Genomic DNA, 56677 nt, shown 5'->3' on the forward strand with positions numbered 1-56677 from the left:
AGCCGGTGGGGGCGGCGACCAGGACGCCCTTGCCCTCCTCCAGGGCCCGGCACGCCTCGATCTGGAACGCGTCGAGCTCGAAGTCGTACAGCTCGCGGAACGGGGCGAGCGCCGTGGCCTGCTCGATGGCGCGCCTGCGCGAGGCGGCGTAGCGCTCTGCGGGGGACATGTCGTCGGTCATTGTGCAGACGAGCCTACCGGCCGCCTGTGACAGCGCGGTGATCTTCACGGGCCGGACGGCGGGGCCAGCAGGCGTACGGCGCCGGGCACGCAGGTGGCCGTCAGCGGCAGCGGTCCCAGGGGTTCCCCGTCCGCGTAGCCGGTGACGCCCGGCGCGTCCAGGGCGACGCGGGCCGCGCGGTGGACGGTGACGACCGGATGGGACAGATGGGTGCCCTTGAAGACGCGGGGGAAGACGCGGACCAGCGTCGCGCGGCTGCACGGTCCGACGACGGTCACGTCGAACCGTCCGTCGTCCAGCGCCGCGTCCGGGCAGATCCGCATGCCACCGCCGTAGCTCGGCCCGTTGCCGACCGCGATCAGCGTCGCGTCCAGCTCCTGCCACGGGCCGTCGTCCAGCCGCATGCGGTAGGGCAGGGGGCGGAACGCGGCCAGCTCGGCGACGAGGGCCAGGTCGTAGCGCAGCCTGCCGCGCGGGCGGCGCATCCGGTTGCCCCGGTCGTTGACGCGGGAGTCGAAGCCGGTGGCGAGGACGCCGCCGAACCACGTGTCCCCGATCCGGCCGAGGTCGATCCGCCGGTACGCGCCGGCCGCCAGCGCCGCCGCGAGCCCGCGGCCCGCCGCGGCCGGGTCGCCGAGCGGCAGGCCGCACGCGCGCGCCAGGTCGTTCCCCGTGCCCGCGGCGACGAGGCCGAGCGGGACGTCACTACCGGCGACGGCCTGGAGGGCGAGCGAGGCCATGCCGTCGCCGCCGACGGCTATGAGGGCCCCGGCGCCGTCCGCGACCGCGCGGCGGGCCTGGCGCAGCGCGTCGGCGGCGTCGGCGCCCACGAGGGTGCGGACGGGCATGCCGGTGGCGGCCAAGGCGTCGAGCGCGGGACGGGCGGCGCGTGCGGCGCGGCCTCGGCCCGCCACGGGGTTGACGAGGACCGTCAGCTCACCCGGCACGCGCGCCCCGCGCGGGACGGCCGTCCGTGTCAGGTGGCGTCATCGAAGCCGTTCAGCCGGGAGGGGCCCTCGTCCAGCCGGGAGGACGAGACGCGTTCGACGGGCTCGATGGTCTCGGGGGTCAGGTCGAGCGGCGAGGCCTCGTCGTCGTCCAGCTCCTGCTCGTCCTCGCGCTGCCGCTTGCGCCGGTCGTTGAAGAGGGCGATGCCGCAGGCGATGAAGTACAGGGCCGTGACGGGCACCTGGAGGGCGACCATCGACATCAGGTCGGTCGGGGTGATGGCGGCCGCGAAGACGGCGATGCCGACGACCATCCAGCGCCACCAGCTGAGCATCCGCTTGCCGGAGACGACCCCGCCGAGGTTCAGCAGGACGAGCAGCAGCGGCAGCTCGAAGGAGAGGCCGAACGCGAGGGCGAGCCGGACGGTCAGGTCGAGCGTCTCCTCGACGGACACGTAGTTCTGCGCGCCGGGGGCGCTGAAGCTCAGCAGGACGGGCACGGCGCGGCCGAGCAGCCAGTACGCGAAGACCGCGCCCGCCAGGAACAGCGGCACGCCCACGCCGACGACGGCGCGGGTGTACTTCTTCTCGTTCCTGTGCAGCCCCGGTGCGATGAACGCCCACACCTGGTAGAGCCAGACCGGCGACGCCGCGATGACGCCGACGAGCAGCGAGACGCGGAAGTAGGTGGCGAACGGGGAGGTCAGGCCGTTCTGCGACAGGACGGCGCAGCGGTGTTCGCGCGCGGCCGGGTCCTCGAAGGAGTCGCAGATCGGCACCGGCTCGGTGAGGAAGTCCATGATGTCCTTGGCGAAGAACATCGCGACGATGGTGACCACCAGGATGCCGGCGACCGAGATGCCGAGCCGGTTGCGCAGCTCGCGCAGGTGCTCGGTGAGGGACATGCGCCCCTCGGGGTCCTTCGGCTTCCGCGGTGCCTTGGCCTTGGGCACGCCAGGTCCTCATCTCCTACGGCGCCCGGTCTCCGCCGGGCGGCCACGCCTCACTCGCTCCGAACGCGTCCCGGCCGGCGGCCGGGTGTCAGCCCTGCTGCGGGGTGCTCCGGGGCTCCTCGACCGGGCGGGCGCTGGTGACGTCGCCGGGGGCGGCCTGGATGGTCCGGGCGGCGGTGGGCGGCTCGGCGGGCGAGGGAGCCACGTCCGACTCGGCCCGGCCGTCGTTCTTCATGGCCGCCGTCTCGCTCTTGAGGATGCGCAGGGACTTGCCCAGGGCGCGCGCGGTGTCCGGCAGGCGCTTGGAGCCGAAGACGACCACCACGACGAGGACGACGAGCAGGATGTGCCATGCGGAGAGCGAGCCCATGGTCTCGTCTTCTTTCTTCCGGGGAATTCGTCTGCCGTGCGGGATCTCGACATTCCCGACCGACCGCACGAGCTGCAATCTTAACGCGCGAGGGTGAACACAAATCAATGCCCGCGCGACGATCTATCCGTCCCCGGCTTCCCTCCCGTACGCCCGGTGGACGGCTCCGCCCCTGGCCACAAGGGGTGCGGCGGAACGTTCCAGGTCCTCGGCCGCGCCCCCGATCCGCTCCGCCGAGGCGGCCACGGCGCGGGCGAAACGGCGGGCTTCGAGGCCGACGCGGACGCCCAGGACCCCGAGCACCGCGACGCCGAGGAACGCCAGCGCGAGCTGGAACATCGGCCAGAACATGTCAGCCCGCCTCCCCCGCCGCGGCCTGCAGGACACCGGGCGACTCCCGGGCCGCCGCCGGCTCCTCCGCCGCCCCGTACAGGTCGAGCGCCGCGCGGGCCGCGTCCCTGGCGCTCTCGGCGAGCGCGGCCGGCGCGACGATGCGGCCGTCCCCGCCGAGCCGCAGCGCCAGCCGCCGCAGGGTGGCCGGGTCGGGCGTGCGCAGCGTGACGCGCAGCCCGCCGTCCGGCAGCTCCTCGGCGGAGTCGTGCGGGTAGTACTCGGCGACCCAGCGCCCGCCGGGACCGACCTCGACCACCACCTCGGGGTCGGTCGGCGCGGGCTGGACGAGCCCCTCGCTCAGGTCCCGCGGCTCGACCGGCGGCGGATCGGCGGGGGTGTCGAGCAGCTCGATTCTGGCGACCCGGTCGAGCCGGAACGTGCGCCGCGCCTCCGACCGGTGGCACCAGGCCTCGACGTACGTGTGGCCGACCGCGAACAGCCGGATCGGGTCGATCTCCCGGTCGGTCAGCTCGTCGCGGCCCGGCGAGTAGTAGCGGATGCGCAGCCGCCGCCGCTCGGTGATGGCGCGGTCGACGTCGGCGAAGACCCCGCCCTCGGACTCGAAGGTGACCGACAGGCGCGAGCTGGCCCCGGCCGCCTCGCCCGCCGCCGCCTCCAGCTTGGACGTGGCGCGCAGCAGGGCGTCGCGGTCGCCGTCGCGCAGTCCCGGCAGGGTGGCGACGGCGCGCGCGGCGACGAGCAGGGCGGTCGCCTCGTCGGCGGCGAGCCGCAGCGGCTGGCCGGTGCCCGAGCCGACGGCCTCGGCGTTGTGCCACCAGATGTGCTCGCCGTCGGTGTCGATGTCGAGCAGGTCGCCGCCGCGGAAGCTGGTGCCGCACATGGGCAGGACGTTGAGGTCGGAGATCAGCTCGTCCTCGGTGATCCCAAACGCGCGGGCGACCTCGTCGACACGGGCACCCGGGCGTTCCCTCAGATAGGTGACGAGGGACAGCATCCTGCGGGTGCGGTCGATGGCCGTGGTGGCCATGGGTGCTCCTTCTCTCTTCCCTGGCTTCCCGGGGGTCTAGGTCGTGTCGTTCGGATCTTGGCGGCGCGGGCCCGGCACGATCCGGACGACACGGCCTAGCCCTTGGCGACGGCGCGCAGCCGCTCGATGACGTCGGCCCGCAGCTCGGCGGGCTCCAGCACGACCACGTCGGGGCCGAACTCGGCGAGCCACGCGCCGAGCCCGTGCCCGTACGGGATCTCCAGTTCGTCCCAGCCGGCGCCCGCGGCGGACTCGGTGACGGCGGTGGCGCGGGCGCGCAGCGGGTATCCGGCACCGGTGCGCAGCCGGATGCGCGCCTGTCCCGTCGGGGTCTCGCCCGCCCAGCGGGCGACGGTCTCGCGCAGCGTGATGTGGTCGGGGACCTCGTGCGTGAAGGCGCCGGCGCGCGACTTGACGCGGCCCGCGATACGCGAGAGCCGGAAGACGCGCTCCGCCCCGCGGTCGCGGTCCCAGCCGGCCAGGTACCAGTGACCGCGCCAGCACTCCAGCGCCCAGGGCTCGACCTGGCGGCTCGCGGCGCGCGCCGCGTTCGACCTGCGGTAGTCGAACGTGACGGGGCGCCGATCGCGGCAGGCGATCATCAGCGGCTCGAAGGCCGCCTCACCGGCCGGGACGCGCGGTTCGATCGCGCTGTACGCGCCCTGCTCGTCCTGGGCGAGCGGCATCCCCGCGGCGCGGAGCTTCTGGAGGGCGCCGCTCGCCGCGCCCGCGAGACGCGCCTGCTGCCAGACGCGGGCGGCGAGCCCCAGCGCGGCGGCCTCCTCGGCCTCCAGGGTGATGGGCGGCAGCTGGTTGTGGTCGCGGCGGGCGTGGTAGCCGGTCTCGCCGTCGAGGCTCTCGACGGTCTCGATGACGAGGCCCAGTTCCCGCAGGTCGTCCTTGTCGCGCTCGAACATGCGGTTGAAGGCGTCCTCGGAGCCGACCTCCAGGTAGGCCTCGATGGACGCGCGCAGCTCGCGCTTGCTCAGCGGGCGGCCCGTGCCCAGCAGGCACAGCGCCAGGTTCATCAGCCGCTCCGCCTTGGCAATCGCCATCGCGCGCCGCCCCTCTCGTCCGCGGTCCCCGGCCGTCACGTACCCGCGCGGAAAAACGCCGTGGGCCCGTTCCCCGTGCGGGGAATGGGCCCACGGTACCGCTTGTGGAGATCAGACCGAGACCAGGTCGCAGACGAAGATCAGCGTCTCGCCCGGCTTGATCCGGCCGCCCGCCCCGGCGTCGCCGTACGCGAGGTGCGGCGGGATGGTCAGCTGGCGGCGCCCGCCGACGCGCATGCCCTGCACGCCGCGGTCCCAGCCGGGGATGACCTGGCCCGCGCCGAGCTGGAAGCGCAGCGGGGTGCCGCGGTTCCAGCTGGCGTCGAACTCCTCGCCGGTGCTGAAGGCGACGCCGACGTAGTGCACGGACACCTGCGCGCCCGCCTGGGCGACCTCGCCCTCGCCTTCCCAGATGTCCTTGATCTCCAGGTCGGCCGGGGGCTCGCCGCCGGGGAAGTCCACCTCGGGCTTGTCGATGTTCACGTGAAGATCACTCCTAGCGCGCTTGCTCGAACCCGCAGGATACGCGGGCGGTGGCGGTCGGCACGCGCACGCTCAGGCGGCGCCGACGATGTCCACGACGAAGACGAGGGTGGAGCCGCCGGGGATCGTCTGGTTGCCCTGGTCGCCGTAGCCGAGGTCCGGCGGGATCACCAGGAGGACGCGGTCGCCGACGTGCTTGCCGACGAGGCCCTCGTCCCAGCCCTGGACGACCTGGCCGGTGCCGATCTGGAAGGCGGAGGGCGCGTCGCGGTCCCAGGACGAGTCGAACTTCTCGCCGTCGGCCCAGGTCACGCCGGTGTACTGGACGACGAGCGCCTGTCCGGCCTCGACCTCGGGCCCGTCGCCCTCGATCAGGACCTGCTGCTGCAGCTCGGCCGGCGGGTCCTCGCCCTCGGGGACGGTGACGGCGGGCGCCCCGTCCTCACCGGCGGTGACCTCCGGCAGTCCGTCGGTCGCGGCGGCCTGCTCGCCCTCGGCGGCGGCCCCCGGGTCGACGGCGGAGGCGCCCACGATGTCGAAGACCCAGACGACGCCCTCGTCCCCGGACAGGCCGACGTTCTGGGCGCCCTGGCCGAGCAGGTCGGCGGCGGGGCCCTGGACCTGGACGCGGCTGCCGACCGTGGCGCCGACCATCGGGTCGGTCACGGCGGCGAGGAGGACGGAGTCCACCCCGGCCTGGGCGATCACCTGGCGGCGCAGGCCGTCGGGCAGCGCGGGGGCGGTGGAGCCCTGGGCTCCCTCGTTCGGGTCGGCCCAGGTGTTGACCAGCTCGCGGCCGTCGGAGACCGTCTTGGCCACGGCGTCGAGGCGCAGGTAGTCGCCCTCGCCGATCTCGGCGCCGTCGCCCTGGTCCAGGACCTCGCCGCTGATCTCGTCACCGACGCTCGCGTCCGTGTCGATCGTCAGCTCCGGCTCCTCACCGGGCTTGCCGGAGACCGTGGCCACGGGACCGGACGACGGGGTGTCCGAGGCGTCGTCTCCGCCGTCGTCCGAGCCGCACGCGGCCAGGGAGAACAGGAGGGAAGGGACGGCGAGCAGCGCGACGAGGCGGCTCGCTCGGGGGGTGGGGGTCATGAAGTCCAACCGGGGCGTCGGGGGCGATCGGGGCGGAACCCGCTGGTCCCGCCCCAGCCTACGGCTTCCCGGCAGACGCGACAGGAGGTGCGCGCCGCCGGGAACCGTCACATCCCGGCGATCAGCTTCTCCACGCGCTCGTCCACCGAGCGGAACGGGTCCTTGCACAGGACCGTCCGCTGTGCCTGGTCGTTGAGCTTGAGGTGGACCCAGTCCACGGTGAAGTCGCGGCGCTGTTCCTGCGCGCGGCGGATGAAGTCGCCGCGCAGCCGGGCCCGCGTGGTCTGCGGGGGGACCGACTTGCCCTGGAAGATCTTGAGGTCGTTGCACACGCGCTGGGCCTGGCCCTTGCGCTCCAGCAGGTAGTAGAGCCCGCGGCGGCGGTGGATGTCGTGGTAGGCGAGGTCTATCTGCGCCACCCTGGGGTGGGACATCGTGAGGTTGTGCTTGGCGCGGTACCGCTCGATGAGCTGGTACTTCATGACCCAGTCGATCTCGGTGTTGATCTTGTCGAGTTCCTGGGCGCGGATGGATTCGAGTGCCCGGCCCCACAGCTCCAGGACCTGCTCGGTGACGCCGGTGCGCATGCCGCGGCGTTCGCAGAAGTCGAGGGCCTTGTCGAAGTACTCCTGCTGGATCTCCAGGGCGGACGCCTCGCGGCCGGTCGCGAGGCGGACCTTGCGCTGGCCGGTGGTGTCGTGGCTGACCTCGCGGATGGCCCGGATGGGGTTCTCCAGCGTGAGGTCCCGCATGACGGTCCCCGCCTCGATCATGCGGAGCACCAGGTCGGTGGCGCCGACCTTGAGCAGCATCGTGGTCTCGGACATGTTGGAGTCGCCCACGATGACGTGGAGCCTGCGGTAGCGCTCGGCGTCGGCGTGCGGCTCGTCGCGGGTGTTGATGATGGGGCGGGAGCGCGTGGTCGCCGAGCTGACGCCCTCCCAGATGTGCTCGGCGCGCTGGCTGACGCAGAAGACGGCGCCGCGCGGCGTCTGGAGGACCTTGCCCGCGCCGCAGATCAGCTGGCGCGTGACGAGGAAGGGGATCAGGACGTCGGCGAGGCGGGAGAACTCGCCGTGCCGCGCCACGAGGTAGTTCTCGTGGCATCCGTAGGAGTTGCCCGCGGAGTCGGTGTTGTTCTTGAACAGGTAGACGTCACCGGCGATGCCCTCCTCGTGGAGCCGCCGTTCGGCGTCCACCAGGAGGCCCTCCAGGATGCGCTCACCCGCCTTGTCGTGGGTGATCAGCTCCGTGACGTTGTCGCACTCGGGCGTCGCGTACTCGGGGTGCGAGCCGACGTCCAGGTAGAGGCGGGCGCCGTTGCGGAGGAACACGTTGCTGCTGCGTCCCCATGACACGACTCGGCGGAAGAGATACCTCGCCACCTCGTCCGGGGACAGCCGGCGCTGACCGCGGAACGTACAGGTGACCCCGTACTCGTTCTCCAACCCGAAGATTCGGCGATCCATGACTGAACATTACGCCTGATGCCCACTTCTGAAACCGGGTTCGAGTGCGGCGTTTCGATCATTTTGCGTTTCCCCGCCGGGAGCGGTCCGGCCCCCGGGAACTGCGAGAACGCGTGCCGTGGCCAGCAGGACGAGCAGCGCGGCGCAGCCGGCGGCCGCGGGGACGGCGAAGCCGGAGGCGGCGTCGCCGCGTTCGATGACCGGTCCCGCGACGGCGGTGCCCGCGGCGGCGCCGACGCCGAAGGTGGTCACCAGCCAGGAGAACGCCTCGGTGACCGTGCCCACCGGCGCGTGCCGGTCTATCACGACGAAGGCGCAGGCCAGCATGGGTGCGAGGAACAGCCCGGACAGGACGCTGAGCCCGGTCATGAGGGCCACGCCGTCGGGCACCAGCACCAGCGGCGCGTACCCGGCGGCGAGGGCGACGGCCAGCAGCCTGAGGCGGGGTTCGGGCGGCCCGGCCCAGCGGACGGCGCCGTAGGCGAGGCCGCCGATCAGGGCGCCGACGCCCAGTCCCGAGGTGAGCCAGGTGGCGATCAGTTCGTCGCCGTGCTCGTCCGCGTAGGCCACGTTCGCCACGGCGATGGCGCCCAGGGCGGTGCCGACGAAGAAGAAGCAGGCGAGGAGCGCGAGCAGCCCGCGCGAGCGCAGCGCGCCCAGCCAGTGCGCCTCGCGCGGGGCGCCGCGCCACTGCCGGGAGGGGGCGGACACGACGACGGAGAGCGCCCCCAGGATGCCGACGACGTTGACGACCAGCAGGGCGGCCGACTCGGACCAGGCGGCGACGAGCAGCATCACGACGAGCGGTCCGCCCGCGAACATGACCTCCTGCGCGACGGCGTCCAGGGCGTAGGCCCTGTGCACGCCGTCGCCGTGCCGGATCACGCTGGGCCACAGGGCGCGCAGGCCGCCTTCGAGGGGCGGGGTGGCGAGCCCCGCGATCACGACGGCCGCCCAGGCCACGGGGGCGGGTTCTGTGCCGACGAGGGCGAACAGAATCATGCTCAGGCCGGAGACCACGGCGGCGGGGAGCATCACCCGGGGCTGCCCGTGGACGTCCACCAGGCGGCCGAGAAGCGGCTGCCCGACGGCGGTGGCCACCCCGTAGGCGGCGGCGAGGAGACCGGCCAGGGTGTAGCCGCCGCCCTCGGCGCGCACGAACAGGACGACGGCCAGCGCGGCCGTGCCGTTCGGCAGGCGGCCGACGAGCGTGCCCACGAGCAGGCGCGTCACGTGCTTCACGCGCAGCAGTTCCCCGTAGCCGGTGGCCATCGCCCGCACCCCTGTCTCCGGCACCGGGTCGGCCCCGGTGCGTGTTACGTATAACGCCGTCGATTGTACGTACGATGTGCGTTCTGGTGGGCGGTGGATTCAGGACACCCGCAGGGAGGCGCGGACACCGTGGACGAGAGCGGGAGCGGCAGGGGGCGGGAGGGCGTGGCCCGGCCCACGAGCCGGGACGTGGCGCGCCGCGCGGGGGTGTCCCAGGCGACCGTCTCGCTGGTGCTGCGCGACCGGTGGCGCGGCCGGGTCTCCCCCGCCCGCGCCGAGGCCGTACGGGCGGCCGCGCGGGAGCTGGGCCACCGGCCGAATCTCGCGGCCCGCAGCCTGCGGCTCGGCAGGACCCGGACGGTCCTCGTCGTCGTCCCGGCGCTGACCAACGACTTCTTCGGCCGGGTGCACGCCGGGGTGGCGCGGGTCGCGGCGGAGGCGGACGTGGGGGTGGTCCTGTACCCGTCGCCCGAGGGCGTCGGCAGCGCCCCCGACCCGTTCGCGTCGGCGAGCGCGACGCTGGACGGCGTGCTGGCGTCCTCGATGGCGGTGGAGGCGCTGGCGCAGCTGAGCGGGGACGGGCTGCCGCTCGTGATGCTGGACAGCGAGCCCGTCGAGGGCCCCGCCGCCGCGACCGTCAATCCGGACATCGCCGAGGGGATGCGGCTGGTGACGGCGCATCTGCTGGGCCTGGGGCACCGGCGGATCGCCCATGTGGCCGCCGACGTGGACTCGTGGACGTTCGCGGTGCGGCGTGACGTGCTGCGCGCGGGCCTGGCGGGGGCGCCGGGAGCGCGGCTGGTGGCGGAGGAGCACGGGCCGGTCAGTGTGGCGGGAGGGCTGCTCGCGGCGGAACGCGCGCTCGCCGCCTCCCCGCGGCCGACCGCGCTGGTCTGCGACGACGACACGATGGCCGCCGGTGCGTGCAAGGCCGTGCGGCGCGCGGGACTGCGGGTGCCCGAGGACGTGTCGGTGACGGGCTTCGACGACCTGGGGCTCGCGACGGCGGTGGAGCCGGAGCTGACGACGGTGCGGCTGCCCGCCGAGGAGCTGGGGGCCGCCGGTCTGCGGGCGCTGCTGGCCGTGCTGGGCGGCGAACGGCGGGGCGCCGAGGTGCTGCCGGTCTCGCTGGTCGCCCGGGGCTCGACCGCCCCGGCTCCCGCCTGACCTCCGCCGTCCACGCGCCGCGCCCCGGGGCGCGGCGCGTGGACGGCGGCCGAGGCCGTGTCAGTCGGTGCCGCTCCCGGCGCCCGCGTCCCCTTCGCCGTCCGCGTCGGCGGAACCGGCGGAATCGGTGGAGGAGGAACCGTTCTCCTCCAGCAGTGCGGCGAGCTGACGCACCGGCACGCGCTTGAACTTCCGTGTCTGCGGCCGGGTCCGGTCGAGGACGGCCACTTCGAGCTGATCGGCGGTCAGCGTGCGCTCGCCGCCGTTCGCCTCGCGGGTGAGCGAGTCCACCGCGAGGCGCAGCACCTCGCCGAGGCCCATGCCGTCGCGGTGCCGCTGGCCCAGGTAGCTGCTGATCTGGTCGGCGTTGCCGCCGACCGCCACCGAGCCGTGCTCGTCGATGATCGAGCCGTCGTGCGGCAGGCGGTAGATCTCGTCGTCCTCGGGGGACTCGCCGACCTCGGCCACGAGCAGTTCGACCTCGTAGGGCTTCTCCGCGGCGCTGGAGAAGATGCTGCCCAGCGTCTGCGCGTAGAGATTGGCGAGGCCGCGGGCGGTGACGTCCGTGCGGTCGAAGGTGTAGCCGCGCAGGTCGGCGTAGCGGGTGCCGCCGATGCGCAGGCTCTCGTACTCGTTGTACTTGCCGGTCGCCGCGAAGGCGATGCGGTCGTAGATCTCGCTCACCTTGTGCAGGGCGCGCGACGGGTTCTCGGCGACGAACACGATGCCGTCGGCGTACTGGAGCACCACCAGGCTGCGTCCGCGCGCGATGCCCTTGCGGGCGTACTCGGCGCGGTCCGCCATGGCCTGCTGGGGTGAGACATAGAACGGTGTGGACACCGGCTACTCGTCCCTTCGACGTCCGTGGGATTTCCGGGGTTCGGCGCTTCGCCCGGTGCCGGACGGGCCCGGCACCGCAATCTACAGAACGGGGGCCTGCGGCCCGTCGGGCCGCTGGAGCCGACCCTCGTGCACCGCGCGGACGATCTCGGCGACCCGCGTCTCGTCGAGGCGGCGGTAGCCGTCCTCGGTGATCACCGTGACGATCGGGTAGATGCGGCGCGCGAGGTCGGGTCCGCCGGTCGCCGAGTCGTCGTCGGCGGCGTCGTAGAGCGCCTGGACGACCGCGGTGGCCGTCTGCTCCTCGGACAGGTCGGGGCGGTACAGCTTCTTGAGGGAGCCGCGGGCGAAGACGGAGCCGGAGCCGACGGTGGCGAAGCCCACCTCGTCGGTCCTGCCGCCCGTGACGTCGTAGGAGAAGATCCGGCCCTTGCCGCGCTCCAGGTCGTAGCCGGCGAAGAGGGGGACGACGGCGAGGCCCTGCATGGCCATGCCGAGGTTGCCGCGGATCATGGTGGACAGCCGGTTGGCCTTGCCCTCCAGGGAGAGCGCGTGGCCCTCGACCTTCTCGAAGTGCTCCAGCTCCAGCTGGAACAGCTTCACCAGCTCGACCGCGAGTCCCGCGGTCCCCGCGATGCCGACGGCGGAGTACTCGTCGGCGGGGAAGACCTTCTCGATGTCGCGCTGGGCGATCATGTTGCCCATGGTCGCGCGGCGGTCACCGGCGAGGACGACGCCCCCGGGGAAGGTGGCGGAGACGATGGTCGTCCCGTGCACCGCCTCCACGGCTCCCTCGACGGGCGGGAGCGCGCGGTGCCCCGGCAGACGGTCCGGGGCGTGGTCGGTCAGGAAGTCGAAGAACGAGGACGAGCCCGGACGGAGGAAGGCCGCCGGGAGTCGCCCCTGCTCGTGGGAGTTGGCTGCCACAGGGTTCCTTCCAGGTGGAGGACGGTCGGCTGCCCCGGCCGGCGGTGCGGCCGGGGCAGCGGCAGGCTATGGCACGGACCCTACCCGTCCGGCGGTCGTGATCCACATCGGCCGCGGAAGCCCCGCGGCGCGGCGGGCGTGACTACTCGCCGCCCTTCTGGACGAAGCTGCGGACGAAGTCCTCCGCGTTGGACTCCAGCACCTCGTCGATCTCGTCGAGGACGGAGTCGACGTCGTCCGTGAGGGCCTCCTGGCGCTCCTTGAGCTCCTCGGAGACCTCCGCGTCCTGTGTCTGCTCCTCGACTTCCTCGCTGTTGCGCGACGCCTTCTGCTGGCCGCCGCCGGTGTCTTTGGTCGCCATCTCCCTCACCCCTGCTCAGCTTCGACGTGTCAAGATCAGACCCTACTAGGCGGGGCTGACATCGGCTCTTCGTTCTTTTCCCCGGTGCATTCCCGGGCGGATTCCCGGTGGACCGCCGCCGGTGGATTTCCCGGGGGACTCTCCCCCGCTCTCCTTCTCAACGTCCGCGGACCACCCGGATGATTCCCGTATCCGCGCGGAATCAGCCGCCGGAGAGCGCGCGGACGAGATCGTCCGCCGTCGCGCAGCGGTCGAGGAGGTCCTTCACGTGCTCGCGGGTGCCGCGCAGCGGGTCCATGGTGGGCACACGCTGGAGCGAGTCGCGGCCCGGCAGGTCGAAGATCACGGAGTCCCAGGAGGCCGCGGCGACGTCGTCGGCGTACTGCTCCAGGCAGCGGCCCCTGAAGTAGGCGCGGGTGTCGTCGGGCGGGCTGAGCTGCGCGCGGCTGACGTCCTCGTCGTCGAGGAGCCTGGTCATGCGCCCGCGGGCCGCCAGCCGGTTGTAGAGGCCCTTGTCGGGCCGCACGTCCGCGTACTGGAGATCCACGAGGTGCAGGCGCGCGGCGTCCCAGCCGAGGCCGTCGCGGCGCCGGTAGCCCTCCATCAGTTCGCGCTTGGCCACCCAGTCGAGCTGGCCGGCCAGGCTCATCGGGTCGTTCTCCAGGCGGTTGAGGACGTCCTCCCAGCGGGTCAGGACGTCGGCGGTCTGGGCGTCCGCGTCCGCACCCCACCGTTCGTCCACGTACTTGCGGGCCAGTTCGCAGTACTCCATCTGGAGTTGGACGGCGGTCAGCGTCCGGCCGCTGCGGAGGGTCACGAGCTGCCGCAGCCCGGGGTCGTGGCTGACCCGGTGGAGTGTGCGGACCGGCTGGTCCACGGCCAGGTCGACGGTGATGAAGCCGTCCTCGATCATGGACAGGACGAGCGCGGTGGTGCCGAGCTTGAGGTAGGTGGAGACCTCGGCGAGGTTGGCGTCGCCGATGATGACATGGAGCCTGCGGTAGCGCTCGGCGTCGGCGTGCGGCTCGTCCCGGGTGTTGATGATGGGCCGCTTGAGTGTCGTCTCCAGGCCGACCTCGACCTCGAAGTAGTCGGCGCGCTGGCTGAGCTGGAAGCCGTGCTCGCCGCCGTCCTGGCCGATGCCGACCCGGCCCGCGCCGCAGACGACCTGGCGGGAGACGAAGAAGGGCGTGAGGTGCCGGACGATCTCGGAGAACGGCGTCTCGCGCTTCATGAGGTAGTTCTCGTGGGTGCCGTAGGAGGCGCCCTTGTTGTCGGTGTTGTTCTTGTACAGGTGGATGGGCTGGGCGCCGGGGACCTCGGCGGCGCGGCGGGCGGCCTCGGCCATGATGCGTTCGCCCGCCTTGTCCCACAGGAGGGCGTCCAGGGGGCCGGTGGTCTCCGGGGAGCTGTACTCGGGGTGCGCGTGGTCCACGTAGAGCCGGGCGCCGTTGGTGAGGATGACGTTGGCCAGGCCGATGTCCTCGTCGGTGAGCTGGCTGGCGTCCGCGTTGTCCCTGGCCAGGTCGAAGCCCCTGGCGTCGCGCAGGGGGTTCTCCTCCTCGAAGTCCCAGCGGGCGCGCCGGGCCCGGTGCATGGCCGCCGCGTAGGCGTTCACCACCTGGGATGAGGTGAGCATGGCGTTGGCGTTCGGGTGGCCGGGCACGGAGACGCCGTACTCGGTCTCGATGCCCATCACTCGCCGTACTGTCATGCGGCCCTCCTTGCCCGGCGGCGCACCGGCACCGGCCCGGTGCCGTCCTTCGCTGACGAGCGTAGGCGACAGGGGGCGCGGCGCGGGGTCCGCCGCCGGTCTCCTTCTGGACTTGTCGCGGGATCGGTCCCGGATCACGACGGTCCGGGAATGCGGCGGCTGCGGGGCTCGCCTTCGCGTGCCCCGCAGCCGGACGGCGTGTGCGTGGATTCGTGCGCGGTAGGGCGTTTTCCGGTTACCGGTGGTGGCCGGTCACAGGTACTGGCCCGTGTTGGCGACGGTGTCGATGGAACGGCCGGTGTCGCCGCCCTGCTTTCCGGTGACGAGGGTGCGGATGAAGACGATCCGCTCGCCCTTCTTGCCGGAGATCCGGGCCCAGTCGTCGGGGTTGGTGGTGTTGGGAAGGTCCTCGTTCTCCTTGAATTCGTCCACGCAGGCGGACAGGAGATGGGAGACGCGCAGGCCCTTCTGGTGGTGGTCCAGAAAATCCTTGATGGCCATCTTCTTGGCGCGGTCGACGATGTTCTGGATCATCGCGCCGGAGTTGAAGTCCTTGAAGTAGAGGACTTCCTTGTCGCCGTTGGCATAGGTCACCTCGAGGAAGCGGTTCTCCTCGGTTTCGGCGTACATCTGCTCGACGACGGTCTGGATCATCCCCTGGACGGCCGCGGCGCCGTTCCCGTTGTGCTCGCCGAGGTCGTCGGCGTGCAGCGGGAGCCGGGGGGTCAGGTACTTGGAGAAGATGTCGCGGGCGGCCTCGGCGTCCGGACGCTCGATCTTGATCTTCACGTCGAGCCGGCCGGGGCGCAGGATCGCGGGGTCGATCATGTCCTCGCGGTTCGAGGCGCCGATGACGATGACGTTCTCCAGGCCCTCGACGCCGTCGATCTCCGAGAGCAGCTGGGGGACGATGGTGTTCTCCACGTCCGAGCTGACGCCGGAGCCGCGGGTGCGGAAGAGGGAGTCCATCTCGTCGAAGAACACGATGACGGGCGTGCCCTCGCTGGCCTTCTCCCTGGCCCGCTGGAACACCAGGCGGATGTGCCGCTCGGTCTCGCCGACGTACTTGTTCAGCAGTTCGGGGCCCTTGATGTTGAGGAAGAAGCTCTTCCCCGCGGGCTTGCCGGTGACCTCGGCGACCTTCTTGGCCAGGGAATTGGCGACGGCCTTGGCGATGAGCGTCTTGCCGCAGCCGGGCGGGCCGTAGAGCAGGACGCCCTTGGGCGGGCGCAGCTCGTGCTCGCGGAACAGGTCGGGGTGCAGGTAGGGCAGCTCGACGGCGTCGCGGATCAGCTCGATCTGGCCGCCGAGGCCGCCGATCTGCGTGTAGTCGATGTCGGGGACCTCTTCGAGGACCAGCTCCTCGACCTCGCTCTTGGGCACGACCTCGAAGACGTAGCCGGAGCGGGGTTCGAGCAGCAGGGCGTCGCCCGCGCGCAGGGTGCCGTCGAGCAGGGGCTGGGCGAGCTTGACGACGCGCTCCTCGTCGGTGTGGCCGACCACCAGGGCGCGCTCGCCGTCCTCCAGGATCTCCTTGAGGGTGACGATCTCGCCCGCGCGTTCGTACTCCATGGCGGCCACGACGTTGAGCGCCTCGTTGAGCATGACCTCCTGGCCACGCCGCAGGTCGCCGAGGTCGAGGCTGGGGCTGACGTTCACCCGGAGCTTGCGGCCCCCGGTGAAGATGTCGGCGGTGCCGTCCTCGTTGGCCTCCAGGAAGACACCGAAGCCGGAGGGCGGCTGGGCGAGCCGGTCGACTTCCTCCTTGAGGGCCACGATCTGGTCGCGTGCCTCGCGGAGCGTGGTCGCGAGCCGCTCGTTCTGCGCGGAGACGCCCGCGAGATTCGTCTGCAGCTCGACGACACGCTCCTCCAGCACGCGTGTGTGCCGCGGGGAGTCGGCCAGCTTTCGGCGCAGGACGGTGATCTCCTGCTCAAGATCGGCTACCTGCCGGGCCGGGTCGTCGGGACCCCTCCCGGGTCGGATGCCGCGGTTGCTGTCGTCGTTCTGGGATACCACGGTCCTCACCTCCTCCAAGGGGAGCTGGACGCTTCCAGACCCTACCTGGACCGGTGCAGTTCGAAACCCCTAGATCACAAAGACGGTCGGGGTGTGTCCGATCTTCACCCTTGCGCACTCCCTCACGCCAGGGAATACCCACCCTGCGCTGCGGGAAAGCAGGTCGCTGTATGGTCGTAAGCGGTCAACACCCGCAAGGGATGGCTCCCTTTGACGCACACCTATGAGGAACGGTAGGCCATATGACCGCGCGGAACGACACCGACGAGATCGAGGTCTGGATCGATCAGGATCTGTGCACCGGAGACGGAATCTGCGCGCAGTACGCGCCCGAGGTGTTCGAGCTGGACATCGACGGACTTGCCTATGTGAAGCCGCCCGTCCCGGCCGGTACGGAGGCCGAGCTGCTGACGGACCCCGGCGCGACGGCCAGGGTGCCCCTGCCGCTGCTGCGCGACGTCGCCGAGTCGGCCAAGGACTGCCCCGGGCAGTGCATCCACGTGCGCCGGGTGACCGACCGGGTCGAGGTCTACGGCCCGGACGCGGACTGAGGGGCGCCGGGCGGAGGGGCGCCGGTCAGACGCTGTTCGGCGCGCGGCGCGCGTGCAGGGCGAGCCGGCCGTCCTCCCAGCGCCAGTCCACGTCGCGCTGGAGGTCGGGGCAGCAGCGCGGGACCGCGTCCGACGAGTAGCCCAGCAGGCGTACGGAGACGGTGTCGTCCCGCGCCGCGAGCCGTTCCACGGTCATCCGCTCCGCCGGGTCCACCAGGGTGGCCGCGACCGTGGTCGTGCCGCCGTCCGTGGTGAGCAGGTACATGCCGCTGGGCGGGGTGCCCGAGCCGGCGTCGCAGCGGACGACCGCGACGGCCTCGCCCTGGCCGTCGCCGTCGAGGTCCGTGTCCACGCTGTCGGTGACCAGCACGTCGAGCGGCCCGCAGTCGATGGGGTAGTCGGCCTCTTCCGGGTCGGGTCCCGGCGCGGGTGCCTCCGGGGGCTCCTGGTCCGCGTGGCCGTCCGCAGGGGCCGCGGAGTCGGCGGCGCCGGGGCGGGCCGTCGCGCCCGACGGCTCGACGAGTGCGGCCGCGCCGGTGATCACCGCGAGCGCCAGGGCTGTCGTCACCCAGTGGAACGGGCGGGTGCGCGGGACGGTCGGGTCGGCCGGGCTTGCCGGGAGCTGCACGCGGGGGACTCCTGGACGTCGTGAGGGGGTGGCACCATGCCGGACCTGCGCGACGGCAGGTGACCGGCATGGTGTCATATCTCACGGCGCCGCGGAACGGCGGGGTCCGGAAGGGCCGTTGGAGTGGGGCGGCCGTCCGGCGGACCCGGCGTCAGGCCGCGTCGGAGCCGGGGCCCGTGTAGTCCGCGCCGTACGCCCCGGGCGCGGGACGGCGGCGGCGGCGCGGCGGCTCGACGCCGTCCGCGAGCCTGCGGGCGGTGACGAGGAAGCCGGTGTGCCCGATCATGCGGTGGTCGGGCCGCACGGCGAGCCCCTCGACGTGCCAGGTGCGGACCATGCTCTCCCAGGCGCTCGGCTCGTTGAACGAGCCGTGCTCCCGGATCGTCTCCACGGTGCGGGCCAGCTGGGTGGTGGTGGCGACGTACGCGCACAGGATGCCGCCGGGCACCAGGGCCTTCGTCACGGCGTCCAGGCACTCCCAGGGGGCGAGCATGTCGAGGATCACGCGGTCCACGTCGGTGTCGTCCAGGTGGTCCTGGAGGTCGCCGACGGTCACCGTCCACGCCGGGTGGGGGCCGCCGAAGTAGCGGGTCACGTTCTCCTGCGCGATGGCGGCGAAGTCGGCGCGGCGCTCGTACGAGTGGAGCATGCCCTGGTCGCCGATGGCGCGGAGCAGGAAGGTGCTCAGCGAGCCGGAGCCGACACCGGCCTCCACGACGCGCGCGCCGGGGAAGATGTCGGCCATGGCCAGGATCTGGCCCGCGTCCTTCGGGTAGACGACGGCGGCGCCGCGCGGCATGGACAGGACGTAGTCGGGGAGCAGGGGGCGCAGCGCGAGATAGTCGACTTTTCCCGTGGTGCGGACGACCGTGCCCTCCGGGGCGCCGATCAGCTCGTCGTGCGGGAAGGCGCCCTTGTGGGTGTGGAAGCTCTTCCCCGCTTCGAGCGTGAACGTGTAGTGGCGGCCCTTGGGGTCGGTGAGCTGTACCTGGTCCCCGACCTGGAAGGGCCCGCGACGGCGGGCGGCACCGGTCGGTTCGGACATGGCGTTCAGCCTAGTCCACGCGGGTGGCCGGTCAGTCCACGGGCCGGGACGCGGGGGCGGCGGCGGGGCGTGCCATCGCGTCGATGAAGGCGCGTTCGACGTCGCCGGTGGACAGGACGCCGTAGATCTCGCCGGTGCGCTCGACCACCAGGTACTCGCTGGCGGGGGTGGCGCGCAGGTGGTCGAGCAGCTCCTCGCCGTTCAGGTCCGCCGGGACGCGCAGGCCGTCGCTCAGGTCCTGCGCGAGGGTGCCGACCGCGACCCACGGCCGCCGGTGCTCCGGCACCCCGGCGATCCCGGCCTCGCGGACGAGGGAGAGGGGGTCGCCGTCCGGGTCCACGACGACGAGGGCGCGGGCCCCCGCCTCGTTGGCGCGGCGCAGGGCCTCGGAGAGGGAGGTGTCGGGGGCGACGGGGACGGCGCGGCGGGTGAGGGTGCGGGCGTTCAGGACGGGGAGGCGTTCGCGGAGGCGGGCCATGCGCAGGCTGTTGCCCGCGCCGGTCCAGATGATGGCGGCGAGGATCGCGGCGAGCAGCGCGTCGGTGAGCGACTCGACGCCGCTGAACGACTCGCGCTCCCCCGCCGTCCCGACGTAGGTGGCCAGCGGGAAGCCGACGAGGACGGCGATGGCGAGGGCCCTGCCCGTCCAGGCGGCGGCGACCGTGCCGGTCATGGGGCTGCCGGACAGCTTCCAGATGACGGCGCGCAGCATCCGGCCGCCGTCGAGCGGCAGTCCCGGCAGGAGGTTGAACGCGGCCACGATGAGGTTGGAGATCATCAGGCCCGCGAGCAGCACGCCGGGGATGGTGCCGGAGTCGGTGACGAGCATGCCCGCGTAGAAGACGCCGGACAGGACGAGCGACAGCAGCGGCCCGACACCGGCGAGGACGAACTCGCGGCCGGGGGTCTGGGACTCCTTCTCGATCTCCGAGACACCGCCGAAGAACTGGAGCTGGATGCGGCGCACCGGCAGGTCGAAGCGCACGGCGGCGACGGTGTGCGCCATCTCGTGGACGAGGACCGAGGCGTAGAACGCGACGGCGAAGAAGAGGGAGACGAGGTACCGCCCGCCGCCGAGATGGGGCAGGACGCGGTCGAGCTGGTTGCCGAAGAACCAGGTGATCAGCGCGGCGACCAGGAACCAGCTGGGCGCCACGTAGACCGGCACGCCGAAGACCCGGCCCATGAGGATGCCGCCGCCGGTGCCCCGGCCGCGCGGCGCGCGCTCCTCGCCCGCCCCTGGGGCCGCGCCCGCGGGGCCGGCGGGCTTCCGGCCGTCGCCGGGGTCCGTCGTCGGGTCGCTCTCGGAGTCTGCCACCAGTTCCCCTCGTCGCCGTGGGCCCGCCCGCGCGGCCGCTCGGACAAGCGATTTTGCCGTGTGCGCGGGCTCCCCGTCGATGGTAAGCGGCTACCTGTCAGTGACGCGCCGTAGGGTTCGCTCCATGACCGCTCCCATCGCCAGGCCGCCGGATTCTCTTTCCCCGTCCAGGGCCGCTGATTTCATGCAGTGTCCGCTGCTCTACCGGTTCCGCGTGATCGACCGCCTGCCGGAGGCGCCGAGCGCGGCGGCGACGCGGGGGACGGTCGTGCACGCGGTGCTTGAGCGGGTGTTCGACGCGCCGGCGGGCGAGCGGGTGATACCGCGGGCGCGGGCGCTGGTGGTGCGGGAGTGGGAGCGGCTGCTCGCGAGACGGCCCGAGCTGACGGCGCTGTTCGCCGAGGAGGGGGAACCGGGGGAAGGCGCGGCCGGTTCCGCCGGTGGAGTGGACGCCGGGCGGCTCGCGGAGTGGCTGACGAGCGCCGAGGAGCTGGTGGAGCGCTGGTTCGCGCTGGAGGACCCGACGCGTCTCGAACCGGCGGAGCGCGAGCTGTTCGTCGAGACCCGGCTGGAGTCGGGGCTGCGGCTGCGCGGTGTCATCGACCGCGTGGACGTGGCGCCCACGGGCGAGGTCAGGATCGTGGACTACAAGACGGGCAAGGCGCCGGGCCCGCAGTACGCGGGGGCGGCCCTGTTCCAGATGAAGTTCTACGCGCTGGTGCTGTGGCGGCTGCGCGGCGCGGTGCCGAGGCGCCTCCAGCTCGTCTACCTGGGCAGCGGCGACATCCTGACGTACGACCCGGAGGAGTCGGACCTGCTGGGCGTGGAGCGCAAGCTCGTCGCGCTGTGGCACGCGATCCGGCAGGCCACGGAGACCGGCGACTGGCGGCCGAGCCGCAGCAAGCTGTGCGGCTGGTGCGACCACCAGGCGCGCTGCCCGGAGTTCGGCGGCACTCCCCCGCCGTACCCCCTCTCGATCCAGACGGCGCTGCCGCTGCTGCCCGGGCAGGGCGCGCCGGTGGACGACGGGGCCGGGGGCGTGGGGGCGGACGCGGGCGAGCGGCCGGACACGGCGGGAGCGGGCGCGTGAGCGAGAATGGCCGGTGGCGCTCAGCGCCCACGGCGTCCCCGGAACGAAGGCTTGCCCATGCCCATTCGCGTGCTGCTCGTCGATGACCAGCCGCTGCTGCGCACCGGTTTCCGCATGATCCTGGAGGCCGAGCCCGACGTGGCGGTGGTGGGCGAGGCCGGGGACGGCCTGCAGGCGCTGGAGCAGGTGCGGGCGCTCCAGCCGGACGTGGTGCTGATGGACATCCGCATGCCGCGCATGGACGGCGTGGAGGCGACGCGGCAGATCACCGGGCCGGGGCACGACGGGCCCGCGAAGGTGCTGGTGCTGACGACCTTCGACCTGGACGAGTACGTGGTGGAGGCGCTGCGGGCGGGTGCGAGCGGTTTCCTGCTGAAGGACGCGCCGGCGGCGGAGCTGGTGCAGGCCATCCGGGTGGTGGCGGCGGGCGAGGCGATGCTCGCGCCGAGCGTGACGCGGCGCCTGCTCGACATGTACGCCGAGCGGCTGCCGTCGGGCGAGGAGCCGGTGCCCGACACGCTGCGGCGGCTGACCGAGCGCGAGGTCGAGGTGCTGAAGCTGGTGGCCCGTGGGCTGTCGAACGCGGAGATCGCGGCGGACCTGTTCGTCAGCGAGACGACCGTGAAGACGCATGTGGGGCATGTGCTGACGAAGCTGGAGCTGCGCGACCGGGTGCAGGCGGCGGTGTTCGCGTACGAGAGCGGCCTGGTGCGTCCGGGCAGCTAGGGTCCGTCCGGCGGCTGGGAGAGCGGGCGCCGGGGCGTGACGTGCCGCCCCGCCCGAGGCGTCTGGCGCGCACGCGCGCTGCTCAGCGGCCCGGGTCAGGCGGAGTCCTTGGCGATCTCCCAGAAGCGGAACGTGGTCGCGCTGTCGAGTGCCCAGCGCAGGCCGGTGACGCCAGGGGCGGCGACCGCCTGCTGCCGGTCCTGCCACAGCGGGATGAGGGGCAGGTCCTCCGCGACGGCCTCCTGGATCGCCGCGAGGTCGTCGGCGGCGCGTTCGCGGTCGGTCTCGCGCTCGGTGGCCGGGAGGAGGTCGCCGGTGACACGGTCGGAGTCGTAGGGGGCGGGGAGGACGCCGCCCGCGCCGAGGAGGGGCTGCAGGAAGCTGTCGGGGTCGGGGTAGTCCGGGGTCCAGCCGCGCAGGGTCAGCGGGCAGGCGCTGTTCCCGTCCCGCACCGCGTCGTCCAGGTCGGTGCCGGACAGCGTGCGGACCGTGACGCGGAACAGGCCGTCCGCCTCCAGTTGGGCGGCGATCCGTTCGGCGGCGGCCGTGGCGTCGGGTCCTGACCGCTCCGGTGAGGCGCACAGGGTGAGCGGGAGGGTGTCGGTGTGTCCGGCGTCGCGCAGTTCCTCGCGGGCGCGGTCCTGGCGGGGGCGGTCGCCGTAGAGGTCGGCGAAGGGCGTCGTGTGGCCCAGGACCCCGGCCGGGAGGAGGGAGTACAGCGGCTCGGCGGTCTCGGGGAGGAGTTCCCGCAGAAGCGCGTCCCGGTCGATCAGCTGTGCCAGGGCGCGGCGGACCGCGGGATCCCCCGCCACGGGGTCGGCGGGGTCGGGCACCAGGTACTGCGTCTCCAGGCCGCTGCCGCTGACGGTGGTGAACCGGTCGCCGTCGCGCAGTGCCGCGAGGTCACCGGCGGTGAGGCCGCGGTAGGCGAGGTCGACGGTGCCGTCGGTGAGCGCGTCGCGCAGGCCGCGTTCGTCGCCGGGGAGGAAGCGGACGGTCATGCCGGAGTTCCGGATGTCGGCGGGCCCCTGGTAGCGGGAGTTGACGGCGAGGACGGCGGTGTCCCCGTCCAGGCTCTCCAGCGTGTAGACGCCGGAGCCGTCCGTGCCGTCGTCGGTGCGCAGGGAGTCGTCCGGGTAGGAGCGGTGGTCCACGATCGCGCCCGCCGGGGTGGCGATCTTCTGGGCGAAGGTGACGTCGGGGCGGCTGAGGTGGAAGGTGACGGTCCGGTCGTCGGGCGTGTCGATGCGGTCGATGGCGGAGAGCAGGGCGGCGGGGCCCCGCGGCGCGTCGATCCGCAGGGTCCGCTCGAACGAGTACTTGACGTCGTGGCTGGTCAGACCAGCGCCGTCGGCGAACGTGAGGTCGCTGCGCAGGCGGCAGGTGAAGCGCCTGCTGACGCGGTCCGTGAAACCGCACTCGTCGGCGGCCTCGGGCTGCGGCGCGGTGCCGCCCGGCGGCAGGCTGAGCAGGGACTGGAAGACGTTGCCGGTGATGAGCCAGGACCCCGGGTCGTACGCGCCGGCCGGGTCGAGCGTGCGCACCGTGTCCGTCGTGCCCATGACGACGGGCTCGCCCTCGCCGTCCGTGCCGCCGCCCCACCAGCAGCCGGTGAGGAGGAGGGCGGCGGCGAGGGCGGCGGCCGGGAGGGCCGTACGCGGGCGGCGGGACGTCACGTTCCGTGACCCTAGTGGATCGGCGGAGGCGCGGCGGCACCGGGGAGCGTCACGGGACGGCCGGGGCGCCCGCCGGGCCGGTGACGCGGCGCGGTACGGGCGCCGTGGCGACCGTGCGCAGCAGCGCCATGTCGATCTCCTCGAGCGAGCCGACGACGGTCCGGCCGGGCGCGGGCCCGATGGGGGCCACGGACGGCACGGCGATCACGCGGCAGCCGGCGGCCTCCGCCGAGGCGACGCCGGTGGGGGTGTCCTCCACGGCGACGCAGCGGGCCGGGTCGGCGCCGAGCCGCGCGGCGGCGGCGAGGTACGGGTCGGGGTGCGGCTTGGTGCGCTCCAGCTCGTCGCCCGCGACGGTGGCGGCGAAGTGGTGGGCACCGAGGGAGCGGAGCATCCGGTCGATGACGGTGCGGTGGGACGCCGAGACGAGGGCGGCGGGGACGCTCCGCGCGGCGAGTTCGGTGAGCAGGTCGCGGGCGCCCGGCATGAGCGGCACGCCGCGTTCGAGGCGGCGGAGGAAGGCCGCGTTCAGCAGGTCGCGTACCGCGTCGAGGGTGATGTCGGCGCCGGTGACCTCGATGAGGTAGCCGGCGCTGCGGGTCATGGGGCCGCCCACGACGATGTCGCGGTGCTCTTCGCCGAGCACGTGGCCGAGGGCGCCGAAGACCTCCACCTCGGCGTCCCACCAGAACCCCTCGGTGTCGACCAGCGTGCCGTCCATGTCGAGCAGGACGGCCTGGGGGCCGGCTCCGTGCGGAGCCCTGATGTCGAGGGCGGGAAAGGAACTCGTCATCCGCGCGCACCTCCGTAAGGGGGCAGAAGGCCGGCCGTCCCCGCTGGGACGACCGGCCTGTACCGGATCGATCAGTCTACGTCGCCGCTGGTCGTGGCGTCCTGCCCCGCGTCACCCGTATGGAGGAGCGGCGCGCCCGGCTAGGCCCTGTCTCACAAATCCCGCCTGGGCGCCAACGCCTGGCACGGCACCTCGCTGCGTTGTCGGAACGCCCCCGCTTTCCCGGAAGGGGCCTCCAGTACGAGGGCATCCCTCCGCCTTGCGATGCACCGCACCAGCCGCCGTCGCCCCCGCCTGGCGGCGGACGGCGCTATTTGTGAGACAGGGCCTAGCGCGCGTTGAAATAGCTGGCTTCCGGGTGGTGGAGGACGATCGCGTCGGTGGACTGCTCGGGGTGCAGCTGGAACTCCTCGGAGAGGGTGACGCCGATGCGCTCGGGCTCCAGCAGCTCGGCGATCTTGGCGCGGTCCTCCAGGTCGGGGCAGGCCGGGTAGCCGAGGGAGTAGCGGCAGCCCTGGTACTCGGTGCGGAACATCCCGGCGAGCTGGGCGGGGTCGGCGTCGGCGATGCCCAGTTCGGCGCGTACGCGGGCGTGCCAGTACTCGGCGAGCGCCTCGGCGAGCTGGACGGACAGGCCGTGCAGCTCCAGGTAGTCGCGGTAGGCGTCGGCGGCGAACAGCTTGGCGGTCGCGCCGCTGACGCGGGGGCCGATGGTGACGGTCTGGAGCGCGACGACGTCCGTCTGCCCGCTCTCGGCGGGGCGGAAGAAGTCCGCCAGGCACAGGCGGCGGCCGCGGCGCTGGCGGGGGAACGTGAAGCGGGTGCGTTCCTTGCCGTCCTCGTCCAGGATGACCAGGTCGTTGCCCTCGGCGTGGCAGGGGAAGTAGCCGTAGACGACGGCTGCCTCCAGCAGGTTCTCGGTGTGGAGGCGGTCGAGGAGGGCGCGCAGCCGGGGGCGGCCCTCGCTCTCGACCAGTTCCTCGTAACCGGGCCCCTCGTCGGCGCGGGAGGCCTTGAGGCCCCACTGCCCCTTGAAGAGCGCGTCCTCGTCCAGCCACCCGGCGTACTCCTTGAGCGGGATGCCCCGGACGACGCGGGTGCCGAGGAACGGGGCCGCCGGGACCGGCACGTCGGTGGCCACGTCGGAACGGGCGGGCGCCGCCGTCTCGTCAGGCTCGGGCAGCGCGGCGGTCCTGCGGGCGACGCGGCGCTGCTTCAGCTCGGGCAGGCCGGCGCCGGGGATGCCGCGCTTGACCGCGACCAGGGCGTCCATCAGGCGCAGGCCCTCGAAGGCGTCGCGGGCGTAGCGGACCTCGCCCTCGTAGATCTCGTGCAGGTCCTGCTCGACGTAGGCGCGGGTGAGGGCGGCGCCGCCGAGGATGACCGGGTAGTCGGTGGCCATGCCGCGGCGGTTCAGCTCCTCCAGGTTCTCCTTCATGATGACGGTGGACTTCACGAGGAGCCCCGACATGCCGATGACGTCGGCGCGGTGCTCGGCGGCGGCGTCGAGGATGGCGGAGACGGGCTGCTTGATGCCGAGGTTGACGACGGTGTAGCCATTGTTGGTGAGGATGATGTCCACGAGGTTCTTGCCGATGTCGTGGACGTCGCCGCGCACGGTGGCCAGGACGATGGTGCCCTTGCCCGCGTCGTCGGTCTTCTCCATGTGCGGTTCGAGGTGGGCGACGGCCGTCTTCATGACCTCGGCGGACTGGAGGACGAACGGCAGCTGCATCTGGCCCGAGCCGAAGAGTTCGCCGACGACCTTCATGCCCGCGAGCAGCGTCTCGTTGACGATCTGCAGGGCGGGGCGTTCGGCCAGCGCCGCGTCGAGGTCGGCCTCCAGGCCGTTGCGCTCGCCGTCGACGATGCGCCGCTGGAGGCGCTCGTCCAGGGGGAGGGCGGCGAGTTCCTCGGCCTTGCCCGCCTTGAGCGACGCGGCGGTCGCGCCCTCGAAGAGTTCGAGGAAGCGCTGCAGCGGGTCGTACCCCTCGCGGCGGCGGTCGTGGATGAGGTCGAGGGCGACCTGCGCCTGCTCCGGCTCGATGCGGGCGATGGGCAGGATCTTGGCGGCGTGGACGATGGCCGAGTCGAGGCCCGCCTTCACGCACTCGTCGAGGAAGACGGAGTTGAGGACGAGGCGGGCGGCGGGGTTGAGGCCGAAGGAGATGTTGGACAGGCCCAGCGTGGTCTGGACGTCGGGGTGGCGGCGCTTCAGTTCGCGGATCGCCTCGATGGTGGCGACGCCGTCCTTGCGGGACTCCTCCTGGCCGGTGCAGATGGTGAAGGTGAGGCAGTCGATGAGGATGTCGCTCTCGGCGATGCCCCAGTTGCCGGTGAGGTCGGCGATCAGCCGCTCGGCGATGGCGACCTTGTGCTCGGCGGTGCGCGCCTGGCCCTGCTCGTCGATGGTGAGGGCCATCAGGGCGGCGCCGTGCTCCCTGGCGAGCGCGGTGACCTTGGCGAAGCGGGAGTCGGGCCCGTCGCCGTCCTCGTAGTTGACCGAGTTGATGACGGCCCGGCCGCCGAGCTTCTCCAGGCCCGCCTGGAGGACGGCGGGCTCGGTCGAGTCGAGCACGATGGGGAGCGTGGAGGAGGTGGCGAGGCGCCCGGCCAGTTCGCGCATGTCGGCGACGCCGTCGCGGCCGACGTAGTCCACGCACAGGTCGAGCAGGTGCGCGCCCTCGCGGATCTGGTCGCGGGCCATCTCGACGCAGTCGTCCCAGCGGCCGTCCAGCATGGCCTCGCGGAACTTCTTGGAGCCGTTGGCGTTGGTGCGCTCGCCGATGGCCAGGTAGGAGGTGTCCTGGCGGAAGGGGACGGTCTGGTAGAGGGAGGAGGCGCCGGGCTCGGGCCTGGGGTCGCGCGGGGTGGGGGTCAGGTCGCGTACGCGTTCGACGACCTGGCGCAGGTGCTCGGGGGTGGTGCCGCAGCAGCCGCCGACGAGGGACAGGCCGTACTCGCCGACGAACGTCTCGTGCGCGTCGGCGAGTTCCGCCGGGGTGAGCGGGTAGTGCGCGCCGTCCTTGCCGAGGATGGGCAGGCCCGCGTTCGGCATGCAGGACAGCGGAAGTCCGGCGTGGCGGGCGAGGTGGCGCAGGTGCTCCCGCATCTCGGCGGGGCCGGTGGCGCAGTTGAGGCCGATCATGTCGATGCCCAGGGGCGCGAGCGCGGTGAGCGCGGCGCCGATCTCGGAGCCGAGGAGCATCGTGCCGGTGGTCTCGACGGTGACGTGCACGATGACGGGCAGGTCGGTGCCGGTGGCGTCCAGGGCGCGGCGGGCGCCGAGGACGGCGGCCTTCGTCTGGAGGAGGTCCTGGCTGGTCTCGATCAGCAGGGCGTCCGCGCCGCCGGTGACGAGCCCTTCGGAGTTGCGCTGGTAGGCGTCGCGCAGCTCGGTGTAGCCGATGTGGCCGAGGGTGGGCAGCTTGGTGCCGGGGCCGATGGAGCCGAGGACCCAGCGCGTGCGGCCGTCGGCGGCGGTGAGGGCGTCGGCGGCGTCGCGGGCGATCCGGGCGCCGGCCTCGGACAGCTCGGTGATGCGGTCGGGGATGTCGTACTCGCCGAGGGCGGAGAGGTTGGCCCCGAAGGTGTTGGTCTCGACGCAGTCCACGCCAGCGGCGAAGTAGGCGTCGTGGACGGAGCGGACGATGTCGGGGCGCGTGACGTTCAGGACCTCGTTGCAGCCTTCGAGCTGCTGGAAGTCGTCGAGGGAGGGGTCCTGCGCCTGGAGCATGGTGCCCATGCCGCCGTCGGCGACGACGACGCGTGAGGCGAACGCCTCGCGGAGGGCTGCGGCCCGCTGGGCCTGGGGAACGACGGACGGGCTGGACGAGGCCATGGGGAAGCTCCCGGGAGTGCGACGGCTGTCGGCTATGCGCGGCGGTGTACGGCGCGCACGGGGTCAGCCTAACCGCATGGGCGAGCGGGCAGGGAGTGGCGCCGCAGCGGCGGGGCAGGCGGGCAGGGCGCCCGTAGACTCGTGCCCGGCCTCCTGGGTATCGACATACCCTACTGGTGTTCGACAATGTCGAACGGCAGGCTGAGGCGGACGAGGTGGATCGCACGGCAAGGAGGCGGCCTCCATGGCGCGGACCATTCAGTCGCTCGAACGCGCGGCGGCGGTGCTGCGCCTGCTGGCGGGCGGGGAGCGCGGCCTCGGCCTCTCCGACATCGCCTCGTCGATCGGGCTCGCGAAGGGCACGACGCACGGTCTGCTGCGGACGCTCCAGCAGGAGGGGTTCGTGGAGCAGGACCCCTCGTCGGGGAAGTACCGGCTGGGCGCCGAACTGCTGCGTCTCGGCAGCGGCTACCTGGACGGGCACGACCTGCGGGCGCGGGCCCTGGCGTGGACCGACGACCTGGCGCGGTCGAGCGGCGAGAGCGCGTACCTGGGCGTGCCGCACCGGCACGGGGTGCTGATCGTCCACCACGTCCTGCGCCCGGACGACAGGCGTCAGGTGCAGGAGGTGGGGACGATGCAGCCGCTGCACAGCACGGCGCTCGGGAAGGTGCTCGCCGCCTACGACCCGGCGGCGTACGACGCGGCCGTGGAGGCGGGTCTTGCCGCCGTCACCGGGCGGACCGTGACCGGCGCCGAGGCGTTCCGCCGGGGTCTGGAAGAGGTGCGCTCACGCGGATGGGCGAGCGAAGTCGGGGAAACCTGGGAGGGCGTGGCCTCGATCGCCGCGCCGGTCTTCGACAGGCGCGGGACACCCGTCGGAGCTGTGGGAATCACCGGCGCGGTGGAGCGTGTGCTGTCCGGTGGGGAGCCGCGGCCCGGGCTGGTGGCGGCGGTCCGGGACTGCGCGCGTGCCGTGTCGCGGGATCTCGGCTCCGGCCGTTTTTAGGACAATAGGTAAATCAGTCGAATATCTGCTGCGATCCCCTTGACGGCAGGTGTTCCGGAGAGAACACTCCCGTTCATTGGTCGGCATTGCCGAACACTGGACGGACAACGCCCGGGAGACCCCTGGGCGGAGGACAAAGGAGTCGCGGATGTCCAGCCTCCACATCTTCTTCGGTGAGGTCCTCGGGACCGCCGTACTGATCGTGCTAGGCACCGGCGTCGTCGCCGGTGTGATCCTGACCAAGTCAAAATCGTTCGACGCCGGATGGGTGGCCATCTCCTTCGGCTGGGGCATCGGCGTGCTCTCCGGTGTCTACGTCTCCACCCAGCTCTCCGGCGCGCACCTGAACCCGGCCGTCACCCTGGGGATCGCCATCGACAGCGGTCAGTGGAACGACGTGCCCACCTACATCGCGGGCCAGCTCGTGGGCGCGATCATCGGCGCCGTGCTGATGTGGCTCGCCTACTACGGCCACTTCCAGGCACACCTGCGCACCCTCAACGCCGAGAGCGGCTCCCGTACGCCGGGCCCCCGCGCGTTCGAGGAGGAGGACGCGGAGGTCGAGGAGCGCGAGCCCGCCGCGCAGGGCGAGCCGGGACCGGTCCTCGGCATCTTCGCCACCGCACCGGAGATCCGGAACACGGTGCAGAACCTCACCACCGAGATCGTCGCCACCACCGTGCTGGTCCTGCTGGTCCTCGGCATCGGTCTCAACGACGGGCTGACCCTCTCCGGCACCGGCGGCCTGATGGTCGCCCTGGTCGTTGTCGGCATCGGCCTGTCCCTCGGCGGCCCCACGGGGTACGCGATCAACCCGGCGCGTGACCTCGGCCCCCGCATCGTGCACGCCCTCCTCCCGCTGCCGAACAAGGGCAGCTCGGACTGGCGGTACGCCTGGATCCCGATCGTCGGCCCGCTGGCCGGCGCCGCGATCGCCGCGGGCATCCACACCGCGCTGTTCTGAGGGCCGCCGCGCGCCGCGGCCACTCCCCCACCCGACCACAGGAGCCGCCTCATGTCGGACACATCGACCACCGGCCAGCGCGAGTACATCGCGGCCATCGACCAGGGCACCACGTCAAGCCGCTGCATCGTCTTCGACCACGGCGGGAACATCGTGGCCATCGAGCAGAAGGAGCACGAGCAGTTCCTGCCGAAGCCAGGCTGGGTCGAGCACGACGCCGCCGAGATCTGGACCAACGTGCAGGAGGTGCTCGCCGGAGCGCTCACCAAGGCGAAGATCTCCAAGGAGAACGTCAAGGCGATCGGCATCACCAACCAGCGCGAGACCACCATGCTGTGGGACAAGGCGACCGGTGAGCCCGTGCACCACGCGATCGTCTGGCAGGACACCCGCACCGACGCGCTCTGCAAGGAACTGGGCCGCAACGTCGGCCAGGACCGCTTCCGCCGCCAGACCGGCCTGCCGCTGGCGTCGTACTTCGCCGGGCCCAAGATCCGCTGGCTGCTGGACAACGTCGAGGGCCTCCAGGAGCGCGCCGAGCGCGGCGAGCTGCTGTTCGGCACCATGGACTCCTGGGTGATCTGGAACCTCACGGGCGGTCCCGACGGCGGCGTGCACGTCACCGACGTCACCAACGCGTCCCGCACCCTGCTGATGGACCTGCGGACGCTCCAGTGGGACGAGAAGATCTGCAACTCGATCGGCGTCCCGATGTCCGTCCTGCCCGAGATCCGCTCCTCCTCCGAGGTGTACGGGACGGCCAAGGGCGGCGTACTGGACGGCGTGCCGGTGGCCTCGGCGCTCGGCGACCAGCAGGCCGCGCTGTTCGGCCAGACCTGCTTCTCGGTCGGCGAGGGCAAGTCCACCTACGGCACCGGAACGTTCCTGCTGATGAACACCGGCACCGACATCATCAACTCCTACGCCGGGCTGATCACGACCGTCGGCTACCGCATCGGCGACCAGCCCGCCGTCTTCGCGCTGGAGGGCTCGATCGCCGTCACCGGCTCGCTCGTCCAGTGGATGCGCGACCAGCTGGGCCTGATCAGCAGCGCGCCGGAGATCGAGGACCTGGCGCGGTCGGTCGACGACAACGGCGGCGCGTACGTCGTGCCCGCGTTCTCCGGCCTGTTCGCGCCGTACTGGCAGTCCGACGCGCGGGGCGTGATCGCCGGCCTCACGCGGTACGTGACGAAGGCCCACATCGCGCGCGCCGTGCTGGAGGCGACGGCCTGGCAGACCCGCGAGATCGTGGACGCGATGCGCAAGGACTCGGGCACCGAGCTGACCACCCTCAAGGTGGACGGCGGCATGACGGCGAACAACCTGCTCATGCAGAACATCTCCGACTTCCTCGACGTCCCCGTGGTCCGCCCCGTGGTCGCGGAGACGACCTGCCTGGGCGCCGCGTACGCCGCCGGGCTCGCCGTCGGCTTCTGGGAGAACATCGAGGACCTGCGGGACAACTGGAGCCAGGACGCCGAGTGGACCCCGCAGATGGACGCCGGGGAGCGCGACAAGGAGTACAAGTACTGGCTCAAGGCCGTGCAGCGCACCATGGGCTGGCTGGAAGGAGAGAGCTGATCGTATGAACAACCCGCACCCGACCGCAGAGTCGGCCACCGCCACCCTGACCGCCCCGGGCCCGTCCGACACGGCCGCCCGCGACCGGGCCGAACGCCGGGCCCGCACCCGTGACCGCCTCTCCTCGACGACCTGGGACCTGCTCGTCGTGGGAGGCGGCATCCTCGGCACCTCGGTGGCCTGGCACGCCGCGCAGTCGGGACTGCGGGTGGCGATGGTGGACGCCGGCGACTTCGCCGGCGCCACCTCGTCCGCCTCCTCCAAGCTCGTCCACGGCGGCCTGCGCTACCTCCAGACCGGCGCCGTCCGGCTGGTCGCCGAGAACCACCACGAGCGGCGCATCCTCTCCCGCGACGTCGCCCCCCACCTCGTCAACCCCCTCACCTTCCACCTCCCCGTCTACAAGGGCGGCCCCCACGGCGCGGCCAAGCTCGGCGCGGGCGTCTTCGCCTACTCCGCGCTGTCCGCGTTCGGCGACGGCGTCGGCCGGGTCATCTCCCCCGCCGCCGCCGCGGCGGCCAACCCGGCGCTGCGCACCGAGGGCCTGAAGGCCGTCGCCGTCTACGGCGACCACCAGATGAACGACTCCCGCGTCGCCATCATGACCGTCAGGGCCGCGGTCGGCGCGGGCGCCGAGGTGCTCAACCACGCGCAGGTCACCGGGCTGCGCTTCACCCGGGGCCGCGTCACGGGCGCCGAGCTGCGCGACGGGCTCGACGGCGCCGAGTTCGGCGTCGACGCGCGCCTCGTCCTCAACGCGACGGGCCCCTGGGTGGACCACCTGCGCGGCATGGAGGACCCGAACGCCGCGCCGAGCATCCGGCTGTCGAAGGGCGTCCACCTGGTGCTGCGCCGCACCGTCCCCTGGCGCGCCGCGCTGGCGACGCCCGTGGACAAGTACCGCGTCACGTTCGCCCTGCCCTGGGAGGACCAGCTGTTGCTCGGCACGACCGACGAGCAGTACGAGGGCGACCCGGCCGAGGTCGCGCCCGCCGAGGCCGACATCGCGCAGATCCTCGACGAGGCGGCGCTCTCGGTGCGGCCGGAGCACCTGGACCGCTCCCTCATCACCTACGCGTACGCCGGGCTGCGTGTCCTGCCCGGCGGCCCCGGCGGGGTGGAGTCGGCGCGGCGCGAGACGGTGGTCACCGAGGGGAGCGGCGGCATGCTGTCCGTCGCGGGCGGCAAGTGGACGACGTACCGGCACATCGGCAGGACCGTGCTGGAGAAGCTGGCCACCCTGCCCGGCAGCCCGGTCGCCGAGGACATGGCGCCCGTCTCCGACCTGGTGCGCCACACCCCGCTGCCCGGCGTCGCCAACCCGGACGCCGTCGCGCACCGGCTGCTGGCCGACCCGCCGCCGTCCGGCATCGACGGGCACACGGCGCGCCACCTCGCCACGCACTACGGGTCGCTGGCGTTCGACGTCGTGCAGCTCGTCCGCGAGGACCCGGTGCTCGGCGCGCGCGTGCACCCCGACGGGCCCGACATCTGGGCGCAGGTGGTCTACGCGCGTGACCGCGAGTGGGCGGACACGGTGGACGACGTGCTGCGCCGCCGCCTGACGCTGGTGGTGCGGGGTCTGGACACGGAGGAGGTGCGGGCGCGCGTCGCCGGGGTGCTCGGCGGCTGAGCGGCGGCGGCCACGGACGTCTCCCCTTGGGCCCCGGCCGGGACACCCCGGCCGGGGCCCAGGCGTACGAGGACTGCGGGCTGGGAACGGTCACGCCGTAGGCTGGGGCCGCACGAAGACATCGTCAGCCGGGGTGGGGCGCCCGTTCCGCACCGGCCGGGAGGAGGCGCTGGGTGATCGAGCTCGAAGGGGTTCCCGAGCTGGTTGACCCGGTCATGGTGGCCGCGTTCGAAGGATGGAACGACGCGGGTGACGCCGCGTCGGCCGCGGTCGCGCACCTGGAGCGCGAGTGGAAGGGCGAGGTGTTCGCGGCGCTTGACGCCGAGGACTACTACGACTTCCAGGTCAACCGGCCGCACATCTGGCTGGACGCCGGGGTCCGCCGCATCACCTGGCCGACGACCCGCCTGTCCGTGGTGCGGATCGGGTCGGAGAACGGGCCGGTCAAGCGCCGCGACCTGGTGCTGGTGCGCGGCATCGAGCCGAGCATGCGGTGGCGCTCGTTCTGCAACGAGATCCTCGGTTTCGCGCACGAACTCGGCGTCGAGATGGTCGTCGTCCTCGGCGCGCTGCTGGGCGACACCCCGCACACGCGTCCGGTTCCGGTGACGAGCGTGACGTCCGACGAGGACCTGGCGCGCACCCTCGACCTGGAGGAGTCGCGGTACGAGGGGCCGACCGGCATCGTCGGCATCCTGCAGGAGGCGTGCACCCACGCCGGGGTCCCGGCCGTCACGCTGTGGGCCGCCGTGCCGCACTACGTCGCCCAGCCGCCGAACCCCAAGGCCTCCCTCGCCCTGCTGCACGCGCTGGAGGACCTCCTCGGGCTCGGCATGCCCTTGGGCGACCTGCCCGAGGACGCCCGCGCCTGGCAGATCGGCGTGGACCAGCTGGCCGCCGAGGACAGCGAGGTCGCCGAGTACGTGAAGTCACTGGAGGAGGCTCGGGACACGGCGGAGCTGCCGGAGGCGAGCGGCGAGGCGATCGCCAAGGAGTTCGAACGCTACCTGCGCCGCCGCGACGGGCAGCCGCCCGGCGGCGAGTCCGGCACGTACCTGCGGGACCCGGGCAGCCGGGGCGGCAGGCGCGGCAGGCGCCCCGCCGAGGGCGGCGGCGAGCCGGAGCGGCAGGAGCCGGGCGAACCGGAGGAGTGAGACACACGGCGGAGGGCCGGTACCCGGGCGGGTACCGGCCCTCCGCCGTGCGGGGGTGCGCCGGTGTCAGACCGCGACGCCGAGCAGCGCGTCCACCGCCCTGCTCACGACGCCGGGGGCGCCGGTGTCCGTGCCGCCGTCCGCCTCCTGCGCCGCCGCCCAGCGGTCGACGGCGGCCAGCGCCGCCGGGGCGTCCAGGTCGTCGGCGAGCGCGGCCCGCACCTCCGCCACCAGCCCGTCGGCCGGGGGGCCGTCGGGCCGCGAGACGGCCGCGCGCCAGCGGGCGAGGCGGCGGACGGCCCCGTCCAGCACCTCGTCGGTCCACTCCCAGTCGGAGCGGTAGTGGTGCGCGAGCAGCGCGAGCCGGATGGCGGCCGGGTCCACGCCCGCGGCGCGCAGCTTCGAGACGAGGACGAGGTTGCCCTTCGACTTGGACATCTTCTCGCCCTCGTACGCCACCATCCCGGCGTGCACGTAGCTCGCCGCGAACGGCTGCTCGCCGGTGAGGACCTGCGCGTGCGAGGCGCCCATCTCGTGGTGCGGGAAGACGAGGTCGGAGCCGCCGCCCTGGACGTCGAAGCCCATGCCGAGGTGGTCGAGCGCGATGGAGACGCACTCGATGTGCCAGCCGGGGCGCCCGGGGCCGAGGCTCGCGCCGTCCCAGGAGGGCTCGCCGGGGCGTGCCGCGCGCCACAGCAGCGGGTCGAGCGCGTTCTTCTTGCCCGGCCGGTCGGGGTCGCCGCCGCGCTCGGCCGACAGGGCGCGCATCACGGAGGCGTCGTAGTGGGAGACGCCGCCGAAGTCCCGGTCGGCGTCCACGGAGAAGTACGTGTCGCCCTCCACGTCGTACGCCGCGCCGAGTGCGCGCAGCCGCTCGATCACGGGCACGATGCGCGGTATGGACTCGACGGCGCCCACGTACGCCTCGGGGGGCAGGATGCGCAGGGCGGTCATGTCCTCGCGGAAGAGCGCCGTCTCGCGCTCCGCGAGCGCCGTCCAGTCCTCGCCGGTGGCGGCGGCGCGCTCCAGCAGCGGGTCGTCGATGTCGGTGACGTTCTGGACGTACCTGACCTGGCGTTTCGTGTCCAGCCACAGCCGCTGGACGAGGTCGAACGCGGTGTAGGTGGCCGCGTGTCCCATGTGCGTCGCGTCGTACGGGGTGATGCCGCAGACGTAGATACGGGCGACCGGGCCGGGCGTCAGGGTCACCCGGCCGCCGGTCGCGGTGTCGTGGATCGACAGTTCAGGGCTCTGACCGGGCAGAACGGGGACTGTGGAGGGAGGCCAGGCATGCATGCGCCCGAGCCTAACCGGCGAGGCGGGCACCGCACGACACGGCGTGCCCGCCGGGCCGGGGGCGCGGGTCAGACCAGGGGCCAGGGGATGGCGGGCCACTCGCCGCTGGGCAGGGGGTGGCGGCCGTCCCGCAGGAGGGCGGCGGTCCTGGCGCGGAGGGCGTCGATCTCGTCGCCGGTGAGCAGTCCGCGCAGGCGCGCGGTGAGGGGGGCGTCGTCCGCGAGGGCGGCGGCGAGGCCGCGCAGGGCGGCCAGGACGGCGTCGGGCAGCGGTTCGCCGGCCCAGCCCCACAGGAGGGTGCGGAGCTTGTTGTCGGTGTGGAAGGCGACGCCGTGGTCGATGCCGTGCAGCGCGCCGTCGGCGGTGGGGAGGAGGTGGCCGCCCTTGCGGTCGCCGTTGTTGATGACGGCGTCGAGGGCGGCGACGCGGCGGAGGCGTTCGTCGTCGAGGTGGACGAGCAGGGCGGTGCTGTCGGGGCCGTCGTCGTCCAGCTGGACGAGACCGACCGCCCTCCAGCCGGGCGGCGGCTCCCCGGTGTCCACGAGGGCGAGCAGGTCGCCGGGCCCGGGGACGTCCTCCGCATCCTCGGAATCCTCGGTGTCATCAGGGGCCTCGGCGTCCGGCAGCGGGCCGATCCAGCGCTGGCACATCCCGACGCCGAACGGCCCGTCGCGCAGCACGGTGGTGGGCACGATGTCCCAGCCCAGCGCGCGGCAGACCTCGTACGCGGCGACCTCGCGCTGCGCCAGGTTCCCGTCCGGGAAGTCCCACAGGGGCCGCTCGCCCCGCACCGGCTTGTAGACGCACGGCACGAGGTGCCCGTCCAGCTCGGCGACGGCGTAGAGCACCGCGTTGGAGGCGTCGGTGATGCGCCCGCGCACGGTCAGCCCGCCGCGGGCGAGGACCGCCGCCGTGTCCGCGCCGGTCACGCCCGGCTGCGGCGGTATCCGTTCTGGCGCGGACATACGTGTCCCTCCGGGTCGAGCGGCAGGCTGCACAGGGGGCACGGCGGGCGGCCCGCGTTGACGACCTCCAGGGCCCGTTTGGCGAACGCGCGGGCCATGGTGCCGCTGAGGCGCACCCGCAGCATCGGCGGGCCGTTCTCGTCGTCGCGCAGCAGCCGCTCCTCGGCCTCGGCGAACTCCTCCTCGGTCTCCACCTCCAACTCGACGAGGGCCTGCGCCTCCACGATCATCCGCTCGTTGTCGCTGTCCCAGGCGAGAGCCATCGTGCCGACGCGGAACTCCTCCTCAACCGGGGTCTCCAGGGGGCCCGTGTCGGCGAGTTCGGAGGGGGCGACGGCGGGGACGGTGGTGTTGCCGCCGGATCTGCGGACGACCTCGTCCAGCAGTTCGTCGATGCGCTCGGCGAGCGCCTCCACCTGCGCCTTCTCCAGGGCGACGCTGGTGGTGCGCCCCGCCGCCGTGGCCTGCAGGAAGAAGGTACGGCGGCCAGGCAGCCCGACCGTCCCGGCGACAAAGCGGTCGGGCGGGTCGTAGAGGAACACCTGACGGGACACGCACTGCTCCTGGTGTCGGTTGCGTGGGGACAAGGGAACCCTACTGCGCTTCGCGATCACCGTGGTCAGGCGCCACCGCCCACCGGGGTCTCGGTGGCCTCGGCGTTGTCGCGTTCCGCCGCTTCCGTCCGGGGGACGAACTCGGCGAGGTCGCCCGTATCGCCGAAACGCAGGAGCAGCGGCGGATTTCCGTACCGGATCGCGGTGACGGACGCCGGGTGCGGCGCCAGCCGCTGGAAGAGGTCGAGGTGGAGTCCGAGCGCGTCCGCGGTGATCGCCTTGATGTTGTCGCCGTGGGTGCACATCAGCCAGACCGCGTCGGGGCCGTGCTCCGCCGCGACGCGGGCGTCCCAGTCGCGGGCGGCGTCGGAGACCCGCGCCTGCATGGCGCGCATCGACTCGCCGCCGGGGAACGTGACGGCGGACGGCTGGACGCGGACGGTGGCCATCAGCGGTTCGTCGGCGAGGTCCCTGAGCGCGCGGTTGGTCCACTCCCCGTAGTCGCACTCGGTGACCCGCTCCTCCACGTGGACGGGCAGGCCGGGGCGTTCCGCCAGGAGCGGCGCCAGGGTCTCGGCGCAGCGCTGGAGGGGGCTGTGGACGGCGGCGGCCAGGGGGATGCCGGACAGGCGCGCGGGCAGCGCGGCGGCCTGGGAGGTCCCGTACTCGTCGAGGCTGACGCCGGGCGCGCGGCCGGCGAGCAGGCCGGAGGAGTTGGCGGTGGTCCGGCCGTGGCGCAGGAGCAGCAGAGTGGGCATGGCGTCAGCCTAGGGCGCCGGGGCGGCGGGGGGTCAGGCGAGCCCCGCGCGTTCCAGTGCCTCGACGCCCGCGCGCAGCCCGGCGAGGCGTGCGTCGAGCGTGAGGCCCGCGGGGGCGAGGGAGAGGGTGGTGACGCCCGCGTCGGCGTAGGCGCGCATGCGGTCGGCGATGCGCTCGACGGGGCCGATGAGGGTGGTCGCGTCGATCAGGCTGCGGGGTACGGCCGCGGCGGCGCCGTCGCGGTCGCCGGCCAGGTAGCGGTCCTGGATCTCGACGGCCTCGCGCTCGTAGCCCATGCGGCGGGCGAGGCGGTTGTAGAAGTTCTGCTCCCGGCTGCCCATCCCGCCGACGTACAGGGCGGTGTAGGGGCGGAAGTGGTCGGCGAGGGTGTCGAGGTCGTCGCCGACGGCGAGGGGCACGGTCGGGACGACGTCGAAGCCGTCGAGCGTGCCGCCCGCCGCCGCGCGGCCCTCCCTGAGGTGGCGGAGCGTCGTCTCCTCGGCGTGCTCGGGGGCGAAGAAGATGAGGAGTGCGCCGTCGGCGATCTCGCCGGTCTGGGCGAGGTTCTTCGGGCCGATGGCGGCGATGTACACCGGGATGCGGGGGCGGACGGGGTGGACGGTCAGCTTGATGGGCTTGCCGGGGCCGTCCGGGAGGGGCAGCGTCCAGTGGTCGCCCCGGTGGGTCAGCCGTTCGCGGGACAGGGCGGTGCGGACGATCTCCACGTACTCGCGGGTGCGGGCGAGCGGGCGGTCGAACCGTACGCCGTACCAGCCCTCGGACACCTGCGGGCCCGAGACGCCGAGGCCGAGGCGGAAGCGGCCGCCGGAGAGGGCGTCGAGGGTCGCGGCGGTCATGGCCGTCATGGCGGGGGCGCGGGCCGGGATCTGGAGGATGCCGGCGCCGACGTCGATGCGGCGGGTCTGCGCGGCGACCCAGGCGAGGACGGTCGGGGCGTCCGAGCCGTACGCCTCGGCGGCCCAGCAGACCGCGTAGCCGAGCCTGTCCGCCTCGCGGGCGACCTCCAGGTTGTCCGCGTCGAGGCCCGCGCCCCAGTAGCCGAGATTCACGCCGAGCCGCATGTCCGCTCCTCCTGCCGCCGCTTACCGGCGGGTAACCCGCCGCTCCCGGCGACTGTAACGCCTGGCCGCAAGTACGCTCAACGCCCATGGAACTCAGGCACCTGGGCCGCACCGGCCTGCGCGTCTCCCGGCTCGGCCTCGGCACGCTCACCTGGGGCAGGGACGTCGGGGAGCAGGACGCGGCGGAGCTGCTGAAGGCGTTCTGGGAGGCGGGCGGCACGCTGGTGGACACCGCCGACGTGTACGGCGACGGGGGCGCCGAGGTGCTGCTGGGGCGGCTCGTCGGCTCGCTCGTGCCGCGCCGGGACGTGGTGCTCGCGACGAAGGCGGGCAGCGTGCCCGACCCGTACCGCAGGGTGGACGGCTCGCGCGGCCACCTGCTGGCGGCGCTGGACGCGTCGCTGGAGCGGCTGGGCACGGACCACGTGGACCTGTGGCAGGTGCACGCCTTCGATCCGGCGACGCCGCTGGAGGAGACGCTGCAGGCCGTGGACATCGCGGTGAGCAGCGGCCGGGCCCGTTACGCGGGGGTCGCCGACTTCAGCGGCTGGCAGCTGGCGAAGGCGGCGGCGTGGCAGCTGGCGGGGCAGGGCGCGCGGACCCGTCTCGCGAGCACGCAGATGGAGTACTCGCTGGTGCAGCGCGGCGTGGAGCGCGAGGTGCTGCCCGGCGCGCTCGACCTCGGCGTGGGGCTGCTGCCGTCGTCGCCGCTGGGCCGCGGCGTGCTGACGGGCAAGTACCGGAACGGGGCGCGCCCGGCGGGGTCGCGGGGCGCGTCGGAGCGGCTGGCCGGGTTCGTGGCGCCGTACCTGGACGACGCGGCGGCCAGGATCGTGGACGCGGTGACCATAGCGGCGGACGGGCTCGCGGTGACACCCGCGCAGGTGGCGCTCGTGTGGGTGCGGGACCGGCCGGGGGTGGCGGCGCCGCTGCTGGGGGCGCGGACGGCGCGGCAGCTCGACGAGGCGTTGTCAGTGGAGGACCTTACGCTTCCCGAGGAGATCAGCCGGGCCCTGGACGACGTCTCGGCCCCGGTGCACCACTATCCCGACCACGACTGGAGCACGCTGTGACCGCGGACAACGCATCGCCCCCGCCCCCGGAGGACGCCGCGGCCAGGCTGCGGGCCGCGGTGAAGGCCGTGGAGAGCGGGGAGCGGCCCGCCTCGTCGTTCTTCGCCGAACCGGCGCGCCCGGCGGCCCGTCCCGCGCGGCCCGCCCCGCCGGGTCCCCGCGCACGGCCCGCGCGTGCGGCGGTGCCGGTGCCCGTACCCGAGGGGCTGCCCGCGCTGCTCGCGGCCGGGGGCGCGCCCGAGGCGCTGGCCGGGGCGGTGGCCGCTGCGCTCGGGGAGGGCGCGGAGCGGGAGCTGCGGGACGATCCGTGGCGCCTGCTGGCCGTGCCCGGGGTGCGCCCCGAGGCGGCGGACGGCTTCGCGCGGGCGACGCTCGGCGCGGAGGCGGGTCCTGGCGACGAGCGGCGGACGCGGGCGCTGGCGGTGTGGCTGCTGGAGCGCGCCGCCCTCGCCGGGCATACCGCCGTGGCGGCTGACGACATCGCGAAGGGTCTCGCCGGGCAGGCGGTGCCGGAACCGGACGAGGCGGTGCGTGACGCGGTGGAGTCCGGCGCGGTCCTCGTCTTCCGGGACGCGGTGGAGGCGGCCCCGGCGGGCGGCGGCCGGGCGGCGGAGGACGACGAGGAGGCCGCGCCCGTACGGCTGTTGCTCGGCCTCGACCGGTACGCGCTGGCGGAGGAGAGCCTCGCGGACGGCCTGTCGCGGCTGCGCGGCACGTTCGAGCCGCTCACGGACGAGGCGGCGGCGGCCTGGGAGACGGCGGCGGGCGGCGCGCCCTCGCCGTCGGCCGCGGCGCTGCTGCGCGCGGCGGCCGGGCACGCCGTGGTCGTCCACACCGGCGGCGCGGCGGCGCGTGCGGAACCGGCCGCGCTGCTGGCGGCGGCGCGTTCGCTGGGCCTGCGGGCCTGCGCCGCGGCCCACAGCCGGGACGGGCGGCGCGCCCTCGCCGCGCTGCTGCCGGACGACGGGGCGGACGCCGCCGTGACCGTGGCCGGTCTGCTGGCGGGCGAGGAGGGTCCTGCGCGCGACGCCGAGGGCATGCTGCCGCTCGACCTGCTGGCCGTCCTGGACGCCGGGCAGTTGCCGGCCGAGGCGGCGGCCTCGCTGGTGGAGGCGCTGCCCGACGGCGCGCGGCTCGTCCTCAGCGGCGATCCGGCGCTGCTGGGCGCGGCCGGTCCTGGGCAGGTCCTCGCGGACGTGCTGGGCGCGGACTTCGGCCCGCACATCGCGTCGCGGACGCCGGACGAGGGGCCGGTCGGCGAATTGGTGTCCGGTGTGGGCGTGGGAGAGCTGCTCCAGCCCGAGGCGCCGGGGCGCGAGGTCGTCATCGTGCCGGTGCGCGACCCGGGCGAGGCCGTGCACCGCGCGGTGCAGCTCGTCGCCGACTCGATCCCCCGCGCGTTCGGGCGGTCGGGGGCGGAGATCCAGGTCGTCACGCCGGGGCACGCGGGCCCGGTGGGGACCCGGGCGCTCAACACGGCGCTGAAGGAACGGCTCAACCCCGGCCCTGGCAGGTTCGGCGGCTTCGACCCGGGCGACCGGGTGGCCCACTCCCCGGCGCCCGGCCGCGTCCGGCCCGCGACGGTCACCGGCGCGGACGCGCAGGGGCTGTGGCTTGAGGACGCGGACGGCCGGTTCGTGGTGCCGGTGGACGAGGTCGGCGAGACCGTCAGGCACGGCTGGGCGCTCACCGCGCACCAGGCGGCGGGCAGCAGGTGGCCCGCGGCCGTCGTGGTGCTGCCGGGGGAAGCGGACGGGATCGTGGACCGCTCCTGGGTGTACACCGCGTTCAGCCGCGCCGCGCAGCACCTCTCGGTCGTGCAGGGCAGCGGTCCTGGACTGGCGGCGGCCGTCGCGGGTCCGCCCGCGCCTCCCAGGGAGACGCGGCTGCGGACGCTGCTGCGCGAGCAGCTCGCCGCCTCGGCCCCCGCCGCCACCTGACGGGGAGGGAGCCGCCCGGTGCGGGGGCCCGGGGTCAGTCCTCGGAGTCCAGGTCGTCGTCCTCCTCGAACGCCTCGCTGATGTCGAAGCGGCAGACGACCCGCTCCGGGTCCACGGAGTCGAACGGCGCGGACAGCCACTCCCCCGGCTCGGCCGGCTCGTCGCCGACCGTCACCCAGAGCGTCGCGTCGCCCTCGTCCAGGCCGAACTCCTTGTAGCGCCCGGCGATCTCGTCCGGGTCGTACTCGCCGAACAGCACGCCGAGCGCCGTCTGCACGCTCCGGCCGCCCGGCTCGTCGGCGTCCGGGCCGCCCGCGAGGGCGCTGTCCGGGTCCAGCTCGGCGATCCGCTGCGCCTGGGCGAGCAGCCGCCGCGGCTCCACCAGGGTGTAGTCCCGGCGGATGAAGACGCTCAGGGCCTCCGGCTCGTCGGGCCCGTCGTACGCGGCGCCGCCGTCCGTCTCCGGGACCTCGAAGGGGGTGACCTCGTCGTAGACGTCGTACAGCAGCTCGTCGTACGCCTCGCCCGCGGCGGCCATCTCGTTGAACGCGGCGAACACGGCGGCGTCGGCCGTCTCCGTGTCCGCGTCGGGTCCGGCGGCCCGGCGTTCGACGGCGGCGAGGTGCCGGTCGATCGCTTCTTTGAGCGCGTCGGCGGCGGCACGGACTTCGGCAGCGGTCGGCTGCACAGCATCAGACATGGTGCAGACGGTATCGGCATCCAGGGCGTGCGCGCACAATGGTTGCGATGCCGGAATACGAGTTTCGCGATGTGTACGTCCCGCGGGGTGTCTCCCGTGCCGCCGCCACGCGCCTGCTGACCGACCACGCCGAATACGGTCACTGGGAGCTGGCCCGACTCCGCCTGTACCCCGACGGCAGCCGCCGCGTGCGGCTGCGCCGCAGGATCATCCGCCAGCTGCGCCCCACATGGTGACGAGTGGGCCCCATGACGGACGGGGCCCACTCGTGTGTACGCGCTGACCGGCCGGTGGACGGCGGTCACCGTGCGTGTGCGCCCGGAGGCGTCGGCACGGTGGCCCCGTCATCGCGGAACGGTCGCCGGCCGGTGACCGGCGCGCGGCTGCCGGTGCGTGGGGTTACCGGTTCAGCCGCGGTGCGCCGCGCGGGAGCGGCGGTAGAGCAGCGTGCCGCCGAGCAGCAGGCCCGCGCCCATCGACAGGGCGGCGCCCATCGGGACATCGCTGCCGGTCTCCGCCAGCTCGCCGCCGGCGGGCTCGGCACCGGCCTGCGGGCCGGTGGTGTCCGGGGTGGTGCCGCCCGGGGTCTCCGGGGTCTCGCTGCCGGGCTCCTCGGGGGTGCCGGGCTCGCCGGGCTCACCCGGTTCGCCGGGCTCTCCCGGCTCGTTCGGCTCCTCCGGCTCGCCGGGCTCGTTCGGCTCCTCGGGCTCTCCCGGTTCACCGGGCTCACCCGGTTCGCCGGGCTCCTCCGGCTCCCCCGGGCGCTCGATGTCGGCGTCGTTGGCGCAGCCGTTGCCGAAGGCGCCGTTGCCGATGCCGATGACCGAGACGCTGTTGCCGCAGGCGTTGACCGGTACGTCGACCGGGACCTGGACATCGTTGCCGGACGCGACACCGGGCGAGCCGACGGCCGCGCCGCTCGCCTGCGAGCCGCCGTCACCGCCGCCGCCCGGACCCTCGTTGCCGCCGTTGTTCACGCAGTTGTTGCCGAACGCGGGGTTGAGGATGCCGACGACGTTCACGGTGTTGCCGCAGATGTTCACCGGCACGTCGACCGGGACCTGGACGTTGTTGCCCGACGCGACGCCGGGCGACCCGGCCGCGAGACCGGCGGCATCGGAGTCCGCGAAGGCGGCTCCGCCCGAGAGCGCGAAGACGCCGCCGAAGGCGGCGGCGGAGAGCAGGCCCTTCTTCGTGACCTGACGCATGGTGGTGTTCCCCTGCCTTGATCTTCATGGGTCGCGGGGTGGGGGGCTGAGGGCTCCCGCGCCCGAGGTCAAGCCTGGCGGCCTCGGAACGCGCGGTGCGCGCTCCGAGGCCGCCGGCTCTACGCCCTCATGGGATGGGGCGCGGCAGTCAGCCGTTGACGCAGGTGTTGCCGAAAGCGGGGTTCAGGAGACCGATCACGGAAATGGTGTTGCCACACACGTTGACCGGCACGTGGACGGGAACCTGGACAACGTTGCCCGACAGGACACCGGGCGACCCGACGGCGGCACCGGCCGCCTCGGAGTCGGCGGTGGCGAGCCCCGCGCCCGCGAGCATCAGACCGCCGGCAGCTGCCGCGACGGCGACGACCTTCTTGATCATTATTCCTCCTTGTGACAATGCGGCCCCAGCCGGGGACTGCACTCGTCGTAACGAGGGGGCGTGATCGGGGGCACGAGGCGCGGGGCTCTTTCACCCAGCTGGGTGGATCAGGAACAGGGGTGCGATTTTCTTAAGAGATTTTCTTCGGAGAAGCCGTCAACTCCATGGGCACCGATGTGACTCCGGCTCGACAGGGGGTCAGCACTGCTCGATGAAACGGTCCAGCACGCGGGCGCCGAACTTCAGCCCGTCAACCGGCACCCGCTCGTCCACCCCGTGGAACATCCCTGCGAAATCCAGCTCGGGCGGCAGCTGGAGCGGCGCGAAGCCGAAGTTCCTGATGCCGAGCCGGGAGAACGACTTGGCGTCCGTGCCACCCGACAGCATGTACGGGACGGCGCGCGCGATCGGGTCCTCGGCGCGCAGCGACGACTGCATCGCGGCGACCAGCGCGCCGTCGAAATCCGTCTCCACCGCCCGGTCGTAGTGCACGCGCTCCCGCTTGACGCGCGGCCCGAGGACGCGGTCGAGGTCCGCCTCGAACTCCTCCTCGAAACCGGGCAGGAAGCGGCCGTCCACATGCGCCGTGGCCTGGCCCGGGATGACGTTCACCTTGTATCCGGCGCCGAGCTGCGTGGGAGCGGCCGTGTTGCTCAGGGTGGCCCCGATCAGCTTGGCGATGCCGCCGAGCTTGGCGAGGGTCTCGTCCATGTCCTCGGGGTCCAGCTCGGTGCCGAGCGCGTCGGACAGCTCGTCGAGGAAGGAGCGGACGGTCTTGGTGACGCGGACCGGGAAGCGGTGGCGGCCGAGGCGGGCCACGGCCTCGCACAGCTCGGTGATCGCGTTGTCCTTGTTGGTCATCGAGCCGTGCCCGGCCGTGCCGTCCACGGTGAGGCGCATCCAGTTGATGCCCTTCTCCGCCGTCTCGACCAGGTAGAGGCGCAGCTTCTCGTTCACGGTGAAGGAGAAGCCGCCGACCTCGCTGATCGCCTCGCTGACGCCCTCGAAGAGGTCGGGGTGGTTGTCCACGAGGTAGCGGGCGCCGTGCACGCCGCCCGCCTCCTCGTCGGCGAGGAAGGCGACCACGATGTCGCGCGGCGGCCTGCGCCCGCTGCGCAGCCGGTCGCGGATGACGGCGAGCGTCATCGCGTCCATGTCCTTCATGTCCACGGCGCCGCGGCCCCAGACGCAGCCGTCGGCGATCTCGCCGGAGAAGGGGTCGTACGTCCAGTCCGCCGCGTTGGCGGGGACGACGTCGGTGTGGCCGTGGATGAGCAGGGCGGGCCGCGAGGGGTCGGTGCCCTCGATCCGGGCGACGGTCGAGGCGCGGCCCGGGTGGGACTCGAAGATCTTCGGTTCGAGGCCGACCTCGGCGAGCTGCTCGGCGACGAACTCGGCGGCGGCGCGTTCGCCGGGGCCGGAGTGGTCGCCGTAGTTGCTGGTGTCGATGCGGATCAGGTCACGGCACAGGTCGACGGCCTCCTGCTCGCCGCGCGCGCTGATCCGGGAATCCTCCGGCGGGGTCGGGTCTGTCTGGCTCACGCTGCCTCCTGCTGCGATGGTTCAGCCCCATCCTAGGAGCGCTCGAACTGTGGACCGTATGAGTAATCTGTAGACAAAAACCACAGCACACTGGGGGCCCTGATGACGCCGAGAGAGCTGCCGCGCGGGGCCGTACCGCGTCTGGAGCGCCCGGGACCGCTGCGCGACCGGGTGTACGACGCGCTGGTGGACCTGATCGTGACGCGCGCCCTGCCGCCGGGGCAGCACCTGGTGGAGACCGAACTGGCGGGCCAGCTCGGGGTGTCGCGGCAGCCCGTGCGGGAGGCGCTGCAGCGGCTGAGCACCGAGGGGTGGGTGGATCTGCGGCCCGCGCAGGGGGCGTTCGTCCACGAGCCGACCGAGGAGGAGGCGGACCAGCTGCTGACCGTGCGGACCCTGCTGGAGGCGGAGGCGGCGCGGCTGGCGGCGGCCAACGCGACGTCGGCGGGGATCGCCGCGCTGCGCGAGCTGTGCGACGAGGGTGAACGCGCGGTGGCGGAGGACGACGTGGACCGCGCGGTGGAGATGAACGCGGCGTTCCACGCGAAGGTGATGCGCCTGGCGGGGAACGCGGTGCTGGCCGAGCTGGCGGACCGGGTGGACCGGCGCGTGCGGTGGTACTACACACCGGTAGCGCGGCAGCGCGGCAAGCAGTCGTGGATCGAGCACCGCGAGCTGATCGCGGCCGTCGTGGCGCGTGACGAGCGGACGGCGACGGACGTCATGCGGGCGCACACCGAGCACACCCGCCGCTCGTACCACGCGCGGGAGCGTGGCTGAGGCGGCGGAACGGCACCCGCCGCCCGCCCCGGGGGAAGGGGCGGGCGGCGGGTGGGTCAGACCGGCTCGTGGGAGACGGGCCGGGGGCGGGGGGCGACGCGGGAGGGGCGTTCCCTGCCCGGCTGGTGGAGGGTGAGGGCCAGGGCGGCCGCGGCGAGGGAGACGGCGCCGGCCAGGAGGTAGGCGCCGTTGTAGCCCCACGAGTCGACGGCCATGGAGCCGAGGCCGCCGCCGAAGAGGCCGCTGACGAGCTTGCCGCTGTAGACGAGCCCGTAGTTCGTCGCGTTGTAGTTCTCGCCGAAGTAGTCGGGGACGAGCGCGGCGAACATGGGGTAGAACGCGCCGCCGCCGAAGCCGGACACGAAGGCGAAGAAGAGGAACAGCGCCTCGTTGCGCATGCTGCCCGCCCACATGACGCCGAACTGCGCGACGCCGAGCACGACGATGACGAACACCAGCGTGTTCTTGCGGCCCCAGCGGTCCGACAGCCAGCCGACGACGCCGCGGCCCGTGCCGTTGATCACGCCCATGATCCCCATGGAGGTGGCGGCGACGAGCGGGCCGAAGCCGACGTCCTCCGCGTACGGCACCTGGAAGGAGATGCCGAAGATCGACACCCCGGCGGTCATGACGATGCACAGCCACAGCAGCGGCAGGACGCCGGTGCGGATGGCCTCGCGGGGGGTGTACTGCTTGACGGCCCTGGGGTTGCGGGCGATGGCGGCGGCGCTGGGCCCGGAGACGCCGAGCGGGTCGATGTGCGCGGGCCACCAGTTCTTGGGCGGGTCCTTGAAGAAGGAGCCGCACACGAACAGGGCGACCAGGATGTAGAGGCCCGTGAGGTCGAGGACTCCGCGGTAGTTGCTGGTGTCGAAGGCGTAGTTGAAGATGAAGACGAACGGCAGGGAGCCGTAGGCGAAGCCGCCGTTGACGAACCCCGTCTTGCCGCCGCGCCGTTCGGGGTACCACTTGCCGACCATGTTGATGCAGGTCGCGTAGACGATGCCCGCGCCCACGCCGCCCAGGAGGCCGAAGCCGGCGAGGGCGGCCCAGACGTTGTCGAAGTGCGAGATGGCGAGGAAGCCCAGCAGGCACAGGACCGATCCGGCCCACATGCCCGCCCGGGGAGTCAGCAGGCCCTTCTCGCGTAACCAGCCCGCGGGGAACGCCACTCCCGCCTGGAAGAAGACCCAGACGCTGAGGATCCAGAAGGTGTTGCTCTGCGACCAGCCGTGCGCCTCGGAGAGCGTGTCCTCGGCCGAGCCGAAGGCGTACTCGAAGACGCTGATCGCCATCATGCAGGCCCAGGGGAACCAGACCATGGTGGCCCGGGAGTGCCCGAGGATGTCGCGGTCCGTCTCGCCGACGCGAAAGGTGCGGCCCTTCGCGTCCCTGATCTCGCGGTACGGGGCGGGGGCCGCCGTGCCGCCGTGTGGTGCGTCGGTGCTCATGTGATCTCCTCGGCTTCGAAAGAACTGGCCAGCGCGCCCTGTCCACACCTCTCGTGCCTGCGGGAGACCGCTCAGGTGCGCAGGAGCCCCGCCGCCCGTGCCCAGCGGTACTTGGCGCCCAGCACCGCGACCGGCGTCTCGGTGGTGTAGGGGTACGCGGCCACGCCGTGCGCGAAGAGGTGGGCGCTCGCGCGCTCGACCTCCGTGTCGCCCGCGAGCGACGCGACGACGGGTTTGGTGATGCCGCGCGCCCTGAAGTCGGCGACGGCGCGGGCGGTGAGTTCGGCGAAGACCATCGGCGGCGTGATGACCGTGTGCCAGTAGCCGAGGACCAGGGCGTGGACGCGGGGGTCCTCCAGGCCGAGCCGGATGGCGGCCTCGTAGGTGGCGGGCGGTTCGCCGCCGGTGATGTCGACCGGGTTGCCCGCCGCGCCGAACGGCGGGATGAGGCGCCGGAACGCGGCGTCCAGGTCGGGCGGGATGTCCATCAGGCGCAGGCCGTTGTCGGCGACGGCGTCGGACAGCAGGACGCCGGAGCCGCCCGCGCCGGTGATGATCACGACGTTGTCGCCCGCCGGTGCGGGCAGGACGGGCAGGGCGCGCGCGTACTCCAGCATGTCGCCCAGTCCCGGCGCCCTGATGACGCCCGCCTGCCTGAGGATGTCGTCGTACACGGCGTCGTCGCCCGCCAGGGCGCCGGTATGGGAGCCGGCGGCGCGTGCCCCGGCGGCGGTGCGTCCGGCCTTGAGGACGACGACGGGTTTGCGCGGCACGGTGGCGCGCGCCGCCTCGACGAAGGCGCGGCCGTCCTTGAGGTCCTCCAGGTGCATGGCGACGCACTCGGTGTGCGGGTCCTCGCCGAACCAGGTGAGGAGGTCGTCCTCGTCGAGGTCGGACTTGTTGCCGAGGCCGACGATGGCGGAGACGCCGGTGCCGGTGGCGCGGGCGAAGCCGAGGATGGCCATGCCGATGCCGCCGGACTGGGAGGTGAGCGCGACCGGGCCCTTGATGTCGTAGGGCGTGCAGAAGGTGGCGCACAGGTCGTGCCAGGTGGAGTAGTAGCCGTAGATGTTGGGGCCCAGGAGGCGGACGCCGTGCTCCTCGGCGATGGCGGCGACGCGGTCCTGGAGGGCGCGTTCGCCGGTCTCGGCGAAGCCGGAGGGGATGAGGACGGCGTTGGGGACGCCCTTGCGGCCGGTCTCCTCCAGGGCGGCGGGGACGAGGCGGGCGGGGATGGCGAAGACGGCCACGTCCACGTCGCCGGGGACGTCGGTGATCGACGCGTACGCCTTGCGGCCGAGGATGTCGTCGGCGCGGGGGTTGACGGGGTGGATGTCGCCGGGGAAGCCGCCGTCCACGAGGTTGCGCATGACCGAGTTGCCGATCTTGCCCGTCTCGTTCGACGCGCCGATGACGGCGACCGAGCGGGGGCGCATGAGGCGGTCGGTGGAGGCGAGGATCTCCTCGCGGGTGTGGCGGCGGCGGGGCGGGGGCGGCGGGGCGCCGAGGAGGACGCGGATGTCGGCGGCGAGGACGCCGTTGGGGCCGGCGAAGACGGGGTTGAGGTCGATCTCGGCGATCTCGGCGAAGTCGGCGGCCAGTTGGGAGACGGCGGTGATGACGGCGGCCAGTGCCTCGCGGTCGGCGGGCGGTGTGCCGCGTACGCCGCGCAGGACGGCGGCGGCCTTGATGCCGTCGAGCATGGAGCGGGCGTCGGCGGTGGTGGCGGGGGCGAGGCGGAACGTCACGTCGCGCAGCACCTCGACCAGGACGCCGCCGAGGCCGAAGGCGACGAGCTTGCCGAACGTCGGGTCGGTGACGGCGCCGACGATGACCTCGTGGCTCCCTGGCGGGACCATCCGCTGGATCTGGACGCCCTCGACGCGGGCGTGGGGGGCGTACGCGCGGGCCGCGGAGGTGACGGCGGCGAACGCGTCGCGTACGGCGTCCGGGGTGCCGAGTCCGGTGCGGACGCCGCCCGCCTCGGTCTTGTGGGTGATGTCGGGGGAGACGATCTTGCAGGCGACGGGGAAGCCGATGTCGCGGGCGAGGGCGGCGGCCTCGTCGGCGGTGGCGGCGACGCCCTCGGCGGGGGTGGGTATGCCGTACGCGGTGGCGAGGGCGCGGCCCTCGGGGGCGGTGAGGGTGGTGCGGCCGGCGGCGCGGGCGGCGTCCAGGACGCGGCGGACCGTCTGCCTGGCCTGCTCGGGCGGGGTCGCTGGCGGGGTCACGTCAGATCACTCCGTTCGCCTTGAGGAGGTGGAGTTCCTCGTCCTGGAGGCCGAGTTCGCCGGTGTAGACGTCGGCGTTGTGCTCGCCGAGGAGCGGGGGGCGTTCGACGTCGGCGGGCGAGTCGGAGAGCTTGAGCGGGGAGCCGACCGTGAGGAACGGGCCGCGCTCGGGGTGTTCGACGCGGACGACCATCCCGTTCGCGGCGAGGGAGTCGTCCTCGATGATCTCCTTGGTGGAGAGGATCGGCCCGCAGGGGATGTTGTGCGCGACCAGGGCGCGCAGGACCTCCCATTTGGGGAGGGTCGCGCTCCACTCCTCGATGAGCTGGAAGAGCTTGCCGAGCCGGGGCAGGCGGGCCTCGGGGGTGGCCCAGTCGGGGTCGTCGGCCAGTTCGGGGCGGCCGATGAGGGCGGTGATGGGGCGCCAGCCGGTGGGCTGGACGATCACGTACACGTAGTCGTTCGGGCCGCCGGGTGCGCAGCGCACGGCCCAGCCGGGCTGGCCGCCGCCGCTGGCGTTGCCGGAGCGGGGGACCTCGTCGCCGAAGCTGTCGTTGGGGTACTCGGCGAGCGGGCCGTGCGCGAGGCGCTGCTGGTCGCGGAGCTTGACGCGGCACAGGTTGAGGACGGCGTGCTGCATGGCGACGTTGACGCGCTGGCCGCGTCCGGTGGTGGTGCGCTGGTAGAGGGCGGCGAGTATCCCGGCGACGCAGTGGACGCCGGTGCCGGAGTCGCCGATCTGGGCGCCGGTGGCGAGGGGCGGTCCGTCGTCGAAGCCGGTCGTGGACATCGAGCCGCCCATGGCCTGCGCGACGACCTCGTAGGCCTTGAAGCCGGTCCAGGGGCCTTCGCCGAAGCCCTTGATGGAGGCGTAGACGAGGCGCGGGTTGATCTCCTGGATGCGCTCCCAGGGGAAGCCCATGCGGTCGACGGCGCCGGGGCCGAAGTTCTCCACGAGGACGTCGCTGCGGCGGATCAGCTCGGTGAGGATCTCCTTGCCGCGCTCCGTCTTGGTGTTGAGGGTGATGCTGCGCTTGTTGCAGTTGAGCATCGTGAAGTAGAGGGAGTCCACGTCCGGGATGTCCCGCAGCTGCCGGCGGGTGATGTCGCCGGTGGGTGCCTCCAGTTTGACGACGTCGGCGCCGAGCCACGCGAGGAGCTGCGTGGCGGACGGGCCGGACTGGACGTGGGTCATGTCGAGGACGCGGATGCCGTGCAGGGCCTTGAGGGCTTCGCTCATCGCCTGGCTCCTCACTTGTACATGGTCTGGTTCATGGTTCCGGGGGCGTAGGCGTCGGGATCGATCCACACGTTGATCAGCGACGGCTTGCCGGACTCGCGGGCGCGGCGCAGGGCGGGCGCGATGCCGGCGGGGTCGCGCACCTCCTCGCCGTGGCCGCCGAGCATGCGGGCGAACCGGTCGAAGGGGACGTCGCCCAGGGTGTTGCCGACGCGTTCGCGCGCGGCGCCGTACTTGGCCTTCTGGCCGTAGCGGATCTGGTTCATCGAGGAGTTGTTGCCGATGACGCCGATGAAGGGCAGGTCGAAGCGGACCAGCGTCTCGAAGTCCCAGCCGGTGAGGGTGAACGCGCCGTCGCCGAAGAGGGTGACGACCTCCTTGTCCGGCCTGGCGAGCTTGGCGGCCATGGCGAAGGGGATCCCGACGCCGAGGGTGCCGAGCGGGCCGGGGTCCATCCAGTGGCCGGGCGACTTGGGCTGGACGACCTGTCCGGAGAACGTGACGATGTCGCCGCCGTCGCCGATGTAGACCGAGTCCTCGGTGAGGAAGTCGTTGATCTCGCTGACGAGGCGGTAGGGGTGGATGGGGGCGGCGTCGGAGCGCAGCTGGGGCAGGCGCTTGTCGAGGGCGGCCCGTTCGACGGCGCGCAGTTCGTCGCGCCATTCCTTGCGGCGTGCGGCGCCGCCGTTGAGCCGCCCGGAGGCGGCCTCGGTGACGGCGGACAGGACGCGTCCCGCGTCGCCGACGATGCCGAGGTCGATGTCGCGGTTCTTGCCGACCGTGCGGTAGTCGAGGTCGATCTGGACGACGGTGGCGTCGGCGGACAGCCGCCTGCCGTAGCCCATGCGGAAGTCGAACGGGGTGCCGACGATGATGATCAGGTCCGCCTTGGCGAACGCGTGGCGGCGGGAGAGCTGGAAGTGGTGCGGGTCGCCGGGCGGGAGGGTGCCGCGGCCGGCGCCGTTCATGTACGCGGGGACGTCGAGGGCGCGGACGAACCCGGTCGCCGCGTCGGTGGCGCGGCAGGTCCACACCTGGCTGCCGAGCAGGACGGCGGGGCGTTCGGCGTGCACGAGGAGGTCGGCGAGGCGTTCGACGGCGTCGGGGTCACCGGCGTTCCGCGTGGAGGCGCGGTACGCCCCGGCGCGGGGTATGCGGGCGGCGGCGAGCGGGACCTTGGCGTCGAGGACGTCGCGCGGGATCTCCAGGAACGAGGGTCCCGGCGCGCCGTGGAAGCACTCGCGGAAGGCCATGGAGACCATGTCGGCGGCGCGGGCGGTGTCGGGGACGGTCGCGGCGAACTTGGTGATCGGCGCCATCATGTCGACGTGCGGGAGGTCCTGGAGCGAGCCCATGCGGTGCTGCTTCAGGGCGCCCTGGCCGCCGATGAGCAGCATGGGCGACTCGGCGCGGAAGGCGTTGGCGACGCCGGTGACGGCGTCGGTGGTGCCGGGTCCCGCGGTGACGACGGCGCAGCCGGGGCGGCCGGTGAGGCGGGCGTGGCCGTCCGCGGCGTGGGCGGCGACCTGCTCGTGGCGTACGTCGACGACCTGGATGCCCTCGTCGACGCAGCCGTCGTAGATGTCGATGATGTGGCCGCCGCAGAGGGTGTAGACGACGTCGACCCCCTCCGCCTTGAGGGCCTTGGCGACCAGGTGCCCGCCGGAGATGGATTCCTGGCTGTCCTCGCTGTCCTCGGGCATGGCGATGCGCGTCCCTTCCTGGGGGGATTGCGGTGCCGGAGCAGGTATCCGCCCGGACCGCCGGACCAGCATCGGCGGCATACTGCATACAGTCGGGCGGATACTGGATACCGCACAGGACGATCCCACCGCCCCGGGCGGGCTGTCCAGAGGGCGTGCGGTTTCCGGCCGCCGGGTACGGGCGTGAAAGGCACCGCCGGATCTTGGTAAGGTGTGTGTCACCCGCCGGGGAGACCCGGCAGGCGCACACTCGTCCGGGTGGCGGAATGGCAGACGCGCTAGCTTGAGGTGCTAGTGCCCGTTTAAGGGCGTGGGGGTTCAAGTCCCCCCTCGGACACACAGAAACCCCAGCTGAGCTGGGGTTTTTTGCTGTTCACGGCCGCTGTGCCGACGTGGCCGCGCGGCGGTCCGCCCCGGGGGCGTCCGGCCGGGTGGCGCTCCCCGGCCCGCAAGCGCTTGCTGCGGTGTGCGGCGGGGGTCCGGAAGTCTTCCGCCGACCCATTGACATGCCAAGTTATCGATCACTAGGGTACCGGCCAGTCCTGGTGATCGATAACTTAACCAGAAAGTAACGGTAGTTCCGTGTATCGGTGAGCACGCCGTTCCACCACTCCCCCGTGGTCGATCTCCCCTGGCACAGCACCCCGGTGTCAGCCCCAGGGCTCCCCCACCCCGTGCGCACGAGCCGCCGCGCGTCGGGCAGTCCCCGTACGCGCCCTCGGAGAACCGCCGTTCCCCGGGGCCCCACGGCCGTAGTGCTCAGAGCAGAGAGGAACGCCCTGTGGAACGACTCATGGCACGAGGGGAGGGAGGCCGATGAGCGCTCTCGGCGAACTGCGGTCGATGAGCCGCGCCCGCGGCGTGGACACGCGCGGGCGGCGCGGGACGCCGAACGGCGCCGGACGCGACAACAAGGCGGCGCTGTTCTTCCTGGCGCCCTGGGTGATCGGGCTGGTGGGCATCACCATCGGCCCGATGATCGCCTCGCTGTATCTGGCCTTCACCGACTACAACCTGCTGCAGGACCCGCACTTCACAGGGCTGGACAACATCCGCCGGATGTTCGAGGACGACCGGCTCGCGCACTCGCTCCAGGTCACCTTCGTCTACGTGATCGTGTCGGTCCCGCTCCAGCTGGCCGTGGCGCTTGGCCTGGCCGTGCTGCTCGACCGGGGGCTCCGCGGCCTGTCGCTGTACCGCTCGGTGCTCTACCTGCCGTCCCTGCTCGGCGCCAGCGTCGCCATCGCCGTGCTGTGGCGGCTGGTGTTCGGCACCGAGGGGCTGTTCAACGCGTTCCTGTCGCTCTTCGGCGTGGAGGGGACCGGCTGGGTCTCCGACCCGGACACGGCGCTCGGCACGCTGATCATCCTGCACGTGTGGACCTTCGGCGCGCCCATGGTGATCTTCCTCGCGGGGCTCCGCCAGATACCCCGCGAGCTCTACGAGGCGGCGTCCACGGACGGCGCGACGAAGAAGCGCCAGTTCTTCTCCCTCACACTGCCCCTGCTCAGCCCGATCATCTTCTTCAACCTGGTGCTGGGGATCATCGGGAGTTTCCAGTCCTTCACCCAGAGTTTCATCGTCTCGAACGGGACCGGCGGGCCGAGCGATTCCACGCTCTTCTTCTCGCTCTACCTCTACCAGGAGGGCTTCACCAGTTTCCGCATGGGTTACGCCTCGGCCCTGGCCTGGCTGCTGCTGATCGTGATCGGTGCCTTCACCGCGCTCAACTTCTGGGCCTCCAAGTACTGGGTTTTCTACGATGACTGAGACAGCCGTCCCCGCCCCCGTCCCGGTTCCCGCGCGCTCCGCCCGCACCCGGCGCCGCCGTGTGACCAGCGTGATCAAGCACGTCTTCCTGGTCGTCATCTGCCTGTTGATGCTGTACCCGCTGCTGTGGATGGTCGTGAGTTCCCTCCGGCCGAACGGCGACATCTTCACCAGTCCTGGCCTGCTGGTCGACACCTTCGACTTCGACCACTATCCGACGGGCTGGGACGCGCTCAGCTATCCGTTCAGCACCTATCTGCTCAATTCGGCGCTGGTGGTGCTGGGTTCCGTCATCGGGAATCTGGTCTCGTGCTCGATGGCCGCCTACGCGTTCGCGCGGCTGAACTTCCGTTTCAAAAGGCTGGCGTTCATCGCCATGCTGATCACGATCATGCTGCCGATCCACGTGCTGATCATCCCGCAGTACGTGTTCTTCGCGCAGCTGGGCTGGATCAACACCTACCTGCCGCTGATCGTCCCGAAGTTCCTGGCGACCGACGCGTTCTTCATCTTCCTGATGGTGCAGTTCATCCGGGGGATCCCGCGGGAACTCGACGAGGCCGCCCGTATCGACGGCGCCGGGCACGTCAGGATATTCGGCCAGATCATGCTGCCGCTGATGGTGCCCGCGCTGGCGACCACGGCGATCTTCACGTTCATCTGGACGTGGAACGACTTCTTCACGCAGCTGATCTTCGTCACGAAGCCCGACCTCTACACCGTGCCGGTGGCGCTGCGTTCCTTCGTGGACGCGCAGTCCTCCTCGGACTACGGCGCACTGTTCGCGATGAGCGTCGTCTCGCTGATCCCGGTGTTCCTGGTGTTCCTCTTCGGCCAGCGGTTCCTGCTGCGCGGCATCGCCACCACCGGCGGAAAGTGACAGGAGGGCGGCATGAGAGACCAGTCATCCGAAGAGAACGGGAGGAGCGCCATGCGACGCACCACCACGGGGCGGCGGGGCGCGCGGCGGCTCGTCCGGGGCGCGTTCACCGCCGGGACCGCCGTCACCCTGGCCACCGCCCTGGCGGCGTGCGGCATCGGCGAGGGCTTCGAGGGCGAGCCCGAACTGTCCGACGGCAAGGTCACCATCAGCGTCAACTGGTGGGGCGCCGACGCCAGGACGCGGGCCACCGAGGCGGCCATCGAGCTGTTCGAGGACGAGCACCCGAACATCGACGTGGAGCCGCAGTTCGCCGACTGGAGCGGCTACTGGGACCGGCTGGCCACCACGACGGCCGCCGGGGAGATGCCGGACGTCTCGCAGTTCGACCAGCTCTACCTGGCCGCCTACGCCCAGCGCGGCGCGCTGCTCGACCTCGGCCGTGTCTCCGAGTTCCTCGATCCCTCCGTGCTCGGCGACCAGTTGCTGGACAGCGGCCGCGTCCGCGGCAGCCTCTACGCGGTGCCGACCGGCGGCACGGCCAGCGCCATCATCATCAACACCACGCTCTTCGAGCAGTACGGCGTGCCCGTGCCGGACACCGAGCACTGGACGTGGGAGGACTTCGAGGAGGCGGGCCGGGCGCTGACCGAGGCGTCGGACGGCGAGGTGCACGGCATCTCCCCGTGGGGCGGCGACGCGATCACCCTCACGGTCTGGGCGCGGCAGCACGGCGCGCAGGTCTTCGACGACGAGGGGAACGTGGCGCTGCCCGCCGATGTGCTGGCCGGCTACTGGCAGGAGGTCCGGGACCTCATCGACTCGGGAGCCGCGCCGGGCAGCACGCAACTGGCCGAGACGGGCGGCCTCCCGCT

General features: G+C 72.9%; 51 protein-coding genes and 1 tRNA gene (2 of these 52 running past the window's edge). 17 read left to right on the top strand and 35 right to left on the bottom strand.

Going from position 1 to position 56677, the window contains the following annotated elements; all coding sequences use genetic code 11:
- The 11 genes from ACIBPC_RS13350 to ACIBPC_RS13400 form a co-directional block, all read right to left on the bottom strand.
- A protein-coding gene (locus ACIBPC_RS13350) for a DEAD/DEAH box helicase (RefSeq protein ID WP_398843802.1) crosses the window boundary here: on the bottom strand, positions 1-181 show its beginning. 2639 nt of this gene lie to the left of the window's left edge; only the first 181 of its 2820 coding nucleotides appear in the window; it begins with the start codon at positions 179-181; the stop codon falls past the left edge of the window.
- 44 nt (positions 182-225) lie between these two features.
- The gene (locus ACIBPC_RS13355) at positions 226-1128 is read right to left on the bottom strand and encodes a diacylglycerol kinase (protein ID WP_398843805.1); all 903 of its coding nucleotides are present in this window, start codon (positions 1126-1128) and stop codon (positions 226-228) included.
- 29 nt (positions 1129-1157) lie between these two features.
- Positions 1158-2081: a twin-arginine translocase subunit TatC gene (gene tatC / locus ACIBPC_RS13360; RefSeq protein WP_398843808.1), complete on the bottom strand. Its 924-nt coding sequence runs from the start codon at positions 2079-2081 to the stop codon at positions 1158-1160.
- A gap of 88 nt (positions 2082-2169) precedes the next feature.
- Positions 2170-2451, bottom strand: a complete 282-nt coding sequence (tatA, locus tag ACIBPC_RS13365; RefSeq protein WP_398843810.1) for a Sec-independent protein translocase subunit TatA — start codon at positions 2449-2451, stop codon at positions 2170-2172.
- Positions 2452-2574: 123 nt separating this feature from the next.
- The gene (locus tag ACIBPC_RS13370; protein WP_362968056.1) at positions 2575-2802 is read right to left on the bottom strand and encodes a hypothetical protein; all 228 of its coding nucleotides are present in this window, start codon (positions 2800-2802) and stop codon (positions 2575-2577) included.
- Position 2803: 1 nt separating this feature from the next.
- Positions 2804-3832, bottom strand: coding sequence for a helix-turn-helix transcriptional regulator (locus ACIBPC_RS13375; protein ID WP_398843813.1), 1029 nt, complete (start codon positions 3830-3832; stop codon positions 2804-2806).
- A 95-nt stretch (positions 3833-3927) separates the two neighbouring features.
- Positions 3928-4887: a WYL domain-containing protein gene (locus ACIBPC_RS13380; protein ID WP_362968058.1), complete on the bottom strand. Its 960-nt coding sequence runs from the start codon at positions 4885-4887 to the stop codon at positions 3928-3930.
- 111 nt (positions 4888-4998) lie between these two features.
- The gene (locus ACIBPC_RS13385; RefSeq protein WP_362968059.1) at positions 4999-5370 is read right to left on the bottom strand and encodes an FKBP-type peptidyl-prolyl cis-trans isomerase; all 372 of its coding nucleotides are present in this window, start codon (positions 5368-5370) and stop codon (positions 4999-5001) included.
- Positions 5371-5442: 72 nt separating this feature from the next.
- Positions 5443-6465, bottom strand: coding sequence for an FKBP-type peptidyl-prolyl cis-trans isomerase (locus ACIBPC_RS13390; protein WP_398843816.1), 1023 nt, complete (start codon positions 6463-6465; stop codon positions 5443-5445).
- A gap of 107 nt (positions 6466-6572) precedes the next feature.
- Complete coding sequence (pafA, locus tag ACIBPC_RS13395) at positions 6573-7934, bottom strand: Pup--protein ligase (protein WP_362968061.1); 1362 nt, start codon at positions 7932-7934, stop codon at positions 6573-6575.
- A 9-nt stretch (positions 7935-7943) separates the two neighbouring features.
- Positions 7944-9206 carry an MFS transporter gene (locus ACIBPC_RS13400; RefSeq protein WP_398843820.1) on the bottom strand — a complete coding sequence of 421 codons (1263 nt, stop codon included), beginning with the start codon at positions 9204-9206 and terminating at the stop codon, positions 7944-7946.
- A gap of 129 nt (positions 9207-9335) precedes the next feature.
- Here ACIBPC_RS13400 and ACIBPC_RS13405 point away from each other — a divergent pair, with 129 nt between their 5' ends.
- Entirely contained in the window at positions 9336-10373 is a 1038-nt protein-coding gene (locus ACIBPC_RS13405; RefSeq protein ID WP_398843822.1) for a LacI family DNA-binding transcriptional regulator, read from the top strand.
- Positions 10374-10433: 60 nt separating this feature from the next.
- Here the strand turns inward: ACIBPC_RS13405 and prcA are convergent, their stop codons facing one another.
- The 5 genes from prcA to arc form a co-directional block, all read right to left on the bottom strand.
- Positions 10434-11213, bottom strand: coding sequence for a proteasome subunit alpha (gene prcA, locus ACIBPC_RS13410; protein ID WP_398843825.1), 780 nt, complete (start codon positions 11211-11213; stop codon positions 10434-10436).
- Positions 11214-11294: 81 nt separating this feature from the next.
- Positions 11295-12140, bottom strand: a complete 846-nt coding sequence (gene prcB / locus ACIBPC_RS13415) for a proteasome subunit beta (protein WP_362968019.1) — start codon at positions 12138-12140, stop codon at positions 11295-11297.
- A 142-nt stretch (positions 12141-12282) separates the two neighbouring features.
- Positions 12283-12501 (bottom strand): ubiquitin-like protein Pup, encoded by a 219-nt coding sequence (locus tag ACIBPC_RS13420; RefSeq protein ID WP_362968018.1) that lies wholly within the window; start codon positions 12499-12501, stop codon positions 12283-12285.
- Positions 12502-12703: 202 nt separating this feature from the next.
- Positions 12704-14215, bottom strand: a complete 1512-nt coding sequence (gene dop / locus ACIBPC_RS13425) for a depupylase/deamidase Dop (protein WP_362968017.1) — start codon at positions 14213-14215, stop codon at positions 12704-12706.
- 252 nt (positions 14216-14467) lie between these two features.
- The gene (gene arc / locus ACIBPC_RS13430) at positions 14468-16252 is read right to left on the bottom strand and encodes a proteasome ATPase (protein WP_398843829.1); all 1785 of its coding nucleotides are present in this window, start codon (positions 16250-16252) and stop codon (positions 14468-14470) included.
- A 224-nt stretch (positions 16253-16476) separates the two neighbouring features.
- On the opposite strand from arc, the gene ACIBPC_RS13435 reads away from it, so the two are divergent.
- Positions 16477-16785, top strand: a complete 309-nt coding sequence (locus ACIBPC_RS13435) for a ferredoxin (RefSeq protein ID WP_362968015.1) — start codon at positions 16477-16479, stop codon at positions 16783-16785.
- Positions 16786-16810: 25 nt separating this feature from the next.
- Here the strand turns inward: ACIBPC_RS13435 and ACIBPC_RS13440 are convergent, their stop codons facing one another.
- The 3 genes from ACIBPC_RS13440 to ACIBPC_RS13450 form a co-directional block, all read right to left on the bottom strand.
- A complete protein-coding gene (locus ACIBPC_RS13440) occupies positions 16811-17413 on the bottom strand; it encodes a hypothetical protein (protein ID WP_398843830.1) in 603 nt (200 codons plus the stop codon).
- Positions 17414-17564: 151 nt separating this feature from the next.
- On the bottom strand, positions 17565-18458 hold the full coding sequence (locus ACIBPC_RS13445; protein WP_362968013.1) for a tRNA (adenine-N1)-methyltransferase: 894 nt from the start codon (positions 18456-18458) through the stop codon (positions 17565-17567).
- Positions 18459-18489: 31 nt separating this feature from the next.
- The gene (locus ACIBPC_RS13450) at positions 18490-19776 is read right to left on the bottom strand and encodes a site-2 protease family protein (protein ID WP_362968012.1); all 1287 of its coding nucleotides are present in this window, start codon (positions 19774-19776) and stop codon (positions 18490-18492) included.
- 124 nt (positions 19777-19900) lie between these two features.
- On the opposite strand from ACIBPC_RS13450, the gene ACIBPC_RS13455 reads away from it, so the two are divergent.
- Together ACIBPC_RS13455 and ACIBPC_RS13460 are read left to right on the top strand one after the other, a co-directional pair.
- Positions 19901-20866 carry a RecB family exonuclease gene (locus ACIBPC_RS13455; RefSeq protein ID WP_398843832.1) on the top strand — a complete coding sequence of 322 codons (966 nt, stop codon included), beginning with the start codon at positions 19901-19903 and terminating at the stop codon, positions 20864-20866.
- 57 nt (positions 20867-20923) lie between these two features.
- On the top strand, positions 20924-21592 hold the full coding sequence (locus tag ACIBPC_RS13460; RefSeq protein WP_398843833.1) for a response regulator: 669 nt from the start codon (positions 20924-20926) through the stop codon (positions 21590-21592).
- 95 nt (positions 21593-21687) lie between these two features.
- Here ACIBPC_RS13460 and ACIBPC_RS13465 read toward each other — a convergent pair whose 3' ends face one another.
- The 3 genes from ACIBPC_RS13465 to metH form a co-directional block, all read right to left on the bottom strand.
- On the bottom strand, positions 21688-23268 hold the full coding sequence (locus tag ACIBPC_RS13465; protein WP_398843836.1) for an ABC transporter substrate-binding protein: 1581 nt from the start codon (positions 23266-23268) through the stop codon (positions 21688-21690).
- Between the two features lie 49 nt (positions 23269-23317).
- Positions 23318-24061, bottom strand: coding sequence for an HAD family hydrolase (locus ACIBPC_RS13470; RefSeq protein WP_398843838.1), 744 nt, complete (start codon positions 24059-24061; stop codon positions 23318-23320).
- Between the two features lie 328 nt (positions 24062-24389).
- Positions 24390-27902 (bottom strand): methionine synthase, encoded by a 3513-nt coding sequence (metH, locus tag ACIBPC_RS13475; RefSeq protein WP_398843840.1) that lies wholly within the window; start codon positions 27900-27902, stop codon positions 24390-24392.
- A gap of 244 nt (positions 27903-28146) precedes the next feature.
- On the opposite strand from metH, the gene ACIBPC_RS13480 reads away from it, so the two are divergent.
- From ACIBPC_RS13480 to ACIBPC_RS13500, 5 genes are all read left to right on the top strand, one after another.
- A complete protein-coding gene (locus ACIBPC_RS13480) occupies positions 28147-28911 on the top strand; it encodes an IclR family transcriptional regulator (RefSeq protein WP_398843842.1) in 765 nt (254 codons plus the stop codon).
- A gap of 148 nt (positions 28912-29059) precedes the next feature.
- Positions 29060-29875, top strand: coding sequence for an MIP/aquaporin family protein (locus ACIBPC_RS13485; RefSeq protein ID WP_362968005.1), 816 nt, complete (start codon positions 29060-29062; stop codon positions 29873-29875).
- Between the two features lie 51 nt (positions 29876-29926).
- Complete coding sequence (glpK, locus tag ACIBPC_RS13490) at positions 29927-31459, top strand: glycerol kinase GlpK (RefSeq protein ID WP_362968004.1); 1533 nt, start codon at positions 29927-29929, stop codon at positions 31457-31459.
- A gap of 4 nt (positions 31460-31463) precedes the next feature.
- A complete protein-coding gene (locus ACIBPC_RS13495; RefSeq protein WP_398843846.1) occupies positions 31464-33092 on the top strand; it encodes an FAD-dependent oxidoreductase in 1629 nt (542 codons plus the stop codon).
- A 173-nt stretch (positions 33093-33265) separates the two neighbouring features.
- The gene (locus tag ACIBPC_RS13500) at positions 33266-34246 is read left to right on the top strand and encodes a PAC2 family protein (RefSeq protein ID WP_362968002.1); all 981 of its coding nucleotides are present in this window, start codon (positions 33266-33268) and stop codon (positions 34244-34246) included.
- A 66-nt stretch (positions 34247-34312) separates the two neighbouring features.
- Here the strand turns inward: ACIBPC_RS13500 and mshC are convergent, their stop codons facing one another.
- From mshC to ACIBPC_RS13525, 5 genes are all read right to left on the bottom strand, one after another.
- On the bottom strand, positions 34313-35542 hold the full coding sequence (mshC, locus tag ACIBPC_RS13505) for a cysteine--1-D-myo-inosityl 2-amino-2-deoxy-alpha-D-glucopyranoside ligase (RefSeq protein ID WP_362968001.1): 1230 nt from the start codon (positions 35540-35542) through the stop codon (positions 34313-34315).
- Positions 35543-35610: 68 nt separating this feature from the next.
- Positions 35611-36507 (bottom strand): SCO1664 family protein, encoded by an 897-nt coding sequence (locus ACIBPC_RS13510; RefSeq protein WP_398843849.1) that lies wholly within the window; start codon positions 36505-36507, stop codon positions 35611-35613.
- Entirely contained in the window at positions 36468-37061 is a 594-nt protein-coding gene (locus ACIBPC_RS13515) for a DUF3090 domain-containing protein (protein WP_362967998.1), read from the bottom strand. The genes ACIBPC_RS13510 and ACIBPC_RS13515 overlap by 40 nt, the downstream gene beginning before the upstream one ends.
- Before the next feature lie 65 nt (positions 37062-37126).
- Positions 37127-37819 (bottom strand): MSMEG_4193 family putative phosphomutase, encoded by a 693-nt coding sequence (locus ACIBPC_RS13520; RefSeq protein ID WP_362967997.1) that lies wholly within the window; start codon positions 37817-37819, stop codon positions 37127-37129.
- Between the two features lie 33 nt (positions 37820-37852).
- Positions 37853-38902: an LLM class F420-dependent oxidoreductase gene (locus ACIBPC_RS13525; RefSeq protein WP_398843852.1), complete on the bottom strand. Its 1050-nt coding sequence runs from the start codon at positions 38900-38902 to the stop codon at positions 37853-37855.
- An 86-nt stretch (positions 38903-38988) separates the two neighbouring features.
- Between ACIBPC_RS13525 and ACIBPC_RS13530 the strand changes: the two genes are divergently transcribed.
- Together ACIBPC_RS13530 and ACIBPC_RS13535 are read left to right on the top strand one after the other, a co-directional pair.
- Complete coding sequence (locus ACIBPC_RS13530) at positions 38989-39975, top strand: aldo/keto reductase (RefSeq protein ID WP_362967995.1); 987 nt, start codon at positions 38989-38991, stop codon at positions 39973-39975.
- Positions 39972-41915 (top strand): ATP-binding domain-containing protein, encoded by a 1944-nt coding sequence (locus ACIBPC_RS13535; RefSeq protein ID WP_398843856.1) that lies wholly within the window; start codon positions 39972-39974, stop codon positions 41913-41915. The genes ACIBPC_RS13530 and ACIBPC_RS13535 overlap by 4 nt, the downstream gene beginning before the upstream one ends.
- 34 nt (positions 41916-41949) lie before the next feature.
- Here ACIBPC_RS13535 and ACIBPC_RS13540 read toward each other — a convergent pair whose 3' ends face one another.
- Positions 41950-42615 carry a hypothetical protein gene (locus ACIBPC_RS13540; protein WP_398843858.1) on the bottom strand — a complete coding sequence of 222 codons (666 nt, stop codon included), beginning with the start codon at positions 42613-42615 and terminating at the stop codon, positions 41950-41952.
- A gap of 47 nt (positions 42616-42662) precedes the next feature.
- Here ACIBPC_RS13540 and ACIBPC_RS13545 point away from each other — a divergent pair, with 47 nt between their 5' ends.
- On the top strand, positions 42663-42851 hold the full coding sequence (locus tag ACIBPC_RS13545; RefSeq protein ID WP_110945908.1) for a DUF5703 family protein: 189 nt from the start codon (positions 42663-42665) through the stop codon (positions 42849-42851).
- Between the two features lie 171 nt (positions 42852-43022).
- Here ACIBPC_RS13545 and ACIBPC_RS13550 read toward each other — a convergent pair whose 3' ends face one another.
- From ACIBPC_RS13550 to ACIBPC_RS13560, 3 genes are all read right to left on the bottom strand, one after another.
- Entirely contained in the window at positions 43023-43823 is an 801-nt protein-coding gene (locus ACIBPC_RS13550) for a chaplin (protein ID WP_398843861.1), read from the bottom strand.
- Between the two features lie 148 nt (positions 43824-43971).
- Positions 43972-44205 (bottom strand): chaplin ChpH, encoded by a 234-nt coding sequence (gene chpH, locus ACIBPC_RS13555; RefSeq protein WP_362967991.1) that lies wholly within the window; start codon positions 44203-44205, stop codon positions 43972-43974.
- A gap of 198 nt (positions 44206-44403) precedes the next feature.
- Entirely contained in the window at positions 44404-45747 is a 1344-nt protein-coding gene (locus ACIBPC_RS13560) for a M20/M25/M40 family metallo-hydrolase (RefSeq protein WP_398843865.1), read from the bottom strand.
- A 102-nt stretch (positions 45748-45849) separates the two neighbouring features.
- On the opposite strand from ACIBPC_RS13560, the gene ACIBPC_RS13565 reads away from it, so the two are divergent.
- The gene (locus ACIBPC_RS13565) at positions 45850-46527 is read left to right on the top strand and encodes a GntR family transcriptional regulator (protein WP_362967989.1); all 678 of its coding nucleotides are present in this window, start codon (positions 45850-45852) and stop codon (positions 46525-46527) included.
- 56 nt (positions 46528-46583) lie between these two features.
- Here ACIBPC_RS13565 and ACIBPC_RS13570 read toward each other — a convergent pair whose 3' ends face one another.
- The 4 genes from ACIBPC_RS13570 to ACIBPC_RS13585 form a co-directional block, all read right to left on the bottom strand.
- Entirely contained in the window at positions 46584-47978 is a 1395-nt protein-coding gene (locus ACIBPC_RS13570; protein ID WP_398843868.1) for an OFA family MFS transporter, read from the bottom strand.
- Between the two features lie 71 nt (positions 47979-48049).
- Positions 48050-50209 carry an acetate--CoA ligase family protein gene (locus ACIBPC_RS13575; RefSeq protein WP_398843871.1) on the bottom strand — a complete coding sequence of 720 codons (2160 nt, stop codon included), beginning with the start codon at positions 50207-50209 and terminating at the stop codon, positions 48050-48052.
- Position 50210: 1 nt separating this feature from the next.
- Positions 50211-51449 (bottom strand): formyl-CoA transferase, encoded by a 1239-nt coding sequence (gene frc, locus ACIBPC_RS13580; RefSeq protein ID WP_362967986.1) that lies wholly within the window; start codon positions 51447-51449, stop codon positions 50211-50213.
- An 11-nt stretch (positions 51450-51460) separates the two neighbouring features.
- A complete protein-coding gene (locus ACIBPC_RS13585; protein ID WP_398843875.1) occupies positions 51461-53152 on the bottom strand; it encodes a thiamine pyrophosphate-binding protein in 1692 nt (563 codons plus the stop codon).
- Between the two features lie 252 nt (positions 53153-53404).
- Between ACIBPC_RS13585 and ACIBPC_RS13590 the strand changes: the two genes are divergently transcribed.
- The 4 genes from ACIBPC_RS13590 to ACIBPC_RS13605 form a co-directional block, all read left to right on the top strand.
- Positions 53405-53489 (top strand) — tRNA-Leu (locus tag ACIBPC_RS13590).
- Positions 53490-53968: 479 nt separating this feature from the next.
- The gene (locus ACIBPC_RS13595) at positions 53969-54922 is read left to right on the top strand and encodes a sugar ABC transporter permease (protein ID WP_362967984.1); all 954 of its coding nucleotides are present in this window, start codon (positions 53969-53971) and stop codon (positions 54920-54922) included.
- Entirely contained in the window at positions 54915-55802 is an 888-nt protein-coding gene (locus tag ACIBPC_RS13600) for a carbohydrate ABC transporter permease (protein WP_398843878.1), read from the top strand. The genes ACIBPC_RS13595 and ACIBPC_RS13600 overlap by 8 nt, the downstream gene beginning before the upstream one ends.
- 51 nt (positions 55803-55853) lie before the next feature.
- A protein-coding gene (locus tag ACIBPC_RS13605) for an ABC transporter substrate-binding protein (protein WP_398843881.1) crosses the window boundary here: on the top strand, positions 55854-56677 show its 5' portion. 526 nt of this gene lie beyond the right edge of the window; 824 of the gene's 1350 nt are visible here — the first part of the coding sequence; its start codon is at positions 55854-55856; its stop codon lies off the right edge, out of view.

This window comes from Streptomyces sp. NPDC049879, from assembly GCF_044461265.1.
In the GTDB taxonomy this organism is placed as follows: domain Bacteria; phylum Actinomycetota; class Actinomycetes; order Streptomycetales; family Streptomycetaceae; genus Streptomyces.

Bases quoted from the DNA above. Each gene is read 5' to 3' on its own strand.
- tatA (WP_398843810.1), bottom strand. From the start codon at position 2,451: ATGGGCTCGCTCTCCGCATGGCACATCCTGCTCGTCGTCCTCGTCGTG.
- ACIBPC_RS13370 (WP_362968056.1), bottom strand. From the start codon at position 2,802: ATGTTCTGGCCGATGTTCCAGCTCGCGCTGGCGTTCCTCGGCGTCGCG.
- ACIBPC_RS13375 (WP_398843813.1), bottom strand. From the start codon at position 3,832: ATGGCCACCACGGCCATCGACCGCACCCGCAGGATGCTGTCCCTCGTC.
- ACIBPC_RS13380 (WP_362968058.1), bottom strand. From the start codon at position 4,887: ATGGCGATTGCCAAGGCGGAGCGGCTGATGAACCTGGCGCTGTGCCTG.
- ACIBPC_RS13390 (WP_398843816.1), bottom strand. From the start codon at position 6,465: ATGACCCCCACCCCCCGAGCGAGCCGCCTCGTCGCGCTGCTCGCCGTC.
- pafA (WP_362968061.1), bottom strand. From the start codon at position 7,934: ATGGATCGCCGAATCTTCGGGTTGGAGAACGAGTACGGGGTCACCTGT.
- ACIBPC_RS13400 (WP_398843820.1), bottom strand. From the start codon at position 9,206: ATGGCCACCGGCTACGGGGAACTGCTGCGCGTGAAGCACGTGACGCGC.
- ACIBPC_RS13420 (WP_362968018.1), bottom strand. From the start codon at position 12,501: ATGGCGACCAAAGACACCGGCGGCGGCCAGCAGAAGGCGTCGCGCAAC.
- dop (WP_362968017.1), bottom strand. From the start codon at position 14,215: ATGACAGTACGGCGAGTGATGGGCATCGAGACCGAGTACGGCGTCTCC.
- ACIBPC_RS13435 (WP_362968015.1), top strand. From the start codon at position 16,477: ATGACCGCGCGGAACGACACCGACGAGATCGAGGTCTGGATCGATCAG.
- ACIBPC_RS13445 (WP_362968013.1), bottom strand. From the start codon at position 18,458: ATGTCCGAACCGACCGGTGCCGCCCGCCGTCGCGGGCCCTTCCAGGTC.
- ACIBPC_RS13455 (WP_398843832.1), top strand. From the start codon at position 19,901: ATGACCGCTCCCATCGCCAGGCCGCCGGATTCTCTTTCCCCGTCCAGG.
- ACIBPC_RS13460 (WP_398843833.1), top strand. From the start codon at position 20,924: ATGCCCATTCGCGTGCTGCTCGTCGATGACCAGCCGCTGCTGCGCACC.
- ACIBPC_RS13470 (WP_398843838.1), bottom strand. From the start codon at position 24,061: ATGACGAGTTCCTTTCCCGCCCTCGACATCAGGGCTCCGCACGGAGCC.
- metH (WP_398843840.1), bottom strand. From the start codon at position 27,902: ATGGCCTCGTCCAGCCCGTCCGTCGTTCCCCAGGCCCAGCGGGCCGCA.
- ACIBPC_RS13480 (WP_398843842.1), top strand. From the start codon at position 28,147: ATGGCGCGGACCATTCAGTCGCTCGAACGCGCGGCGGCGGTGCTGCGC.
- ACIBPC_RS13485 (WP_362968005.1), top strand. From the start codon at position 29,060: ATGTCCAGCCTCCACATCTTCTTCGGTGAGGTCCTCGGGACCGCCGTA.
- glpK (WP_362968004.1), top strand. From the start codon at position 29,927: ATGTCGGACACATCGACCACCGGCCAGCGCGAGTACATCGCGGCCATC.
- ACIBPC_RS13495 (WP_398843846.1), top strand. From the start codon at position 31,464: ATGAACAACCCGCACCCGACCGCAGAGTCGGCCACCGCCACCCTGACC.
- mshC (WP_362968001.1), bottom strand. From the start codon at position 35,542: ATGCATGCCTGGCCTCCCTCCACAGTCCCCGTTCTGCCCGGTCAGAGC.
- ACIBPC_RS13510 (WP_398843849.1), bottom strand. From the start codon at position 36,507: ATGTCCGCGCCAGAACGGATACCGCCGCAGCCGGGCGTGACCGGCGCG.
- ACIBPC_RS13520 (WP_362967997.1), bottom strand. From the start codon at position 37,819: ATGCCCACTCTGCTGCTCCTGCGCCACGGCCGGACCACCGCCAACTCC.
- ACIBPC_RS13525 (WP_398843852.1), bottom strand. From the start codon at position 38,902: ATGCGGCTCGGCGTGAATCTCGGCTACTGGGGCGCGGGCCTCGACGCG.
- ACIBPC_RS13530 (WP_362967995.1), top strand. From the start codon at position 38,989: ATGGAACTCAGGCACCTGGGCCGCACCGGCCTGCGCGTCTCCCGGCTC.
- ACIBPC_RS13540 (WP_398843858.1), bottom strand. From the start codon at position 42,615: ATGTCTGATGCTGTGCAGCCGACCGCTGCCGAAGTCCGTGCCGCCGCC.
- ACIBPC_RS13545 (WP_110945908.1), top strand. From the start codon at position 42,663: ATGCCGGAATACGAGTTTCGCGATGTGTACGTCCCGCGGGGTGTCTCC.
- ACIBPC_RS13550 (WP_398843861.1), bottom strand. From the start codon at position 43,823: ATGCGTCAGGTCACGAAGAAGGGCCTGCTCTCCGCCGCCGCCTTCGGC.
- chpH (WP_362967991.1), bottom strand. From the start codon at position 44,205: ATGATCAAGAAGGTCGTCGCCGTCGCGGCAGCTGCCGGCGGTCTGATG.
- ACIBPC_RS13565 (WP_362967989.1), top strand. From the start codon at position 45,850: ATGACGCCGAGAGAGCTGCCGCGCGGGGCCGTACCGCGTCTGGAGCGC.
- ACIBPC_RS13570 (WP_398843868.1), bottom strand. From the start codon at position 47,978: ATGAGCACCGACGCACCACACGGCGGCACGGCGGCCCCCGCCCCGTAC.
- frc (WP_362967986.1), bottom strand. From the start codon at position 51,449: ATGAGCGAAGCCCTCAAGGCCCTGCACGGCATCCGCGTCCTCGACATG.
- ACIBPC_RS13585 (WP_398843875.1), bottom strand. From the start codon at position 53,152: ATGCCCGAGGACAGCGAGGACAGCCAGGAATCCATCTCCGGCGGGCAC.
- ACIBPC_RS13595 (WP_362967984.1), top strand. From the start codon at position 53,969: ATGAGCGCTCTCGGCGAACTGCGGTCGATGAGCCGCGCCCGCGGCGTG.
- ACIBPC_RS13600 (WP_398843878.1), top strand. From the start codon at position 54,915: ATGACTGAGACAGCCGTCCCCGCCCCCGTCCCGGTTCCCGCGCGCTCC.